Source organism: Streptomyces sp. NPDC048734 (assembly GCF_043198675.1).
GTDB lineage: Bacteria > Actinomycetota > Actinomycetes > Streptomycetales > Streptomycetaceae > Streptomyces.
On sequence record NZ_JBICUZ010000022.1, the window covers coordinates 1 to 57671 of the forward strand.

36 protein-coding genes (1 of these 36 running past the window's edge) are annotated in these 57671 nt (G+C 72.7%); 17 read left to right on the top strand and 19 right to left on the bottom strand.

The features are described from left to right. The first annotated feature begins 164 nt into the window (after positions 1 to 164). Positions 165 to 18422, top strand: a complete 18258-nt coding sequence (locus ACGFQC_RS33655; RefSeq protein WP_393289083.1) for a hypothetical protein — start codon at positions 165 to 167, stop codon at positions 18420 to 18422. A 263-nt stretch (positions 18423 to 18685) separates the two neighbouring features. Beyond that, positions 18686 to 21775, top strand: coding sequence for a glycosyl hydrolase (locus ACGFQC_RS33660; RefSeq protein WP_363090345.1), 3090 nt, complete (start codon positions 18686 to 18688; stop codon positions 21773 to 21775). Positions 21776 to 21878: 103 nt separating this feature from the next. Here ACGFQC_RS33660 and ACGFQC_RS33665 read toward each other — a convergent pair whose 3' ends face one another. Both ACGFQC_RS33665 and ACGFQC_RS33670 read right to left on the bottom strand, forming a co-directional pair. Continuing rightward, positions 21879 to 22112, bottom strand: coding sequence for a hypothetical protein (locus tag ACGFQC_RS33665; protein ID WP_363090346.1), 234 nt, complete (start codon positions 22110 to 22112; stop codon positions 21879 to 21881). Beyond that, positions 22109 to 22357, bottom strand: a complete 249-nt coding sequence (locus ACGFQC_RS33670) for a hypothetical protein (protein ID WP_363090347.1) — start codon at positions 22355 to 22357, stop codon at positions 22109 to 22111. The genes ACGFQC_RS33665 and ACGFQC_RS33670 overlap by 4 nt, the downstream gene beginning before the upstream one ends. Positions 22358 to 22572: 215 nt before the next feature. Here ACGFQC_RS33670 and ACGFQC_RS33675 point away from each other — a divergent pair, with 215 nt between their 5' ends. Together ACGFQC_RS33675 and ACGFQC_RS33680 are read left to right on the top strand one after the other, a co-directional pair. After that, on the top strand, positions 22573 to 23421 hold the full coding sequence (locus tag ACGFQC_RS33675; RefSeq protein ID WP_363090349.1) for a helix-turn-helix transcriptional regulator: 849 nt from the start codon (positions 22573 to 22575) through the stop codon (positions 23419 to 23421). Next, positions 23397 to 23609, top strand: coding sequence for a DUF397 domain-containing protein (locus tag ACGFQC_RS33680; RefSeq protein ID WP_363090350.1), 213 nt, complete (start codon positions 23397 to 23399; stop codon positions 23607 to 23609). The genes ACGFQC_RS33675 and ACGFQC_RS33680 overlap by 25 nt, the downstream gene beginning before the upstream one ends. On the opposite strand, the gene ACGFQC_RS33685 is transcribed toward ACGFQC_RS33680, so the two are convergent. From ACGFQC_RS33685 to ACGFQC_RS33730, 10 genes are all read right to left on the bottom strand, one after another. Then, positions 23584 to 23862: a hypothetical protein gene (locus tag ACGFQC_RS33685; protein ID WP_363090351.1), complete on the bottom strand. Its 279-nt coding sequence runs from the start codon at positions 23860 to 23862 to the stop codon at positions 23584 to 23586. The genes ACGFQC_RS33680 and ACGFQC_RS33685 overlap by 26 nt on opposite strands. 69 nt (positions 23863 to 23931) lie before the next feature. Continuing rightward, positions 23932 to 24396 (bottom strand): hypothetical protein, encoded by a 465-nt coding sequence (locus ACGFQC_RS33690; protein ID WP_363090352.1) that lies wholly within the window; start codon positions 24394 to 24396, stop codon positions 23932 to 23934. Positions 24397 to 24414: 18 nt separating this feature from the next. Continuing rightward, complete coding sequence (locus ACGFQC_RS33695; protein ID WP_363090353.1) at positions 24415 to 24765, bottom strand: hypothetical protein; 351 nt, start codon at positions 24763 to 24765, stop codon at positions 24415 to 24417. A 119-nt stretch (positions 24766 to 24884) separates the two neighbouring features. Next, a complete protein-coding gene (locus ACGFQC_RS33700) occupies positions 24885 to 25673 on the bottom strand; it encodes a hypothetical protein (protein ID WP_363090354.1) in 789 nt (262 codons plus the stop codon). Then, on the bottom strand, positions 25670 to 26428 hold the full coding sequence (locus ACGFQC_RS33705; protein ID WP_363090355.1) for a hypothetical protein: 759 nt from the start codon (positions 26426 to 26428) through the stop codon (positions 25670 to 25672). The genes ACGFQC_RS33700 and ACGFQC_RS33705 overlap by 4 nt, the downstream gene beginning before the upstream one ends. 7 nt (positions 26429 to 26435) lie before the next feature. Continuing rightward, positions 26436 to 31202 (bottom strand): putative T7SS-secreted protein, encoded by a 4767-nt coding sequence (locus tag ACGFQC_RS33710; RefSeq protein WP_363090356.1) that lies wholly within the window; start codon positions 31200 to 31202, stop codon positions 26436 to 26438. Between the two features lie 2 nt (positions 31203 to 31204). Next, positions 31205 to 31861, bottom strand: a complete 657-nt coding sequence (locus ACGFQC_RS33715; RefSeq protein ID WP_363090357.1) for a hypothetical protein — start codon at positions 31859 to 31861, stop codon at positions 31205 to 31207. Next, on the bottom strand, positions 31858 to 32298 hold the full coding sequence (locus ACGFQC_RS33720; RefSeq protein WP_363090358.1) for a hypothetical protein: 441 nt from the start codon (positions 32296 to 32298) through the stop codon (positions 31858 to 31860). The genes ACGFQC_RS33715 and ACGFQC_RS33720 overlap by 4 nt, the downstream gene beginning before the upstream one ends. A 141-nt stretch (positions 32299 to 32439) precedes the next feature. Beyond that, positions 32440 to 34665 (bottom strand): catalase/peroxidase HPI, encoded by a 2226-nt coding sequence (gene katG / locus ACGFQC_RS33725; RefSeq protein ID WP_363090359.1) that lies wholly within the window; start codon positions 34663 to 34665, stop codon positions 32440 to 32442. A gap of 77 nt (positions 34666 to 34742) precedes the next feature. After that, positions 34743 to 35183, bottom strand: coding sequence for a Fur family transcriptional regulator (locus ACGFQC_RS33730; RefSeq protein ID WP_363090360.1), 441 nt, complete (start codon positions 35181 to 35183; stop codon positions 34743 to 34745). A 482-nt stretch (positions 35184 to 35665) separates the two neighbouring features. Here ACGFQC_RS33730 and ACGFQC_RS33735 point away from each other — a divergent pair, with 482 nt between their 5' ends. From ACGFQC_RS33735 to ACGFQC_RS33765, 7 genes are all read left to right on the top strand, one after another. Beyond that, positions 35666 to 36046 carry a cell division protein SepF gene (locus ACGFQC_RS33735; protein ID WP_363090361.1) on the top strand — a complete coding sequence of 127 codons (381 nt, stop codon included), beginning with the start codon at positions 35666 to 35668 and terminating at the stop codon, positions 36044 to 36046. A 285-nt stretch (positions 36047 to 36331) separates the two neighbouring features. After that, positions 36332 to 36658 (top strand): nucleotide pyrophosphohydrolase, encoded by a 327-nt coding sequence (locus ACGFQC_RS33740; RefSeq protein ID WP_363090362.1) that lies wholly within the window; start codon positions 36332 to 36334, stop codon positions 36656 to 36658. 230 nt (positions 36659 to 36888) lie between these two features. Next, entirely contained in the window at positions 36889 to 37350 is a 462-nt protein-coding gene (locus tag ACGFQC_RS33745) for a DUF6099 family protein (protein WP_363090484.1), read from the top strand. A 126-nt stretch (positions 37351 to 37476) separates the two neighbouring features. Further along, positions 37477 to 38400, top strand: a complete 924-nt coding sequence (locus tag ACGFQC_RS33750) for an LLM class F420-dependent oxidoreductase (protein WP_363090363.1) — start codon at positions 37477 to 37479, stop codon at positions 38398 to 38400. A 344-nt stretch (positions 38401 to 38744) separates the two neighbouring features. After that, a complete protein-coding gene (locus tag ACGFQC_RS33755) occupies positions 38745 to 39695 on the top strand; it encodes a DUF4232 domain-containing protein (RefSeq protein ID WP_363090364.1) in 951 nt (316 codons plus the stop codon). A gap of 107 nt (positions 39696 to 39802) precedes the next feature. After that, entirely contained in the window at positions 39803 to 41278 is a 1476-nt protein-coding gene (locus tag ACGFQC_RS33760) for a 3' terminal RNA ribose 2'-O-methyltransferase Hen1 (protein ID WP_363090365.1), read from the top strand. Continuing rightward, on the top strand, positions 41275 to 43830 hold the full coding sequence (locus tag ACGFQC_RS33765) for a polynucleotide kinase-phosphatase (protein ID WP_363090366.1): 2556 nt from the start codon (positions 41275 to 41277) through the stop codon (positions 43828 to 43830). Before ACGFQC_RS33760 ends, ACGFQC_RS33765 begins: the two co-directional genes overlap by 4 nt. Before the next feature lie 100 nt (positions 43831 to 43930). On the opposite strand, the gene ACGFQC_RS33770 is transcribed toward ACGFQC_RS33765, so the two are convergent. Next, entirely contained in the window at positions 43931 to 44824 is an 894-nt protein-coding gene (locus ACGFQC_RS33770) for a hypothetical protein (protein WP_363090367.1), read from the bottom strand. After that, positions 44821 to 45885, bottom strand: a complete 1065-nt coding sequence (locus ACGFQC_RS33775; RefSeq protein WP_363090368.1) for an SPFH domain-containing protein — start codon at positions 45883 to 45885, stop codon at positions 44821 to 44823. Before ACGFQC_RS33775 ends, ACGFQC_RS33770 begins: the two co-directional genes overlap by 4 nt. A gap of 140 nt (positions 45886 to 46025) precedes the next feature. Here ACGFQC_RS33775 and ACGFQC_RS33780 point away from each other — a divergent pair, with 140 nt between their 5' ends. Beyond that, the gene (locus ACGFQC_RS33780; protein WP_363090369.1) at positions 46026 to 47249 is read left to right on the top strand and encodes an arginine deiminase; all 1224 of its coding nucleotides are present in this window, start codon (positions 46026 to 46028) and stop codon (positions 47247 to 47249) included. A gap of 194 nt (positions 47250 to 47443) precedes the next feature. Continuing rightward, the gene (argF, locus tag ACGFQC_RS33785; RefSeq protein ID WP_363090370.1) at positions 47444 to 48454 is read left to right on the top strand and encodes an ornithine carbamoyltransferase; all 1011 of its coding nucleotides are present in this window, start codon (positions 47444 to 47446) and stop codon (positions 48452 to 48454) included. Between the two features lie 325 nt (positions 48455 to 48779). On the opposite strand, the gene ACGFQC_RS33790 is transcribed toward argF, so the two are convergent. Continuing rightward, positions 48780 to 49265 carry an ATP-binding protein gene (locus ACGFQC_RS33790; RefSeq protein WP_363090371.1) on the bottom strand — a complete coding sequence of 162 codons (486 nt, stop codon included), beginning with the start codon at positions 49263 to 49265 and terminating at the stop codon, positions 48780 to 48782. Positions 49266 to 49579: 314 nt separating this feature from the next. Here ACGFQC_RS33790 and ACGFQC_RS33795 point away from each other — a divergent pair, with 314 nt between their 5' ends. Together ACGFQC_RS33795 and ACGFQC_RS33800 are read left to right on the top strand one after the other, a co-directional pair. Next, complete coding sequence (locus tag ACGFQC_RS33795; RefSeq protein ID WP_363090372.1) at positions 49580 to 50407, top strand: enoyl-CoA hydratase family protein; 828 nt, start codon at positions 49580 to 49582, stop codon at positions 50405 to 50407. Then, positions 50392 to 52794, top strand: a complete 2403-nt coding sequence (locus ACGFQC_RS33800; RefSeq protein WP_363090373.1) for a bifunctional salicylyl-CoA 5-hydroxylase/oxidoreductase — start codon at positions 50392 to 50394, stop codon at positions 52792 to 52794. Before ACGFQC_RS33795 ends, ACGFQC_RS33800 begins: the two co-directional genes overlap by 16 nt. A 13-nt stretch (positions 52795 to 52807) precedes the next feature. Here the strand turns inward: ACGFQC_RS33800 and ACGFQC_RS33805 are convergent, their stop codons facing one another. Then, a complete protein-coding gene (locus ACGFQC_RS33805) occupies positions 52808 to 53632 on the bottom strand; it encodes a PaaX family transcriptional regulator C-terminal domain-containing protein (RefSeq protein WP_363090374.1) in 825 nt (274 codons plus the stop codon). A 15-nt stretch (positions 53633 to 53647) separates the two neighbouring features. Continuing rightward, positions 53648 to 55264, bottom strand: coding sequence for an AMP-binding protein (locus tag ACGFQC_RS33810; RefSeq protein ID WP_363090375.1), 1617 nt, complete (start codon positions 55262 to 55264; stop codon positions 53648 to 53650). 157 nt (positions 55265 to 55421) lie between these two features. Between ACGFQC_RS33810 and ACGFQC_RS33815 the strand changes: the two genes are divergently transcribed. Continuing rightward, a complete protein-coding gene (locus tag ACGFQC_RS33815) occupies positions 55422 to 56687 on the top strand; it encodes an acyl-CoA dehydrogenase (RefSeq protein ID WP_363090376.1) in 1266 nt (421 codons plus the stop codon). Beyond that, positions 56684 to 57085: a RidA family protein gene (locus ACGFQC_RS33820; RefSeq protein WP_363090377.1), complete on the top strand. Its 402-nt coding sequence runs from the start codon at positions 56684 to 56686 to the stop codon at positions 57083 to 57085. Before ACGFQC_RS33815 ends, ACGFQC_RS33820 begins: the two co-directional genes overlap by 4 nt. Here ACGFQC_RS33820 and ACGFQC_RS33825 read toward each other — a convergent pair whose 3' ends face one another. Further along, entirely contained in the window at positions 57086 to 57286 is a 201-nt protein-coding gene (locus ACGFQC_RS33825; RefSeq protein WP_363090378.1) for a DUF5999 family protein, read from the bottom strand. Positions 57287 to 57615: 329 nt separating this feature from the next. Further along, a protein-coding gene (locus ACGFQC_RS33830) for a TraR/DksA C4-type zinc finger protein (protein ID WP_363090379.1) crosses the window boundary here: on the bottom strand, positions 57616 to 57671 show its 3' portion. The gene runs 358 nt beyond the window's last position; 56 of the gene's 414 nt are visible here — the last part of the coding sequence; its start codon lies beyond the right edge, outside the window — the gene reads right to left on this strand; its stop codon occupies positions 57616 to 57618.

Consider the following 57671-nt stretch of genomic DNA (forward strand, 5'->3'; position numbering starts at 1 on the left):
AGTCCACCCCCCGCTCCTCCGGCCCGGCCCCCGACCCGAACCGCACAGCGACCGAGTCCGCCACCGACCTGCAACTGGAATCGGACGACCACGACAGCGACGGAACCGGCGATCGCCTCTCCGTCTCCGTCCCCGGTGACGCGGACGGTTCCGGGCGGAACGCCGTGCAGGGCCCCGGTGACGCGGAGGGCCCCGGGCAGAACGCCGTGCACGACAGCGGACACGGCCTCGGCCACGGCGGCGGGCGCGGCCTCGAGCCCGGCGGCCGCGGCCCCGGAGACGGCGGCACCCCGCCACCTCCTCCGCCCACCAGCCCGGACGACCCCACGACCGTCCCCGACACGACCGTCCCCGACACGACCGTCTCCGACACGGCGTCCTCGCCGTCGCCCGCGCGGATCATCGTGCGGCCCGCCGCCGAGGGCACGGCCGACGACGACGGCGACCCGCAGCGCCCGGTCCGCGAGTCCGCCGTCACCACGCTGGACGGCCTCACCGTGCCCGTCTCCCAGCTGCGGCGCTGGGTGCCGGACACCGCGGTACGGCCCCGGCCGGGACAGGCCGTCCAGACGCTGACCATCTCGCAGAGCCCGGCCGAGGACGGTACGGCGCACAGCGCGGGACGCCGAACGCTGCTGGGCCAGGACACTTTCCGCGGCGTGCGCACCATCTCCACGGCACCGACGACCACGGCACCGACGACCACGTCCGCGGCTCCGGACGCCGCTTCCACGACGCCGCCCGCCTCCCCGGCGTCCGTCACCGCCCCGGGCCCGACGAGTACGGGCACCGAGGACCCGCCCGTCCGCCGTACCTTCTTCACCGGACCGCCCGCCCCGCTGCCCGGCTCCGGCACCGAGCGGGGTGCCGACTACTTCGTGGCGCACGGCACCTCCCGTACCGTCACCCTCGGGACCGAGGACGCGGCGCACCCCACCGTCAAGGTCAGCGGCGTACAGCTCGGCGAGGTGCTCAAGTCCTGGGCGCAGGACGGCGACCAGGACCGGCCCCTGGTCCTGTTCTCCTGTGAGACCGGGCGGCAGCCGGAGGTGGCGGGCCTGCCGGTGGCCCAGCACGTGGCCAACCGCACCGGCCGCCCGGTGCACGCGCCCACCACCGAGGTGGGCACGGCCCGGGACGGGCAGGGAGACGTCCGGCCGGTGCTCACCGAGGGCGAGGACGGGCCGGGGCGGTGGCGGCTGTTCACCCCCGAGCCCAGCGGCGCCGACCTGGACGAGCTGGCGCGCGTCGCCGGCCTGCACTCCGGTCCGGAGCCGGCCGACGGCTTCGCGCGGACCCGTACCCTCCAGCAGATCCGCACCCTGCGTGAGACCCTCGGCACGGACGCCGAACAGCGGCCGGAGAACCACGAGTTGATCGCCGGTCTCGCCTTCGTGGACGGTCTGCGCTGGCGCAGCCCGGACACCGCGGCCCGCTACGGCGACGGCCGGATGACCCCGGACCTGCTGCGCCGGATGGTCGTCGACCGGCGCGCCGTGACGACCGGAGCCGGCGCCGGTCCGGCGGCGGCCGGTCCCACGGCCGGGCAGGACGCCGACCCCACCGTCGAGGAGTACACCGCGTTCCTGCGCGCGGCAGCCGACCTGCGGGCCACGGCAGGCCCCCGCACCACGCTCGACGTCCTGCTGCCCGCGCCGCCGCCCCCGCTCCCGCCGACCACCCTGGTCTCGCCGGAGGACGTGCGCGGACTCTCCTACGCGCCCTCCGCCCAGGTCACCTGGTCACTGTCCACCGCCCCGCTGCCGCTGTCCGAGCTGGGCCTCAGCCCCGAGGACACCGCCGAACTCGCCCGCCGCAGGCCCGACCTGGCGCCCGCACCGAGCCGTCCGGAGACCCTCGCCGAGGACATGACCCTGCTCAGCAAGGAGCGTGCGGGGTCCGGGCCGGCGGACCTCGTGCACGCGGACGGCAGGGCCTTCCGGCAGCTGGTCACCCCGGGCGGGGGGAACTGCCTCTTCCGGGCCGTTCTCGACAGCGCGCGCAGCCGGGACGTACCGCCGGCGTGGGCCGCGCTGAACGTCGCCGGGCTGCGTGGGCTCCTGCGCAACCGCATCGCCGGGACCGAGCTGGGCACCGTCGTGGACGGACTCTTCGAGGATCCGGTGTTCACCGTGGTGGACGACCTGCGGATGCGCGCCCTGGCCGGGGTGCGGGGTCCGGGCCTGCGGTCCCGGATCACCGACGAGTGGAACGGCATCGCGCAGGCGGTCATCACCGACGGCGACGTGGACCAGTGGCGGCGGATGCTGCGGGACAGCGGCTACCCCCAGCTCGCCGAGGTGGCACCGAGCCCGGCCGAGGCACGACGGCTCGGCGGACGCGGGCTTCTCGCCGCGACCGCCGAGCATCCCGGGCTGTGGACCTCCCCGTTCAGCGATCTGCTCCCGTACGCGCTGGCGCACACCCTCGACCTCGACCTGCGGCTCGTCCGGCCCCACCCGACGGTGACGGGCGGCATCCTCGTCAACGAGCTCCACCCGGGCGGCGCCGACGGCACCCTGTATCTGGCCTACAACGGCACCGACCACTACGACGCCCTGGTCCCGGCCACGGCGCCGCTCACCCCCGAACCGGCCCCGGCCACCGCCCCGGCTCCGACGTCCCCGACGTCCACGGCCCCGATCGCCACCGAACCGGCTCCGACGTCCATGACGACCCCTGCCACCACCGCGGACACGGACGGCTCCGGCCCCCTCGGGGAATGGCTGCGCAGCATGGCCGGGATCACGGACCTCGACGGCCCCGGCACCGGGACGCCCGACAAGGGCGACCAGGTGCCGCTGGAGACCCAGCTCGACCGTTACCGCCCGGCACGCCTGCTGACCGGAGAGGACGTCAGGCCGCCGGGACCGGCCCCGCGCACCGTCACCTTCGAGGACGGCAGCCGACTGCCCGCCGTACTGATCAGCCCCGACGCCGATCCGGGCGCCCCCGGTGCCGACCCCGGCGACGGCGGCACCGGGGGCCGTACGGACGACAGTCGGCGGACACCGCCGACCGGGCTTCTCACCGGCCCCGGCGTCCTCACCCTGCGCTCGCCCGAGGAGGTGGCCCGGCAGATCCTCGGGCAGCTGCCGGAGAAGCTGCGCGACCAGTTCGACGAGGCGGAGCTGCTGCGCCTGCTGACCGACCAGCCCGGCGCCTTCACCGCCCCGCGCGGCACGCGCCTCGTCGGCCGGGAGAAGGCCGGGGTCGGCCACGAGATGACGATCGAGGCCGTCCCGTACCACCGCTGGGAGCGCTTCTCCGACGTGGACGGCGCGACCGTGAAGCTGGACACCATGCGCCGCGGCCAGGCCGGTACGGGCGGTGGGCGCAGTGTCGGCTTCGGGCGCCGGATCGCCGCCGCGGTCAGCATGGGCCCGCCGCTCAGCTGGCTGGTGAAGATCGGCGTCTCGCTGGGCTGGACCCGCAGGACGGACTACACCCAGGGCACGCAGGCGTACAACCAGAACGAGTACCGCGCCGTGGACGGTTCGCACCTCCACCTCGACGACGTCCACTACCGGGTGCGCGTGGAACGGGTCACGGAGGCGCCGACGACCGGCGGTCAGGGCGCTCCGTCCGGTTCTCCCGCGCCGGGCCCCCGCTGGCAGCGCGACCAGGTGCACACCGCGCGTTTCGCCGTGCGGGACGGGCTGAGCTGGCGGCTGCCCGACGACCTCACCGTGGCCTTCAAGGGACCGCGCCGCGCGCCGCGGACGCTGACCTTCCCCGACGGGCTCGAGCCGCGCGCCACCACCATCGCCGGACTGCACCTAGTCGACCCTCCGGAGGACCTGGCGCTCGCCGTCTCCGGGGCCCGGCCGGGCAGTTCGGCGCACCGCACGCTCGTCTCGTACGTCAGGCCGACACGGCTCCTCGCGCTGTTCGGGCGGCTCACCGGGCCGGTCAGCGGACCCGAACTGACCCAGGGCACCGGCAGGCACCCGCTGGGGCACCTGATCGTCGAGCGGTCGATCCCGCACCGGGCCACCCTGGTGACCGAGTCGGTCAAGGCGGAGATCCGGGACCTGACCCAGACCACCTACCAGAACCAGCGCGGCCACGTCCGCGACACCCGTTTCGGCATCCAGATCACCGCCGGCCCGAACCACACCTTTGTTGGCCCGGAGACGGACGTACGCATCCAGGGCGGCCCGATGGTCCGCGCCGACTTCAGCACCGGGCGGGGCCACTACCTCGGCACGGACGCGGCCCGCAAGACGACCGGCCGCGTCCGCAACCACCCCGTCGCGCTCTACCGGGTGGAGCGCACCCTGATGGTCCGGAAGGCCGGCGAGCCGGCGTCCGCGGCCCGCCCGGTCCGTGTCGTCAGCCTGGACTGGATGTCCACCCGGGACGCCCGCCGGCTCGCGGGCTGGGACAGCCGGACCCCCGGACAGGCGGGCCCCGACCCGGACGCCGAGCCTCCGGTGCCGTGGTACCTCACCAGGGAGGACCCGGTCCACCTGAGCGGCCAGGTCCGCGCCGAGGGCTTCCTGCCCGACAGCCCGCAGCCGCTCGTACCCACCACCCGGGACCAGACCCCGGCAACGGGCCCGGACCCGACCCCGGCGGCGGAGCAGGGCCGGTCACCGGAATCGAACCAGGGCCAGAACCAGGGCCAGAACCAGGGCCAGACCTCGGCAACGGACCAGGGCCAGAGCCAGGGCCAGACCCCGGCAACGGACCAGGGCCAGAACCAGGGCCAGACCTCGGCAACGGACCAGAGCCAGAGCCAGGGCCAGACCTCGGCAACGGACCAGAGCCAGAGCCAGGGCCAGAACCAGAGCGACGCCGGTCAGCAGGACCAGCAGCCCTCCACGACGCAGGACCAGCAGAACGAAAAGAGCGGGCAGGACCAGTCCGGGCAGCCCGCCGCCCCGCAGGACCCCATGCGCGTCTTCGCGGACGCCGTCATCGACACCCTGCACCGCTCGTACCCGTCCCTGTTCGTCCCGCCGCTCATGCTGCGGCACCCGCGCCTGGCCAAGTTCTGGTACGGCGACGGGCGGATGCGGACCGCACTGCACAACGACCGCCAGGTCCGCGAGGCGCTGAACCGCCCCACCCTGGCCCAGAGCCTGGACGACCTGACCACCACCGGCGTACCCGTCACCCTCACCGAGGACGGCAAGGTCCGCCGCGGTCACCACACCCTGATCCTGCGGGCCCGGCTCACCGACCGGCGGTTCGAAACCACCCTGAACGAGCGCTCGCTGCGCAACGCGGTGATCGGCACCGAGGTCTCCGGCCAGGGGCAGCAGGCCTCCAGCACCCTGTCCGGCGGCGCCGAACTGGGCATCATGCTGCGCGACCACGACAAGGTGCCCAAGGTCGACGTGCCCCGCCGGGCCGGCAACGTGGCCGTCGGGGCCCGGTACGCCCACACCGAGCAGAAGGCCACCCGGGCCGCGGTCGCGGTCACCCACGACCAGCTGACCTACCACGACGGCGCCGACCTCTACAGCTACCGGGTGGAGCTGAGCGCCTCCTTCGAGGGCCACCTCCGTCCGCGCGGCTGGGCCCGGCTCCTGACGGTCGGCGTACTCGGCGCGGGCTACTTCGTCAGCAGGAAGCAGGAACGCCCGCTGTTCGACCGGGGCACGGAGACCGTGGGCCGGGTGGAGCTGGCGGTGCCCGCCGCGCACGCCTCCGAGCGCCACCCCCCGACGGACCCCGCGGCCGGGGTGACGGCACCGGCGCCCGCGACCACCACGTCGACGCCCGGACCGCGGCCCTCCGCCGCCGAGGCCGACGGACTCCTCGACGGCACGAGCCCGCTGCCCGCGCGGGACTCGGCCGACCAGCGGCTCACCGAGAGGCTGCTGAGCGCCCCGCATGTCGTCCTCAGCGTCGAGGGCGGACAGCAGCGCCAGCAGCTCGTACAGGACACCGCCGACGAGGCCGCGGGCGAGACCTGGCACGTCAGCGCACCCGGCGCCCCGGTGCGCACCGCCCTGCGCCGGGCGATGACGAACCTCGGCATCGCCGGGCAACTCGGCCAGTACCTCGGCCCGTTCGGTTCCCGCATCACCGGGCTCAACGGGGCCGGACCGTTCCGCACCCACTACCTGAAGGCCGCGATCCGCGGCGAACTGCAGAACCTGCGCGTCAAGAGCGACCCGAAGTCGTCCAGCTTCGAGGCCACCGTCGGCAACGAGCACCGCATCGCCGGCACGGAGAGCACCGCCTCGCGCACCAGCGTCGGCGTCCAGGGCACCTACATGCCGTTCCAGCGGGCCGACGGCACCCGGGCGATGATCGGCTCGTACGCCGCCGGCCTCCAGTACTCCTGGGGCACGGGACGCAGCACCGCGAAGGCCCTCACCCCCGGACGCAACACCACCCTCACGTTCGCCGGGCGGGCGTACCTGGTGGTCGCCGACGCCGTCGAGACTGTCGCGGTCCGCGACCGCTGGACGGCCGCGATGGGCATGGCGGGTACCCGCGCGGCGGCCCGGATCAGCTCCGCGGCCGGCCGGCTCTCCGGCCGCCTGGCCTCCGGACTCGCCCCGCGCCGGGCCGCCGCCGCGGTCCAGCGCATCCGTGACGCGGTGATGTTCCACCTGCCGATGCAGGACGCCATCGAGGCCGGACTCGCCCCCGACGGCATCGCCACCACCACCCCTGACAACCTCGGCGGCGGCTACCGGGTGCCCCCCTTCCTGAAGGGCCGCCACTTCCCGGGCCATCCCAGCGGCCGGCTCGACGCCGGTATGGCGGCGCCCCCGCTGATGCGGCAGCTCGAGGAGATCGGGGTGTCCTCGCACGACCGCGAGCAGGTCCTCCAGCGGCTCTCCCCGGACTTCCTCCGGGCCAACCTGCACGAACTCACCACCGACGGGATGACCCTGCCGGTGCGCCACCGCACCTGGACCAGCCCGACCCACCTGCCGGTCGGCGGCAGTCCCGCACAGGTCCGGTTCGAGCTGACCCCGGTCACCACCACCGTGGAGCGGCTGCGCACCGGCTTCGAGCTGGAGGACTACCGCAGCGTCGCCCGCGACGACGCCGACTCCGCCTCCCGGGACCGCGGCGTCGACGCGACGGCGGGCGTCGGCCAGCGCACGACGGAGAGCGGCGTCCTCCTGGCCAACCCCTCCCTGCAGGGCACCGCGGCCAAGCAGGAGTCGAGCACCCGGACCGAGACCGTCGGCCGCACCGCGATGCCGAACATGATCACCGCCCAGACGCACGTCGAGATCGTGACCTCCTACACCCTGACCGTGACCATGACGGACGCGGCCGGCGACCCGCTCGCACCCCGCGCCACGGCCGACGTCGGCAGCCTCAGGGAGATCGTCCCGACCAGTCTGCTCACCCCGGACGGCGACGGCGCCGACGGTGCCCTCACCGAGGGCGACGTGAGCGAACCGGAGCGCGCGGTGAGGCTGCTGACGAAAGACCAGTCCCTTCCGGAACGTATCGCCGACTGGCGTGCCTCCGCCTCCGGCGGCCCCTCCGGCGGCCCCTCCGGCGGCCCCTCCGGCCGCGCCGACGCCTCGGACGTCCTGCCCTTCGACGACCTGATCGGCTCCGGCATCCTCGCCGTGGACATCCGCGGCGCCGCCAACGTGCACGACGCCCTGACCCTCGCCACCGCCCGCGCCGACGGCGTCGGGGACAAGGACCTCGGCACCCGGTACACCGGCGACCGGCTCACCGAGGCCGTGCGCAAGGCCCGCCGGACCCCGCTCACCGTCCTCGGCACCATCCCCGCCCAGGCCCAGCAGGAGGCCACCACCCAGACCGGCCTGGCCGCGGCCTTCCGCGACGCGCTGAGCGCGAACGGCTCACCGCTGCCCGTGCAGGCCTCCGCCCGCCTCCTCGGCCAGTTCCACACCGCCGACTCCCGCCTCTACGCGAAGATGCACCGCCGCGGCGCCCGGCTGCTCGCCGTGGAGAACAAGCCGCGCATGGAGGCCATGCAGCGCACGAAGACCTCCGACGCGCTGGAGTCCGGCACCATCGACACCGTCGAGGGCGCCGTGGGCACCGCCCCGCTGGCGAGCACCGGCAGAGCGGGCGTCGTCAACCCCGGCCTCACGATCCCGATCGGCGGCGCGGCCGACGGCACCGTGACCAAGGCCGCCGCGGACACCACCCTCGGCACCCACCTCAAGGTCGGCACCGACCGCAGCATGCTGTTCGCGCTGCCGGTGAGCTGGCTGTCGGTGGCCGAGGTGGACCACCGGCTCACCGACAGCCGTCCCCTGCACGCGCTCGGCAAGGCCAGGCGCGGTCCGCGCGCCGCCGAGGCCGAGACCACCGTCCTGGTCTGGCTGCGCGAGGACATCGCCCGTGACTACGGCCTCCTCGACGACACCACCTTCCCCGACGAGGTCGGCAAGGCCTGGGACGCCCAGGCCAAGGCGGTCGGCGACCTCGCCACGGCCGAGCAGCGCTACTACGACGCCCGGGCCCGGGCCCGCGAGGCCTGGCTCGACCTGAGCGCCGGGCAGCAGGCCGCGCTCGGCGACGGCCACTCGGACCTGTCGACCGTCCTGCCGCGGGAGATGGCCGAGTCGCCGGCCGTCGTCGCCTGGCAGGCCGCCCGCGAGGAGGTCCGCCGGTGGCGGCAGCGCACCGACGCCGCCGCCGCGGACCACCACCGGCTGCACCTCGCCGCCTCCCGCCTCACCGCCCACCACCAGGGTTCCCTCTCCGTCCCGGTACCGGACCGGCCGCAGGAGTACACCGAGCCGGGATGGCGTTCCGAGGCGCCGGAGCCGTACACGATCACCGAGAGCACCGGCTCCGCCCCGCGCACCCTGATCTCCCCGGACGGCGCGACGGTGCGCGAGGCGCACGCCGTGCCGCACGACGGCGCCTCGTTCTTCCACGCGCTGATCGCCGTCGCCGAGGCCCGGGGCCGGCTGTCCCACCTGCTCGGCACCGACCTCGCCGAACAGTTCACCCGAACCCCCGGCGATCCGGCGGTCACCGCCGGCGCCATCGACGCCGCCCGCGTCCGGCTCGCCTCGGCGCTGGGCGAAGACGGCAACGAGGACCTGCTCGAAGCCCTCGCCCTGGACGTCGCCGACACCTTCACCCAGACCGAACTCGACGCCGCCGAAGTGACGTTCACCCCGGCGCAGCAGGCCGAGTTCGACGCCTTCGGCCGTCTCCCGCTGACCTTCTGGCCGACCCCCGCCCAGCGGATCGCGCTGGCCACCACCGCCCTGTCCCGCCCGTTCGCGGCCGAACCGCGCCAGGACGGCACACAGGAGCTCCCGGACGCCGAACCGGCCCCGCCCGCGCGCCGGGCCGGCGACCACGGCGGCGCCGACCTGCTGCCCGCCCTCGCCGCCCGGGTCCTGGGCACCCCGCTCACCGTGGTGACCGGCGAAGGCCGCGAGCAGGTCTTCCTCCCGCACGGCACCGACCCGGCCGCCGTCGACCCGGTCGGCGATCCCGTCCTGTTCGCCGCCGACGGCTTCTTCTACGCCGCCCTCCCGCCCGGCACCCCGGCCCCGGTCACCACCGCGCTGCCGGCGCCGGCGACCGAGGCCGGTCCCGGCACGTCGACGGCGCCGGCCACCGACGGCACGCCCGCGACGCAGCAGCCGCCGGCACACCGCAGCCACACCACCCCGCCCTGGATGCTGCCCGCCGACAGCAGCGGTCCGCGCTACCGCCTGGCCCGCGACGGCGTCCTCACCGCGCCCGACGGCGCCACCTACACCCAGGGCACGCCCACCGGTCGTGGCAACGGCTTCTTCGGCGCGCTCGCCACGGCCCTGCGCGACGCCGCCGAGCGGCCCGGACCGCGCGGCCCCGAGGTGGCACGGCTGCGCAACCTCGCCGCCGCGTCGCCCGACCGGCTGATGAGCCTGCACGGCCTCCCCGGCAGCCCGGCCGAGCGGGGCTCCCTGTTCCGGCCCCCGCCCATGAACGCCGGCCCCGGCGCACCCGAGCCCGGCCCGGACGCCCGCGACGACCACCTGCGCCGCCACCTCACCGAGGCCCCCTGGGGCCCCGAGGCCGACCGCGCGGTGGCCGAGTGGGCCGCCGCCGCGACCGGCACCACCGTCACCCTGATCGAGGAGAACGGCACCGCCCACACCTACCCCGGCCCGGCCGGCGACAACGGCCCGCACATCCGCCTCCGCCGCCGCGGCGGCGACGTCGTCCCCCTGACCCTCCGCACCCCGGCCCCCGAACCGAGCCGACCGGAAACGCCGGGCACATCGAGCACATCGAGCACACCCGGTACACAGACCACGCCGCCCGTGGACGCGACGGCGGTCGATGCGCCGGTGGTGGACGTGCCGGTGGTGGATGTGCCGGCGGTCGATGTGCCGGTGGTGGACGAGACGCCCGTGGGCGCGACGACGGCGGATGTGACGCCGTTGGATACGCCGCCCGTGGACGGTATGCCTGCGGATGTGACGGGGGTGGATGCGCCGGCGATGGATGCGGCGCCCGTCGATGCGACGGCGGGGGATGCGCCTGCCACGGACGCGACGACGGAGGACGTGCCTGCCGCGAATACGGCAGCGGTGACCGTAGCGCCCATGGACGCGGCGGCCATCGATTCACCGCCCGCCGACACGACGACGGCCGGCACGACGACGGCCGGCACGACGCCCGCCGACACCGACCCGTCAGTCCCGCCCGCCGCCCAGACCTTCGCGCCGCTGCCACCCTCGCCGCCCCTGCGGTCCCTGCCGTCCCACCAGGATGCGGCCGAGATCCCGCTGCCCCCGTCCCCCGTGTCCCAGAGCGCCGACCCCTCGCCGGAGTTGCCGGCCGAGGAGGAGGAAGCACACGAACTGAGCACACTCTCCGGCGCCGGCGAGGGATCGGACACTCCCACGAACCCGGATGCGGCTCCGACGCCGCCGGTGCCCGCCCCGCGGTCGTTCAAGTTGGGGAACTTCGAGTTCACGAACCTCAACCAGACGGACCGGTACATGGACAGGGCGGTCCGGATCGTGGAGTTGCTCGACGAGCACGCCACGATCAGGAACTACATCGGTGACCGTCCGGTGCGTGTCACGTTGCGTCTGCGGGTGACGGAGGCGCCGGCGGACGTGATCGACCGGGGTGCCGACGGTGTCGACATCAATCTGGCGAGCTACTACTTCGAGAAGTACGACACCGGTTACGTCATGGGCATGCTGGCGCATGAGATCGCTCTGCATCCGATGGCTTCGCGGAACAGTCGTATCGCGGAGGAGGAGGATCTGTTCGCGGGGATGCCGTTCCAGGTGCCGGGTCTGGAGTCGTTGAAGACGCCGCGTTTCATGAACACGATCGGTTCGGGTCAGGCGGACCACATCATGGCGGCGTTGCCGCAGTCGATCCGTCATGCCCTTTACCGGGACGCGGTGGTGGAGATGGCGCGGGTGCTGGAGCGGCGTGCCCGGGTGGGCGTGCCGGGTGCCAAGGCCAAGGACGTCACGGACCTGTTCGACACCTACCTCATGGACCTGGCGTCGATCGCGGTGACCAACGACCACCGGGGCCGGGCGGTCACGGATCCGGGTTACACGGCGAGGGTCTACAACGCCTACAAGGCCCTGCTGGACGCGCATCTGCCGCAGGACGGCCGTCTGCGTGCCCTGCTGCCGGCCGACAAGAGCCGGTGGGGTGTGCTGGGCGACTTCGGCCAGCTCACGGCGAGTGTGGGGACCAACAACCGGGGCGACAGCATCCAGCGGCCCCCGACGACGGGTGAGGCCCGCCCCCGCCTCCCGCAGACCACTGCTCAGCAGTCCGAGGCGGATGACCGGCAAAGCCGTTCCAGCACTGCGCAGTTGAACGGCTCGCGCGACAGCCGTCCCCGGTTCGTGGTGCGGTCGGGCTTCGACGCCCGCCGGTTCACGCACGACGGTGATCCCGTCACCGACCTCACCGTGCGGGTCGCGCTGCGGGGCACGGAGGATCAGAGCGCACGCGTACGCGAACAACTGGGTTTGGGTGTGGAGGAGTTCCTGAACGATCCGGCCTACCGTCTGCCGAACGGTGACCGTCTGCACGTGACGGTGGAGCCGGTGGATGCCGGTGACTCGCCGCATCTGACGGTGGACCTGGTGGGCCGGGACCGGGCGATGGATCAGAACACCTGGTGGGTGGACGCGGATCCGGTGCAGTTGGTGCACGAGCTGACGCACCAGCTGGGTCTGCGTGACGAGTACCGGGACGCCGATTCCCCGCACCGCCCGCACATCCTCGGCAGCCTGCTGGGCGACCTGGAGGCGGACCCGGAGGACTCCTCCCTGGTCACGGCCGGTCTGCGCGACCGGCACCTCGCGCTGCTCGGCGCGCTGATCGGGGACGTGACCCCGGCACCCGAGGAGACCGGCCGGAGCTGGGAGGAGGCCCGCAGCGCGGCTGTCCCCGACACGCGCGAGGCGGTCTGGGTGGACCCGGTGTCCCTGCCCCAACCTGCCGACGACACGACGCCCGCCGACAGCATGACGCCCATCGGCGTCCCCGCACGCGTGCCGCAGGACGCGAGCCGGCCTCCCGGCGAGGCGGCGGCGCCGACCCATGTGCCCTTCACCTCAGGGAACTTCGAGTTCACCAACCTCAAGCACACGAACGAGAAGTACCGCGACAAGGCGATCCGCATCATCGAGACGCTGCGCAGGCACGACACCGTCCGCGAGTACGTCGGTGGCCGTCCGGTCCGCATCACCCTGCACGTGCGCACCACGGAAACGCCCGCCGACGTGATCGACCGCGGTGCGGACGGCGTCGACATCAATCTGGCGAGCTACTACTTCGAGAAGTACGACATCGGCTACGTGATGGGCATGCTGGCCCACGAGATCGGCCTGCACCCTCTGGCCTCGCGGGACCGGAGCATCCCCGACGAGGAGGCGATGTTCGCGAACTTCCCGCTGACCGTGCCGGGGCTGGAGGAGTCGAGCCCGCCGCGCACCATGAGCACGGAGGGCGCCGGCCAGGCCGACCACATCATGGCCGCCTACCCGAGCAGCACCCGGCACCGCATCTACCGCGACATCGTCCTGGAGATGGGCCGTGTCCTGGCCGAGGAAGCAGGAAACGGGGAGGAGGGCGCCAGGGCCACGGACGTGACCGATCTGTTCGACACCTACCTCATGGACCTGGCCACGATCGCCGTCACCAACGACCGTCGCAAGGACGCGGCTTGGGAGCCCCGCAACACGGCGAAGGTCTACAACGCCTACCGGACGCGGCTCATCGCCCAGTTGGCGCAGGACAGCCCGCTCCGGAGCCTCGTGCCGCCGGAGAAGGTCTGGTGGAAGGTGACGGGCGGCTTCCTCGGTCTCGGCGCCAGCTTCACCTTCACCAACAAGGGCGACAGCATCCAGACCGTCGCGCCGGAGCCCGCCAGTGGCCCGGCCGAAGCCCGGCCCCGCCTGCGGCAGGCCGACCCGGACCCCTCGCCCCACGATCCGTCCCTCCCGGCACGTCCGCACGGAACCCGTGACAGCCGTCCCCGGTTCGTGGTGCGCTCCGGCTTCGACGCCCGTCGGTTCACGCACGCCGGTGATCCCGTCACCGATCTCACGGTGCGCGTCGCGCTGCGCGGCACGGAGGATCAGCAGGCACGCGTACGCGAGCAGCTCAGTGCGGGCGTGGCCGAGTTCCTGAACGACCGCGGTTACCGTCTGCCCAACGGTGACCGTCTGCACGTGACGGTGGAGCCGGTGGATGCCGGTGACTCGCCGCATCTGACGGTGGACCTGGTGGACCGTGATGTGGCGATGGACCAGGTGTCGTGGTGGGTGGACGCGGATCCGGTGCAGTTGGTGCACGAGCTGACCCACCAGCTGGGTCTGCGTGACGAGTACCGGGACGCCGATTCCCCGCACCGCCCGCACATCCTCGGCAGCCTGCTGGGCGACCTGGAGGCGGACCCGGAGGACTCCTCCCTGGTCACGGCCGGTCTGCGCGACCGGCACCTGGCCCTGCTCGGTGCGCTGATCGGGGACGTGGCCCCGGCGCCGGAGGAGGTCGGTCTCAGCTTCGCGGAGGCGCGGGGCGCGGCCGTCCCCGACACGCGCGAGGCGGTCTGGGTGGACCCGGTGTCCCTGCCCCGGACCGGGGACGACACGACGATCACCGAGGTCCCCGCTCGCATGCCGCAGGATTCGGATGCGGTGCCCGCCCCGCGGCCGTTCAAGTTGGGGAACTTCGAGTTCACGAACCTCAACCAGACGGACCGGTACATGGACAGGGCGGTCCGGATCGTGGAGCTGCTTGACGAGCACGCCACGATCAAGAGTTATATCGGTGACCGTCCGGTGCGTGTCACGTTGCGTCTGCGGGTGACGGAGGCGCCGGCGGACGTGATCGACCGTGGCGAGGACGGCGTCGACATCAATCTGGCGAGCTACTACTTCGAGAAGTACGACACCGGTTACGTCATGGGCATGCTGGCACATGAGATCGGTCTGCATCCTCTGGCCTCGCGGAACAGTCGTATCGCGGAGGAGGAGGATCTGTTCGCGGGGATGCCGTTCCAGGTGCCGGGTCTGGAGTCGTTGAAGACGCCGCGTTTCATGAACACGGTGGGGTCGGGGCAGGCCGACCACATCATGGCGGCGTTGCCGCAGTCGATCCGTCATGCCCTCTACCGGGACGTTGTGGTGGAGATGGCGGGTGCGCTGGAGCGGCGTGCGCGGGTGGGCGTGCCGGGTGCCAAGTCCAAGGACGTGACGGATCTGTTCGACACGTATCTGATGGACCTGGCGTCGATCGCGGTGACGAACGACCACCGGGGACGGGCGGTCACGGATCCGGGTTACACGGCAAGGTCCTACAACGCCTACAAGGCCCTGCTGGACGCGCATCTGCCGCAGGACGGCCGCCTGCGTGCCCTGTTGCCGGCCGACAAGAGCCGGTGGGGTGTGCTGGGCGACTTCGCCCAGCTCACGGCGAGTGTGGGGACCAACAACCGGGGCGACAGCATCCAGCGGCCCGCCCCGGCCGGCGAAGCGCGTCCCCGCCTCCCGCAGACCACTGCTCAGCAGTCCGAGGCGGATGACCGGCAACATCGTTCCAACACTGCGCAGTTGAACGGCTCGCTCGACGGTCGTCCCCGGTTCGTGGTGCGGTCCGGCTTCGACGCCCGCCGGTTCACGCACGACGGTGACCCGGTCACCGACCTGACCGTGCGGGTGGCGATGCGGGGCGCCGAAGGGCAGAGCGCGTACGTCTTCGGACAGCTCAGTGCGGGCGTGGCCGAGTTCCTGAACGACCGCGGTTACCGTCTGCCCAACGGTGACCGTCTGCACGTGACGGTGGAGCCGGTGGATGCCGGTGACTCGCCGCATCTGACGGTGGACCTGGTGGGCCGGGACCGGGCGATGGATCAGAACACCTGGTGGGTGGACGCGGATCCGGTGCAGTTGGTGCACGAGCTGACGCACCAGCTGGGTCTGCGTGACGAGTACCGGGACGCCGATTCCCCGCACCGCCCGCACATCCTCGGCAGCCTGCTGGGCGACCTGGAGGCGGACCCGGAGGACTCCTCCCTGGTCACGGCCGGTCTGCGCGACCGGCACCTGGCCCTGCTCGGTGCGCTGATCGGGGACGTGGCCCCGGCACCCGAGGAGGCCGGTCTCAGCTTCGCGGAGGCGCGGGGCGCGGCCGTCCCCGACACGCGCGAGGCGGTCTGGGTGGACCCGGTGTCCCTGCCCGGGTCGGCTGACGACTCCGACGGCACCACCGGTGTCGGTGTTCCCGCTCGGATGGTGCAGGGGCAGGGTCTGCTCCCGTTCGGGTCGGGCAATTTCACGTTCACCAACCTGAACTTTGACAATGAGGCGTACCTGAGCAAGGCGATTCGTGTCATTCAGGCGTTGAGCAGTCATGCCGTGATCAGGGACTACGTCCGTGATCGTCCGGTGCGGATCACGTTGCACGTGCGGACCACGGAGACTCCGGCGGATGTGATCGACCTGGACGTGGCTCGTCAGGATGCCGCGATGCGTGCTCTGGAGGCCGCGGCCGACTCGGGTGATGCGGAGGCGGCCGCTGCCGCCCAGGCGGAGCTGGTGGATGCTCTGGCGGACCGGCCCGCGGCGCAGATGCGCGGGGTCGAGATCAATCTGGCGAGCTACTACTTCGAGAAGTACGACGTCGGTTACGTGTTGGGGATGCTGGCGCACGAGATCGGTCTGCACCCGCTGGCCTCGGCGCAAGAGGGTCTGGTCAGCGACGAGGCCGCCAACAGGGGGGTGGCGCAGCGGGTGCCGGGGCTGCCGGCGCGTGTGATGAACACGGTGGGGGCGGGTCAGGCGGACCACGTCATGGCGGCTTCGCCGGATCGCGTGCGGCACCGGATCTACCGTGACGTGGTGGTGGAGATGGCGCGGGTGCTGGAGCAGCAGACCGCCAACCGTCAGGAGGGCGCGGTCGCGAGGGACGTCACGGACCTGTTCGACACGTATCTGATGGACGTGGCGACGATCGCGGTGACCAACGACCACCGGGCACGAGCCGTCCTGGAGCCCTTCAACACGGTCAAGGTCTACAACGCCTACAAGGAGCTGCTGCGCGAGCAGCTGGCGGACACTCCCGCGCTTCAGGCACTCCTGCCCCCCGACAAGAGTGTGTTCGGCGTCGCGGGGAACTTCACGCGACTCGGCGCCAACATCGCGGCCGACAATGCCGGCGACAGCATCCAACGGCCCGCCCCGGCCTACGAAGCCCGCCCCCGCCTCCCCCAGACCGCCCCGGACCCCGCCCCCCACGGCGCGTCGGTTCCCGGTTCGAGGACGAACGGTCACCGTGACAGCCGTCCCCGGTTCGTGGTGCGGTCGAGTTTCGACGTCCGGCGGTTCTCCCACCGGGACGAGACGGTCACCGATCTCACGGTGCGGGTCGCGACGCGTGGTGCGGAAGACCGGAGCGCCCACGTCTTCGGGCAGCTCAGCGCGGGTGTCGAGGAATTCCTGAACGCCGCGGGCCACCGTCTGCCGAACGGTGACCGCCTGCACGTGACGGTGGAGCACGTCGACGCCGACGACTCCCCGCACCTGACGGTGGACCTGATGGGCCGGGACCGGGCGATGGACCAGACCACCTGGTGGACCGACGCCGCCCCCGTCCAGTTGGTGCACGAGCTGACCCACCAGCTCGGTCTGCGTGACGAGTACCGGGACGCCGACTCCCCGCACCGCCCACACATCCTCGGCAGCCTGCTCGGCGACCTGGACACGGACCCGGAGGACTCCTCCCTCGACCCCGCAGGCCTGCGCGACCGGCACCTCGCCCTGCTCGGCGCGCTGATCGGAGACGTAACCCCGGCACCGCGGCACGACGGCGACGAAGCGGACCGGAGCTGGGAGGAGGCCCGCAGCGCCGCCGTCCCCGACACGCGCGAGGCGGTCTGGGTGGACCCCGTCTCCCTGCCCGCCCCGGCCGGGGGACGGACCGAACCGGGCCTCGACCCCGGGCCCGGTGCGGACGCCGACGCGCACGCCGGTGGCGCGGTGGCCGGCGACGTGGCGCCCCGGATGCCCGTCCCCTTCAAGTCCGGGAACTTCGAGTTCACCAACCTCAAGCACACGAACGAGAGGTACCGCGACAGGGCGGTCCGCATCATCGAGCTGCTGCGCGGGCACGACACCGTCCGCGAGTACGTCGGTGGCCGTCCGGTCCGCATCACCCTGCACGTGCGCACCACGGAAACGCCCGCCGACGTGATCGACCGCGACGCGGCACGCCTCGACGCCGCCCGGGCCGCCCTGGCCCGCGCGATCGACGCGGCCGACGCCGACGCGATCGACGCCGCCCGGACCACCCTGGCCGCACTGGCCGCCGTCGATCCGGCCGACGCGCTCGGCGTCGACATCAACCTGGCGAGCTACTACTTCGAGAAGTACGACATCGGCTACGTGATGGGCATGCTGGCCCACGAGATCGGCCTGCACCCTCTGGCCTCCCAGAACGCGGGCCTCCCGGACGAGGAGGCGATGTTCGAGGACTTCCCCCTGCCGGTGCCGGGACTGGAGGGCGTGAACCCGCCGCGCACCATGAGCACGGCGGGCGCCGGCCAGGCCGACCACATCATGGCCGCCTACCAGAGCAGCACCCGGCACCGCGTCTACCGCGAGATCGTCCTGGAGATGGCCAGGACGCTCGCGCGGGACGCCCGCAACGGGGAGGAGAACGCGAAGCCCAAGGACGTCACCGACCTGTTCGACTGCTACCTCATGGACCTCGCCTCCATCGCCGTCACCAACGACCACCGGCTCAGCGCGGCCACGGAACCCGGTTACACGGCGAGGGTCTACAACGCCTACAAGAAGACGCTCCAGGACCTGCTGAAGGACGACCCCGAGGTACTGGCCCTCCTGCCGCCGGACAAGGGCATGCTGGGCGTGATGAACGACTTCCGGCGCATCGGCACCTCCATCTCCGTGAACAACCGCGGCGACAGCATCCAGCGGGACGGTGCGGCGACCTGACCCGCGGGGCCCGTCCGGCCGGCCCGCACGGTCGCCGGCCGGCCCGCACGGGCGCCGGCCGGCCCGCACGGCCACCGGGCGGGCGGTCGGCCGTGGCGACGGCGGACGCCCGCCCGGAGGCAGGGCGGAGGCCGGGCCGTCGTGCCACGGCCGTCCGGCGGGCGCGGCCCGGACGCCCGATCGTACGTGTGCGAAGTATTGACCGTTCACCGTCAGGGTCCTACGTTGACGCCGTCCTGAGAGCGCTCTCAGAAAGGTGGACCATGAAATTCCGCAAACACCTCGCCTTACTGTCGGTGGCCGCCGTGGCGGCCTCGGGCCTGTCCGCGATCGCCGGTGCCGGTGTCGCCTCCGCCGCCACCATCGACGTGGGCAGAGGCAGTTACAGCGACGTACGACCGCCAGGCAGGCAAGGGCCGTCCAACAGCAGCGGTCAGGCGGTCACGCCGAAGGTCACGCCGGCCATGGCGGCCAAGCCCGTCCCGACCAACGACTGGTGGTCCTCGCTGGTCTTCCAGCGCTTCGCGGGCAACCCGTGGTCCGAGAACATGTACGGCCACCCCCTCACCTACAAGGCGGTCTCCGGCGGCCTGGAGGTCGGCTACCCGACCACCCACCAGATCGTGGGCGACGGCCGCCAGTACGAGTTCCCGCACAAGGCCGACCTGACCCTCGGCCTCGCGGGCCTCAACTCCCCGGACGCCAAGGCGGACGGATGGAGCGACTGGACCGTCACCCCCTACTGGAAGGACGGCGCGCGCACCCTGCGGGCCACCATCGGCCACGGCTCGCCGTACGTGTACGCCGAGGGCACCGGCGGCGCGGCGCAGATCACCGCGGCCGCCCCGCCCACCGTCTTCGCCGACCGGGGCAACGTCCTCGGCGTCACCATCGCCGGCCACGACTACGCCCTGTTCGCCCCGAGCGGCAGCGACTGGACCGTCTCCGGCAACGACATCCGCGCCGGCCTCGGCAGCAAGGACTACTTCTCCCTCGCGGTCCTGCCCAGCAAGGCGGCCCTCGCCGACTACACCGAGTACGCCTTCAGCTTCGTCACCGGCTCCACGACCAGCTGGGAGTACCTGGAGGGCGACGGCAAGGTCAAGGCGACCTACTCGCTGACCACCGAGGCGAAGGAGGGCGACGAGACCGGCACCTTCCAGGCGCTCTACCGCCACCAGTGGATGCACACCACCGACCAGTTGACCGACCACACCTATGTCTCCTCGCGCGGTGCGATGAAGGTCCGCGAGGGCACGTCCTTCACGACGGTCCAGGACGTCAACGGCGTCCTGCCGGGGCTGCCCGGCGCCGCCGGCGTCGACAGGGCCAAGCTCAAGACGTACATCAACGACGTGCTGACGCAGGGTGATCCGTTCAGCGGCGCGACAGACACCTACTGGACCGGCAAGGCCCTCGGCAAACTGGCCCAACTCGTGCCGATCGCCGACCAGATCGGCGACACCGCCGCCCGCGACAAGCTCCTCGCCCTGATCAAGGCACGCATGCAGGAGTGGTTCACCGTCGGCGGCCCCTCCGAGTTCTCCTACGACAAGGACTGGCGCACCCTCATCGGCTACCCGGCCTCGTACGGCAGCGACCTGGAACTGAACGACCACCACTTCCACTACTCGTACTACGTGATGGCCGCGGCCGTGGTGGCGCAGTACGACCCGCGGTGGGCCGCCGACTCCGAGTGGGGCGGCATGGTGGAGGAACTCGTCAAGGACGCCGCCAACCCGGCCAGGGACGACCCCGAGTACCCCTTCCTGCGCGGCTTCGACGTCTACGCCGGACACAGCTGGGCCGCCGGCCACGAGGCGTTCGCCGCCGGCAACAACCAGGAGTCGTCCTCGGAGTCGATCAACCTCAGTGCCGCGCTGATCATGTGGGGCTCGGCCACCGGCGACAAGGCGCTGCGCGACCAGGGCGTCTACATGATGATGACCGAGTCGGAGTCGATCGCGCAGTACTGGTTCGACGCCGACCAGCAGGTCTTCCCCGAGGACTTCACCCACGACGTCGTCGGCATGGTCTGGAGCAGCGGCGGCGCCTACGCCACCTGGTGGACCGCCAACCCCGAGGAGATCCACGGCATCAACTTCCTCCCCGTGACCGGCGGTTCCCTGCACCTGGCGCGCGAGAAGGACATGCTCCGCCGCAGCGTCGCCGAGATGGAGAGGGAGAACGGCGGCCCGGCCGTCGAGTGGCGGGACGTCTTCTGGGAGGTGCAGGCGCTGGCCGATCCGGCCAAGGCGATGGCGCTCTGGAACCAGGGGAACGGCGGCTACGTCCCCGAGGAGGGCGAGACCAAGGCCCACACCTACCACTGGGTCGCCACGATGAACGCCATCGGCGCACCCGACATGACCGTCACCGCCAACACGCCCTCCGCCGTGGTCTTCGACAAGAACGGCACCAAGACCTACGCCGCGCACAACTACGGCACCGAGGCGTGCTCGGTGAAGTTCTCCGACGGCGGCGTCCTCAACGTCCCGGCGAGGTCCACCGCGTCCGGAACGGGCGACGACACCCCGCTCGACAAGCTCTGCGGAGCCGGCGGCGGCACCACTCCGCCGGCCGACGACAAGCCCACCGCGCCCGGCACCCCCGTCGCGAGCAATGTCACCGACAACGCGGTCACCCTGACCTGGGCCGCCGCCCAGGACGACAAGGGCGTCAGGAACTACGACGTCTTCCGCGGCGCCACCAAGGCCGCCACCGTCACCGGAACCACGTACACCGACACCGGGCTGACCCCCGGCACCGCGTACACCTACAGCGTGAAGGCCCGCGACACCGCGGGCCAGATCGGCCCGGCCAGTGGCACGGTGACCGTCACCACCACCGGTGACGCACCCCCTCCGTACGTCACGGGCGACACCTTCTACCCCCAGCCGGACGGCCGGCTCAGCACCACGGCGGCCACGGCGGCGTCCTCCGACACCATCCGGTCGGCGGGCGGCACGAACAACGACGGCACCCCGAAGAACCCGGTCGTCTACGAGGTCGAGAACGTGAAGGGTGCCCTGAAGTCGGGTGTCGCCACGGCCTTCGACCTCAAGGTCGACGCCGGCACCTCCGTCGGCAACGCCCAGCAGGCCCGGGTGTCGTACGACCTGACCGGCGACGGCACGTTCGAGCGCGTCGAGACGTTCCGCTACTTCGCCACCGACCCGGTCCCCGGCTGGGAGACGTACTCCTCGGCCCGGCAGGGCCTGCACTCCGCCACGGGCACCCTGGGCGACCTCGACGGCGGAACCGTCCGCGTCGAGGTCTGGAGCGCCCTGGGCAACACCCCGTCCACCCTCCAGGTGGGCACGGGTTCCGTCCTGACCATCCCGTTCGCCTGACCGCGGCGGAGGTCACGGCAAGCGGTCGAACAGCGCACGGAAGGCCCGGCACCGGGCGGCTCCTCGCCCCCGGTGCCGGGCCGTGCCGTCATCCGCCGTGCCGTCATCCGCCGGGGTGCCTGCTCCGGGCGTTCACCTCGGCGACGAGGGCGCTCAGCAGTTCGTCCTGCGTGAGCGTACGCAGCCGGCCGGGGTCGGCGTCCCACTCACGGCCACCGCCGAGCGGGCGGACCCGGACGTACGGACCCTCGTGACCCGTCACGCGTCCCACGCGGTCACGGACGGTGTCGCGGACGGCCTCGCCGACGGCCGGGAGCCCGTCGGCGCCGTCCGTCACCTGCCGATCCCCTTCGTGATCACGTCCGCGAGCATCAGGGCGACGGGGGCCGAGCACACCCCGAGGTGGACGAGCGCGTACTGCGCCTCGGCCCTGCGGTCGTCCGCCCACGGCGTACGGATGTCCATCGCGGGAAGCTGGATGCCGGCCTGGGAGAGGGCGGCGGCGAGCGCGTCGCGGGCTTCAAGGGCCTCGGCGGTCCTGGGGGTGGGGGAGTCGTGGGGAGCCGGGCGGGTCTGGTCCATGAGGGTCCTCGTGGGTGTCGGTGTCCGTACGGGGTGCGGTTCCGCTGATTCCATGACCTGACCGCGCCGGCTGAATTACGCTGCGTAGTCCGGTCGTTACGAGGATGCGGCCGGGCGCGGGCGGCCGAGGTGTGGACGGGGTGGTGCTTCTCCGCCACACGGGGCCGGTTCCACAGGTTCCACATCGGTCACACGAACGTCCCGGAGGGAGCGGTATGTCGCAGCGACGCGTCATCACCGGCCGCAGCCAGGAACCCCGTCAGCGGTTCGCCGAGGAGCTGCGGACGCTACGGGCCGGGAGCGGGACGAGCCTGCGGGCGCTCGGCGAACGCCTCGGCTGGGACTGGTCGTTGTTCGGCAAGATGGAGAAGGGCGAGACACTGGGCAGCCCGGAGGTCGTCCAGGCCCTCGATACGCACTACGGCACGCCGGGACTGCTGCTCGCACTCTGGGAGTTGGCGGCCGGGGACCACACGCAGTTCCGCGAGCGGTACCGGCGCTACATGGCGCTGGAGGCGAAGGCGGTGAGCCTGTGGCACTTCGCGGTGAGCGTGCTGCCGGGGCTGTTGCAGACACCAGGGTACGCACGGGAGGTGCTGGCGGCGGGCGGCCTCAAGGGCAAGGAGCTGGAGCAGCAGGTCGAAGCGCGGATGGGACGGCGGGAGGTGCTGGAGGGGGAGGATGCACCCCGGTTCCGGACGATCCTCTCCGAGGCGGTCCTGCGGACGGCGTTGGTGGACACCTCCGAGTGGCGCGGACAGTTGGAGCACCTTGCCGAGGTGGCGGAGCGTCGGAACATCGCTGTCCAGGTGCTGCCCTTCAGCGCCGGCCCTTACGGTCTCGACAGCACCGACGTGTGGTTTCTGCGTCTGCCGCAGCAGCGCACGGTGGCTTACACGGAGAACGCGCACCGGGGTGACCTGATCGAGGACGATGCATCGGTCGAGAAGCTGCAAGCCGCTTACGATGCAGTCCGTGACCTGGCGCTGACCCGAGCCGAGTCGCGGAAGTTCATCCTGCGCATGTTGGAGGAAGTACCTTGCGGTTCATCGACCTTGGCGTAGTGACATGGCGCAAGAGCTCTTACAGCAACTCGGACGGTGGCGCATGCGTCGAGGTCTCCCACGACTTCGCCGCCGTCGCCGTCCCGATACGGGACAGCAAGGTCCCGCACGGCCCGGTGCTCGTGTTCCCGGCCGCCGACTGGGCCACTTTCGTCTCGGCAGTCAAAGAAGGGCAGTTGAGCGGCTGAGAACGCGGGCCAGGCCCTGTACCTCCAGCGCCCCGCTCACGGCGGTCGGGAGTCCGGCGTCGTCGAGATCACCTGGTTCTGTGAGGTCGGGGTCGACCGAGTAGTCCTCGAGGATCATGAACACCTTGTTGAAGAGATCGCCGAGGGTTCCCTGGACCCGTTCCCCCTTTGCCTGGGAAGTGCGCCGGGCCTCCCACCAGCCGTGCGCGAAGTCCGGTGCGCCGCAAGTCCCGTCGCTGAATGCGTCCAGCAATGCCAGTTGGCGTGCCGCCGCGCTCGCCCGGTCGACGTCATCGGCGTGTGACCAGGCCTTATGGCCAGGTCAGTGAGCGGCGGCCACGAACACCAGTGAGGGGCGGCAGTCCTGGAGGCTGCGCGCATAACGACCGAAGCGTGCGCGTGCGGTGTCAGTGCCTTCACTGACGGCCGAGTCCATGAAAGCGGCGGTTCCTGCGATCAGCGCGTAGCCGTCTTCCGGAAACAGGACGGCTCCTTGCGCGTCAGGGGTGCGCAGCAGGCAGGGCGGACGGAGGCCCGTCCAGTCCGCGTCAACGGGTAGCCGGGATGTCACACGGGGAGTCTCGGTGAGGTTCGTCGCGAGGAGGTGCGAGGCCCCGACGGCACGGGTGCCGGCCGTGATGCGACGGGCCAGCGCCGGGTCGATCCGCGCGCCTACGGGCACCGGGGTCACCGACTTCCCCCGCAGCCAGGACGAGGTGAAGGCGGCGTCCGTGTCCAGCACCTTCCTCAGCTCCCGTGACTCTCGGTGTTCTGCTTCGGTGACCACGGAATCTTCTTGCGCTTTCTACGAGAACAGGAGGCGATCGCGTATCGACAGGTGGGGCGTCACCTGGATCTCCATGGTCCCCGTGCACTCACCCATGTCGAAATCGATGGAAATGTTGCGGTTCGATCGTCCTGAAGTGAAGGAAAGGCGCGTCGCGCTCTCGCGGAAGACGTCCAGCACCTCGATTCCCCGGTCGTCCACCCAGCGAATCCTCACCGACCTCGCAGGCGCGTCGTAGGAGAGGACGAGGGACTGACCGGAATCATTTCGCAGGGTGAGAACCCGCGCGCCGCTCTCGTCCGCATCGGGCCATTCGCCGATGGTCTGGTAGACCTCGTCGTCATCAGGGGTGACGAACTCTCGGTACACGTCCGGCTGTTACCTTTCCCGCTCGGCAGTCGGCAGTCGGCAGTCGGCGGTCGGCGGTCAAGGCTGCTGCGAACTCGGACGATTGCCCCTCTGCACGACGGGGGCACGGAAGCCAGACCCTACTCGAGTTCCGCCGCGCGGCTCTTGAGGTCCTGGGCGAAGGTGTCCCAGTCGGGCCCGAAGCACAGCAGGTCCGCGGCCGCCTCCCGGAGCAGTCGCGGGTCGTCGGGACGTTGCAGGCAGGCCAGGCGGTAGGCGAGGTTCCTGGCCCAGGGCGGCAGGGCCGTCCAGTCCTCGGCGAGGACGTCCCGGAGCATGGCGAGGATCTCGTCGACCGTCGCGAAGGTGACCTTTTCGATGAACTCGCGCGTCGCTTCGTCGACCTGCTCGCTGTCGGCACCGTCGATCGCCCGACTGAGGCTCCTGGCCGCGGTGACTACCGGCTCGGGCACATCTCGTTTTTCCCGATGGGTGTCGAACGCGTGCACCACCACCCAGTACTCGAATTCCTCGACCGATACTGCACACAGGTGACGGCCGTCGACCGAAACCGCGACGAACTCCGGTGAGCCTGTCGCTGTGGAAACGCGTGATGGCAGGTTCTTGCCGACCGGGTCCTTCACACGCACCCAACCGACCTCGCTCCCACCCGGCATGGGCGCGAACATGAGGAACTCGCCGTTCTCCGCGTGCAGTGAAGCTCGTGCGGCGTGATGGTGCCACGCCTCATCCAGTTCGTCGGCGGCGTGCGGGGTGGTGGCGGGGATCGCGGCGACCGGCTCAACCTCGAATCCGTTCACCGCGTGGATGGCGGCAATCACGGGTGGGCCACCACGCGCCGCCCTCCCCGTCACCTCGAGGCCGCAGCGCTCGAGCAGCCGTACGGCGGTTTCTCGGCTGGCTGTCACCAGTTCCCGTAGTCCTCCACGTAAGTGGCGATCAGTTCGAGCAGGGCGTCGGCCCGGTGCCGGTCCTCGCGTTGGTCGCGCAGGGCCTTGTCGGCGGCCCGGAGACGGGCCAGGGCGTTCGGCTCGCCGTCCAACAGGTCGTCGACGATCGGCTGTGTGACCAGGTCCAGGCATTCGGTGAGCAGCCGACGAGTGGCCGGCGACGGCGGGGCGGGGACCGGGTCGGCGTACGCGAGGGTCAGGTGGCGCGCGGGGTCGGTGAGGCTCCAGCCGACGACGGTGCGGTGCTGGACGAGGAGTGCCACGTCGGGGGCGATGCCGATGCAGGCGTCCAAGGGCTCGTCGAGGACGTCGAGATCGCGCAGAGAGATCAGTACGGCGTCCCCGGGAGCGCGGCACAGCAGCGTGCACGTCTCGTGCCGGAAGTCCCGGACCTCGTCCGCGCGGAGCCCGCCCGGCCGTACCGCGGGCAGGACGGGAAGGCGGGTGGAGGTCTCGGCGGTCGCGGACACGTACGGCAGCTGGAGCTCGGCCCCGACCAGCTTCCGGCTGTCCGGGTCGAACCGCAGGACGTCAGGCGTGTCCCACAGCCAGTCCTGACTGCCGAAGGTGTTCGCGAGGAACCGCACACGCTCAGCCGCGTCCGCGTAGTGCATGACGCGTACGGAGTCGCCTGCGAAGCGAGGGGTGATGTGCAGCGGATCGTCCGTCACCGTAGCGCGCCAGTCGCCGTCGAACGACAGTTTCGTGGTCATTCTTGCCTCATCTGATCTGCACTCCTGGGGCCAGATTGCCGAACTTGCCAGGAATCCTGCCCTCCACGACGTCCTCGTGGGTAACCGGCCTGCCGGGGTCTGACGGGCTGCCTCCGAGCGCCTTCGCGCCGGAATCACCCTTGATGCCCGACTCTCCGTACGCCGTGATGGCCTGGCCCTGCTTGGCGCCGGGCCCGTAGACCACGGCAATGTCATTGTCCTTTCGGAAGATGAAGTTCCCTGACTGGCCCGATGACTGGTATACGGCATCGGGGTTCTTCAGGATTTCAAGGACCCGCTCGTCGGTAAAGCCGTGCCCTGTGTCCCCGTGGTAGTCGGCATGTTTCTTGAGTTCGCCGTTCTGTGCTCTGGCGAGGACTTCGTCCACGATCTTGTCGATCCGCTTCTGTGCCTTCTCCTCCTTCGTGTACTTGGGCATGAGGCCCAGCGGGTCGCACCCGTCGAGCGGGTTCTCCACGTACGCGACGGGGTTCGGGGCGGGAGCCAGCCCCAGCGGGTCCGGTGAGGTGTAGCGGCCGGTCTCGGGGTCGTAGTGGCGGAAGCAGTTGTAGTGGAGGCCGGTCTCGGGGTCGTAGTACTGGCCGGGGAAGCGCAGGGGGGTGTACGCGCTGCTGTCGCGGGACCAGGCCGTGGTGCCCCAGAGCGTGCTGCGGGTGCGCCAGGCGATGTCGCCGCTCTCGTCGACGAGTTCGGTCGGCGTGCCCACCAGGTCGGTGGCGATGGCGAAGAACCGCCGGTCGATCTCCTCCTGGCGGTCGTCGGCCGTGAGGATGCGCTCGGTCTGGGCCAGGGGGACGACGTCCCGGTGGTCCCATGTGAGGGCGACCGTGTGCGGGACGTCCGGCTGGTGGCTGCTCTGCTCGCACAGGGTCAGGCCGTCCCAGGTGAACCGGACCTCCTCGACCACGCCCTCGCCGTCGGCCGCCAGGCGCTGTTTCGCGGTGCGTCGGCCGAGCGGGTCGTAGCGGTACCTCCACCGCGTCCCGTCGGGAGTGGTGACGGAGGTGAGGAGGCTCTCCGTGTCCCAGGTGTAGCGCCAGGTGTCCGGCTTGCGGGAGAGGCGGGTCTTCTGCCGCAGGACGACCCGGCCGAGGGCGTCGTACTCGAAGCGGACGTCCCCGGCGCGGGTGAGGGTGGTGCCGGTGTAGGCGCGCGGTCCGGTGGCCTCGCGGCCGGGGTGGCCGGACGGCCAGGACGCCGAGGTCTGATTGCCGACGTCGTCGTAGGCGTACCGCTCCGTCCATCCCCGGGCGTGGACGGCGGTGACGCGGCCCACCCGGTCGAGATCGAAGGTGCGGGAGCCCGACAGCCGGTCCGCGACGGAGGTCAGTCGGCCGTCGGCGCGGTAGGAGTAGGCGCGGCTGTTGACGTCGCGCCCGCCGGCGGTGATGTGCTGCGAGGCGAGCCGTCCGGCCTCGTCCCAGGCGGAGGTCATGGTGATCGCGTCGCCGAAGATCCGGGTGAGCTCCCGGCCGGCGGCGTCGTGCGCGAAGTCGATCCGGTGACCGCCGCTGGTCAGGCGCTGCGGCAGCCCGTCGGTGTCATAGGAGTAGGAGGTGACGTGACCGGTGGGTGTGGTGCGGCGCGTACGGCGACCCAGGGCGTCGTAGGCGTACAGGACCGGGCGGCCGTCGACCAGTTCCGCCTTGGTCAGTCCTCGGCGGTCGTACTGGTAGCGCAGTTCGCTGTCCGGTCCCGTCGCCTCCACGAGGCGGCCCGCCCGGTCGTACGCGTAGTGCGTCACGCGGCCGTCGATGTCCTTGCGGACGACCTGACCGAGCTGGTCGCGCTCGAACGAGACGGTCCCGCCGAGCGCGTCGACACGGGCGGCGAGCCGGCCCGCGGCGTCCATCCGGTAGGTGAGGGTACGGCCGTCGAAATCGGTCTCGGAGACGATGTCACCGGCGGCGTCGTACACGTAGGTCCAGGTCAGCCCCTGCGGATTGGTGACGCGGGTGAGGCGCAGTTCGGCGTCGTGCTCGAACTCGTAGCGGGCGCCGTCGGGCCGCGTGCGGGCGACCGGCAGGTCGAAGTGGGTGTACTCGAAGCGGGAGACGCCACCGGACGCGTCGGTGTGGGTGAGGCAGTTGCCCTCGCCGTCGTAGGTCCATGACTCCGTGGCGCCGTCGGGGCCGGTGCGCCGGGCGAGCTGCCCGTCGGCGTGCCACTCCAGGAGGGTGACGCCGCCCGTCGGATCGATGACCCGGACCGGCCTGCCGAGGCCGTCCCGCTCCGTGCGGGTGACGGCGCCGCCGGGACCGGTCACCTCCACGGGCAGCCCGGCCGCGTCGCACACCGCACGTGTCGTGGCTCCGAGGGCGTCGGTGACGGAGGTGAGCCGGCCGGCGTCGTCGTAGGTGTAGCGGGTGGTGGAGCCGGCCTGGTCGGTGACCGAGGTGCGGTTGCCGCGTTCGTCGTACGCGTGGACCATGCGGGTGCCGTCCGGTGAGACGACCTCCACCGGCAGGCCGAACGGGCCGCGCACGGTGCGCAGTTCGCTTCCGTCGGGGCGGGTGGCGGAGACGACCCGGCCGGCGTCGTCGTAGGTGAAGGCGGTGGTGTGGCCCAGCGGGTCCGTCCGGCTCAGCACGTTCCCGCGGGCGTCGTAGCGGAACCGGGTCGTGTGGCCGAGCGGGTCCGTGGTGGCGATCACCCGGGAGTGGCGGTCGATCAGGTGGCGGGTCGCGTGGCCGTCGGCCGTGGTGAGGGTGGTGGTGCGGTGGCCGGTGGTGGGGTCGGGTTCGGTGTAGGCGAGGGTGATCTGGACGTGGCCGGCCTCGCCGCCCTCGGCCACGACGCGGTCGTGGTCGTCGTAGAGGTAGTCGTAGCGGCTGCCGTTGGAGTCGATCCAGGCGATGACCCGGCGGCGGTCGTCGTACAGGAAGGTGGTCGTCGCGCCCGACGGCTTGGTGACGGTGGTGAGGTCGCCGTCCTGGTAGCCGTAGCTCATCAGGGGCAGGTCCGCGCCGGCCTCGCCCGCGCCGGCCAGGGACAGGGCGGTGACCAGGCCGTCGGCGGTGGTCAGCCTCACCCGGTGGCCCGCCGAGTGGACCAGGGCCAGCGGCAGGCCGTCCTCGCCGCGGTCGACGGTGACGGTGTGGCCGTTGCGTTCGGTGACGGTCGACAGCCAGGCGGTGCCGTCGTCGCCCGGTTCGGTGCCGGGCGGGGCGGTGAAGCGGCGGGTCAGACCGCTGTCGGGGTCGGTGAGCGTGTAGTCGCCGTCGGGCTCGCGGGCCAGCAGGGTGCGGGCCCTGCCCGACTCCGGCGAGGTGGGCACGCCGGGGACCGGGTGCGGGTACGGGATCAGCAGTCCGTCGGCGGTGACGTGCAGGACGCCGATGGCGTCGACCTGGAGGCGCTCGTCGACGGTGGACGTCCAGGCGGGTCCCAGGAAGCGGCCGGCCGTGCAGCCGGACTCGGTGCGGCGGGTGAAGACCAGCGGCAGGATGCCGGGGATCTCCAGGTCGGTCTGGGGCAGGAACATCCGGCCCGAGGCGAGGTCGACGGGGTCGGTGCCGTCCGTGGTGCGTTCACCGTCGGGCCGGTCGTGGGTGCCGTCCGGGGCGTCGTCGGCCAGCTTCCGCACCCGCGCGGCGTCGGCGGCCTCCTCCGCGATGCGGATGCCCTTCACCGCGGCGCCGCCGCCACCGGTGGCCGCGGTCAGCGCCAGGTCCGGGATGAGCCGGCCGAAGCCCTCGGCCGGGTCCTTCATGAAGTCGCCGATCATCTGCTTGCCGGTGCCGACGGGGTCGTTGGCGGCGACCACCAGACCCGCGGCCAGACTGTTCAGGGACGTGGCGTACTCGGCCGGGTGCGTGATGTTGTACGGGTCCATCGGGTTCACGCTGCGCACGAAGTTGAGCAGCCCGGCCGTGCCCTTGATGATGCCGCCGCCGACGTGGTCGCCCATGATCTGCAGTTCCTGCATCCCGTCGCCCAACTGCTCGGCGTACGAAGGCTTCTTCGGGGCCATGTCGCGGGCGGCGCGCACCGCCGCGCGGGCGGTCTCCGCCGCCGAGTTCCGCTGCGTGCGGGCCTCGGCGAGGATGTCCTGGGCCTCCTTCATCAGCTTCTTGCCCGGGTCGTCGAAGGTCGACGCGGGCTTGGGCGGCAGCGAGGCCGGGTCGCGCTTGTCCGCCGGCTGGGCGTTGAGGCGGTCGACGGCGCCGTTGTAGTCGTCGACCTTCTTGCGGTGGGCGTCGGCGGCGTCCTCGGAGGCCTTGACGCCCTCCTTCCACTTGTCGATCGCCGTCTGCGCCTGGCCCTGCGCCCAGGTGACGGTGTCGGCGAACGCGTCCAGCGCGGCGGCCGCCTTCTCGACCGCGTCGGCGGCGTTGTACCACTTGGGCGGCTGGGTGCTCACCGCGGTCCGCAGCGCCTCGGCCGTCTCGCCCTTGAGCCGGGACGGGTCCATGCCCTTGAGACCGTCGCCGGTGCCGTCGAAGGCCTTCTGGAAGGCGCGGAGTTTCGTGGCGGTGGCGGTGATCTTGCCGGGGCTGCCATAGACCAGCTTGGTCTTGTCCTCGGTCTGGCCGAGATCCATCTCGTCGACCTCGGCGCCCAGCCGGTTGGCCACCGAACGGGACTGCTCGCGCACCCAGTCCGCGCCGGACTGCCAGCCTGCGTCGCCCAGTCGGTCGGCGGTCCAGTTGCCCGCGTCCTCGACCCGGTTGCCCACCCACTCGACGCCGTCCTCGACCACGTCCTCGACCGAGTCGGGCGTGATGTCACTGATGAAGTCGCCGATACCCATGCTCAGTTCCCCCCGGCCTCACCCTGCTGCTGCTCCTGCCGGGCGCGTTCCTCCGGCGACGGGCCGAAGGTGTCGTCCAGCGCCTGGTTCCACTGGTCGTCGGAGATGCCGAGCGCGTCGTTGAGGATCTCCGACTGCTGACCGCCCCGGCCCTCGGTGAGGACGGTGCGGCCGGTGTCCTTCCAGGTCTGCCCCATCTCGTCACCGGCCTTGTCCCACGACTCGGCACTCCAGTCGGGGTCCAGGTAGTCCGGCGTGAAGACGTCGCCCCAGTCCTGCCGGGCGATCTCCTCCTCACTGGCGTGCGGGTTGCCGCCGAACAGGGAGTTGGCGCCCACCTTGAGCGTGCCCGCCACGTACTGGTCGTGCTCCCACAGGGTGCCCGCCGCCAGGCCGAGGCGGTTCGCCAGCTCGCTCGCGTCGTGCACCAGGGCGCGCACCCCCCACTCCCAGCGCTCGCAGAATTCCTCAAAGTCGACCGAGAGGCCGTGGTGCCCGGCCTCCATCCCGGTCATCGCCAGCTCCGAGAAACCCTTGCCCATGATCGACCCGGTGGCGCCGCCGAGGTCACCGAGCTGGTCGATCGTCGCGCCCACGCCCTGCGTGAACTTCGCGACGGACGCCTTGTCGAGGTTGAGGTCCGTACCGTCACCGCTCATGACCGCGGCCCCCGTTCCGTCTCGGGTCCCGTCTCAGGTCCCGCCGTACCGGCGTCGACGGCGACCGCGTCCGGGACGATGCCGACGACCGGCGGGAAGAACATCGACCCGTCCTCGGTGGCGATGTCGACGGCGAGACCGGCGGGTTCGTCCAGTGAGGGCACGATCTCGTCGACGATGCGCGCGCCCAGCAGCGCCGCGTACTCCATCGGCCGGTCACCCGGCCCGTGCCGCAGCGCGAACCGGGCCAGTGCCGTCTCGTCGGTGAACCCGCAGATCCACCGCACCCCGCCCGAACGCACCGACCACAGACCGCCGTCGGCCACCGGCACCAGGAGCACCGAGCGCCGCATCTCCCCGACCAGGGCACGGGGGTCGTCCCCGCCCCTTCTCCGCTCGGCGATCCGCTCGGCGAGCGCCGCCCCGGTCTGCTGCACGGTTCCTCCCTGGTCGCAGGTGACTGATGGCACCGTAGAACAGGACGCGGGGGACGGGGCGTGTGGTTCTCGTGGAGAACGGGCGGGCGCACGACGGCCGGGCCGCTCCCGAAGGAGCCGGCCCGGCCGGGGTGTGCGGGATCAGACCAGGTCGAAGCGGTCCAGGTCGGAGACCTTGACCCAGGCGTCGACGAAGTCCTTGACGAACTTCTCCTTCGCGTCGTCGCTCGCGTAGACCTCCGCCAGCGCGCGCAGCTCGGAGTTCGAGCCGAAGACGAGGTCGGCACGGGTGCCGGCCCACTTGACCTCGCCGGTGGCGGCGTCGCGGCCCTCGAAGGTGCTCTGGTCCTCGGAGGTCGCCTTCCACGTCGTGCCCAGGTCGAGCAGGTTGACGAAGAAGTCGTTGGTCAGGGCGCCGGGCGTGGTGGTGAGGACGCCGAGCTGCGACTGCTGGTGGTTCGCGCCCAGCACGCGCAGGCCGCCGACCAGGACGGTCATCTCGGGGGCGCTCAGGGTCAGCAGGTTGGCCTTGTCGAGCAGCAGGTACTCGGCCGGCAGACGGTTGCCCTTGCCGACGTAGTTGCGGAACCCGTCGGCGGCCGGCTCCAGCGCGGCGAAGGACTCCGCGTCGGTGTGCTCCTCGGCCGCGTCCACCCGGCCCGGCGTGAACGGCACCTCGACCTCGACGCCACCCTCCTCGGCGGCCCGCTCGACCGCGGCGGCACCACCCAGCACGATCAGGTCGGCCAGCGAGACCTGCTTGCCGTCGGTGCGGCCGGAGTTGAAGGACTCCTGGACACCCTCCAGAGTGCGCAGCACGAGCGCGAGCTGGTCGGGGTCGTTGACCTCCCAGCCGCGCTGCGGCTCCAGGCGGATGCGCGCGCCGTTGGCGCCGCCGCGCTTGTCGCTGCCGCGGAACGTCGAGGCCGACGCCCAGGCGGTGGAAACCAGCTGCGAGACCGTCAGGCCCGAGGCGAGGATCTGCTCCTTCAGCCCGGCGACGTCGTCGGCGTCGATCAGCTCGTACGTCCGCTCCGGCAGCGGGTCCTGCCACAGCAGGGTCTCCTGCGGGACCTCCGGGCCGAGGTACAGCGACTTCGGGCCCATGTCGCGGTGGGTCAGCTTGTACCAGGCGCGGGCGAAGGCGTCCGCGAACTGGTCGGGGTTCTCGTAGAAGCGGCGCGAGATCTGCTCGTAGACCGGGTCGAAGCGCAGCGCCAGGTCGGCGGTGAGCATGCTCGGCAGGTGCTTCTTCGACGGGTCGTGGGCGTCGGGGATGATGGCCTCGGCGTCCTTGGCCACCCACTGCTTGGCGCCGGCCGGGGACTCGGTCAGCTCGTACTCGTACTCGAACAGGTTCTTGAAGAAGCCGTTGCTCCACTGCGTCGGCGTGGCGGTCCAGGTGACCTCGAGGCCGGACGTGATGGTGTCGCCGCCCTTGCCGGTGCCGTAGGTGTTCTTCCAGCCGAGGCCCTGCTCCGCCAGGGAGGCGGCCTCGGGGTCGTCGCCGACGTGGTCGGCGGGGCCCGCGCCGTGGGTCTTGCCGAAGGTGTGGCCGCCGGCGATCAGCGCGACGGTCTCCTCGTCGTTCATGGCCATGCGGCGGAACGTCTCCCGGATGTCGCGGGCCGAGGCCAGCGGGTCCGGGTTGCCGTTCGGGCCCTCGGGGTTGACGTAGATGAGGCCCATCTGGACGGCGCCGAGCGGGCTCTCCAGCTCGCGGTCACCGGTGTAGCGCCGGTCGTCGAGCCAGGTGGTCTCGGGACCCCAGTACACGTCCTCCTCGGGCTCCCAGACGTCCTCGCGGCCGCCGCCGAAGCCGAAGGTCTCGAAGCCCATCTGCTCCAGCGCCACGTTGCCGGTGAGGACCATCAGGTCGGCCCAGGACAGGCTCTGGCCGTACTTCTTCTTGACCGGCCACAGCAGTCGGCGGGCCTTGTCCAGGTTGGCGTTGTCCGGCCAGCTGTTGAGCGGGGCGAAGCGCTGCTGGCCGGCGCCGGCGCCGCCGCGGCCGTCGCTGATGCGGTAGGTGCCGGCGCTGTGCCAGGCCATCCGGATCATCAGCGGGCCGTAGTTGCCGAAGTCGGCCGGCCACCAGTCCTGCGAGGTCGTCAGCACCTCGGCGATGTCCTGCTTCACGGCCGCGAGGTCGAGGTTCTTGAACGCCTCGGCGTAGTCGAACTCCTCACCGAGCGGGTTGGCCACGGCCGGGTTCTTGGCGAGGATCTTGACGTTGAGGCGCTCCGGCCACCACTGGCGGTTTCCGCCGCCCTGGGTCGGGTGCAGGGCGCGCCCGTGTGCGACCGGGCAGCCGCCGGCCTCCTCCGCCTTCGGTTCCGTGACGATCGCGTCGTGGTTCTCGGTCATTGGGGGGTTCCTTCCGAACTGCGTGGATCACAGGGCTTTACTACTGCGTGGAGCGGTGAATCGGGTGCATCGGTGGATCAGGCGGCCGACGGGGTGCCGGAGCAGTCGGGGCACAGGCCCCAGTAGATGACCTCGGCCTCGTCGACGGAGAAGCCGCGGTGGTCGGAGGCGGTCAGGCAGGGGGCGTGGCCGACCGCGCAGTCGACGTCGGCGATGGCACCGCAGGAGCGGCACACGAGGTGGTGGTGGTTGTCCCCGACGCGGCCCTCGAACCGGGCGGGGCTGCCCGGCGGCTCGAGGCGGCGCAGGAGACCGGCCGCGGTGAGCGCGTGCAGCGCCTCGTACACGGCTTGCAGCGATATGTGGCCCACGCGGTCGCGGACGCCCGCGGCGATCGCCTCGACCCCGAGGTGGTCGCCTTCGCGCACGGTGTCGAGCAGCGCGACGCGGGCGGCCGTCACCCGCAGGCCGGCACCGCGCAGCTCCTGCGCCGTGGACGGAATCCCGGGTGCGGTCATGGACACCAACCTACCCCCACAAACACGAATGGTTCAAGAAATGGAATCGATCCAATTCTGAGTCGTGTCGTGTCGCGATCATGGTGTGCGTGTCGGGACGTGCGCAAGGAGTCACGGGTGAACGTGTCGTGTACGAGGTGGCCGCGGCGGGCTCCGCGGTTGGTGCAGAAGCGAACGGGTGCCCGGAGCGAGCGGCACGGCGGACGTCGTTCGAATGGTTCCGGGCGGCGCGGACGGGGCCGGCCGGCTTCGCCGGGCCGGTGCCGCCGGCGTGATGCTCGTCAAGTGCGTGGCAGGGGAAGGCGATCGGGGCCGGTGAGCGGGGCGTTCGCGGAGGCGAAGGCCGCGCTGTGAGGCGGCCGGGAGGCGGTCCGGTGGCTTCCGCGGCTGTCGCGGCCCGTGTCGCTGTTGGGCTGAACGGGTGACTTGGCGTAAGAATGGCTGGTGCAGGTAGTGAAAGCGAGTCAGTTCGGGGGGTGCCGGTGAACCGTTACGACGTCACCGATGAACAGTGGGAAGGGCTCGCTCAGGTCGTTCCGTTGCGCGGCCGGGACGCCTGGCCGTCGGCGGTGAGCCACCGCGCGCTGCCGGACGCCGAGACGGAGACCCGGCGGCGCTTCGTCGTCCTGCGGGTCAATGTCTTCGCGGACGCGCGCGAGGTCGCCGAGACCCTGATGGCCGGTATTCCGGTGCTGCTCGATCTGAGCAGCGCGGAGACCGACGTCGCCAAGCGGGTCCTGGACTTCTCCACCGGCGTGGTCTTCGGCCTCGCCAGCGGCATGCACCGGGTCGACCGCAACGTGTTCCTGCTGACCCCGCCGGGCACCGAGGTGAGCGGACTCATGGAGGACGCGGGAGTGTGAGCGGGGCACGGTGCGCGGGGTGCGGGCGCGGGAGCGTGACGGAGGTGCGGGGCGCGGAAGGGTGACGGAGGCGCGGGGCGGGGGCGGCGGCCCGTCGCCCCCGCCCACCCCCGGTCGTCGCGCTCGTCGACGGCTTCGACCGGGACCTCGACCCGCACCGGCGCCGGGACCTGCTGCGGCTCGCCGTCCGGATGGGTGGGCGCGGCCGCATCCGCTGCGTCGGGGTGGTGGGCGACGCCTCCCGGGCGGCGGGACCGCCGAAGTGGCGGTGGTACACCTGGAGCCGTGACAGAACATCTCGACGTGGCGAAACTGCAGCGCAGGCTGGCCGAGTTCGCGGCGGCCCGGAACTGGCAGCCGTACCACACCCCCAAGAACCTCGTCTCCGCGCTCAGTGTGGAGGCCTCCGAACTGGTGGAGATCTTCCAGTGGTTGACGCCGGAGGAGTCGGCGCGCGTGATGGACGACCCGGACAGCGCGCACCGGGTGACGGACGAGGTCGCCGACGTCCTCGCGTATCTGCTGCAGCTGTGCGAGGTGCTCGGCATCGATCCGCTGGCCGCACTCGACGCGAAGATCGACCGCAACGAGCGTAGATTTCCGGCCCCGTGACCTGCCCCGCGCGGGCGGCGGGGCGGGCGTCCGAGGCCGCCGGTCAGGGGAGCCGCGCCCTCCGTCGTCACTCTTCATCACTCTTCGTGACTGTTTCGAGGTTCGACGCCGATTTGTTGTCCACAGATTTCGGTCTTCCTCTGGCTTTTCGTCCCATCGACCTTCACTCTGGGTAGTGATGAGGTGACGTGGACGTGCGCGGAGCACGTCGGGACAGACGGGGGCGCCCCATGGACGCGGTGCGGCTCATCCTGACAAGCAGCCGGGCTCTCGCGGGCAGTGACGGCGGGAGACGGACCCTGACCGAGGTGTGGCAGGCGCAGGCCCTGGCCCAGGCGGTCGGCAGTCGCCTCGCGGTCTCGGGCCCGCCCGAACTGCGCGGCGAGGCGCTGAGGTTGACCGAGCTGGCGGGCCGGGGCTGCGGGGTGCTGGACACCCCGGACCTCGACCCCGGCGACCTGCTCGCCGCCCGGCTCACCGAGCTGGACGACGCCCGCGAAAGCCTCCTCCGCCTGGGCGACCTGCTCGGCGAGGTCGGCATCGCCCTCGTCGGCGTCGCCAGCTCGGCGGCCGACGAGGGGACGTACTGGCAGTGCATGGAGGCCATCGACGCGGCGGACGAGGCGAGGGACCGGGTCCTGGAGATGCTGCGCAAACTGGCGGCGCGGGAAGGGGTGCTGCGGGAGGGGTGACCCCGCGGGAGGGACGGGCGCCGCCGGCACGCGTGGTGTCCCGAGCCCGTACGGCACCCCCGGCCGGGACGGACGGTGCGGGAGGGGCTGCCGAGGTCGACGAGGTTTCTCGGGCAGGATGGAGGTATGGATCTCCGCATTTTCACCGAGCCCCAGCAGGGCGCCACCTACGACACGCTCCTCACGGTGGCGAAGGCCACCGAGGACCTCGGCTTCGACGCCTTCTTCCGCTCCGACCACTACCTGAAGATGGGTGACGCGGACGGCCTGCCCGGCCCCACCGACGCCTGGATCACCCTCGCCGGCCTCGCCCGGGAGACCAGGCGCATCCGGCTCGGCACGCTCATGACCGCCGCCACCTTCCGGCTGCCCGGCGTCCTCGCGATCCAGGTCGCCCAGGTGGACCAGATGTCCGGCGGCCGCGTCGAACTGGGCCTGGGGGCGGGCTGGTTCGCCGAGGAGCACGCCGCGTACGGCATCCCGTTCCCGAAGGAGAAGTTCGGCCGCCTGGAGGAGCAGCTCGAGATCGTCACGGGCCTGTGGGCGACGGACGCCGGCCGGACCTTCGACTTCCAGGGTGAGTACTACCAGCTCAAGGACTCGCCCGCGCTGCCCAAGCCCGCCCAGGCGAAGGTCCCCGTGCTCATCGGTGGTCACGGGGCGACCCGTACGCCCCGGCTGGCCGCCCGCTACGCCGACGAGTTCAACATGCCGTTCAGTTCGGTCGAGGACACCGAGCGGCAGTTCGGCCGGGTCCGGACCGCCGCCGAGAAGGCGGGGCGCGCGCCCGAGGAGATCACCTACTCCAACGCCCTCGTGGTGTGCGTCGGCAAGGACGACCAGGAAGTCGCCCGCCGTGCCGCCGCGATCGGCCGCGAGGTCGACGAGCTGAAGGAGAACGGCCTGGCGGGCACCCCGGCCGAGGTCGTCGAGAAGATCGGCCGCTACGCCGAGATCGGCTCCACGCGCCTCTACCTCCAGGTCCTCGACCTGCACGACCTGGACCACCTGGAGCTGATCTCCGCCCAGGTCCAGTCGCAGCTGCCGTAACGCCCCCGCACGCCTCGCGTGCTCCCGGCGCCGGACGCACCCGTCGCGCGCCGGACGCACCCGTCGCGCGCCGCACAGCAGCGCGCCCCCGCCCCGGACCCTGGGTCCCGGACAACGATGTCCGGCACCCGGCACCCGGCACCCGGCGCCCGGCGCCCGGCGCCCGGCGCCCGGCACCCGGCGCCCGGACCGCGACGGCGCGCAGGCCCCCGCACCCCCGCCTTCCGGGCCCCGGGCGACGTTGTCCGCGGGACGCGGAAGGCGGCGGACACTGTGACAGCCCTGTGGCCGGAATTGTGGCCTCCGCCACAGTCGCCGGGACGGCCACCTGATGAGGTGGCCGGATGCGCAGACCCACCCCCCTCCTCCTCCCGGCCCTCGCCACCGTCCTGCTGCTCTCGGCGTGCGGAACACAGCACGCCGGGACCGGGAGCACCGGCCCCGGCGCGAGCACCCCCTTACCCGGTGCCCGGGTGACCGACCCGGGCGTCGACGGGGTCCGGATCACCTCGGTGAACATCCCGTCGTCCTCCGTGCCCTCCGCGTTCTCCCCGTCCCCCCGGCGCAGCCTCTCGGTCACCGCCGACCGGCTGCCCACCGGCTTCGTCACCGGCATCTCCGCCGCCTACGAGGTCACCAACCGGGGCTCCGAGGCGATGACGTACACGATCCTCGTCGACTTCACCGACGACGCCGGTGAGGTCATGGGCAACCAGCGCGAGACCGTGCGCGCGGTCGGCCCCGGAAAGACCGTCCGCGGCACCGTCACCCTGGGGGCGGCGACGCCGGGATCCGCGTCGGTGACGCGGGCCGAGGTCGCCGACGTCACCAAGGTGCCCGCGGCCGAGGCACCGGCCGAGGCGGGCGACTGCCCGTCCTCCGGGATCCGGGTCACCGCCGACGAGGGCGACGCGGCGATGGGCCTGCGCGTGGTGGGCCTGCACCTGGAGAACTGCGGATCGCGCGACTACGCCGTCCACGGCTACCCGCTGCTGGAACTGCTGGACGAAGAACGCGAGCCGGTCGACGGCGTCGAGATCCTCGAGGGCAGCGGCGAGATCACCACCGGGGCCGGGCCCGACGTGCCGCCCGAGCCCGTCACCCTGAAGCCGGGCCAGGCGGCGAGGGCGGGTCTGGTGTGGCGCAACACCACCGACTTCGGCACACCGGTGAACGTGCCGTACGTCCGGATCCGGGCGAAGGAGGGCGCCGACCCGGTCGTCGTGACGCCCGGACTCGACCTCGGCACCACCGGGAAGCTCGGCGTCCGGCCATGGGAACGGGCGGCGGGGTAGCGCGGGAAAATCCCGGGTGCCCGTGCCCCGATCTCTGTACGTTGGAGAGGCGCACAAGCGCACCACCAGCGCTTTCGCTCATTCCGAACCCTTTCGAGGCACCCACCGTGTTCCTGACGATCACCACCACCGGCACCCCCGAACGCCCCGCCACCGACCTGGGCTTCCTGCTGCACAAGCATCCCGACAACGCGCAGGCGTTCTCGACCTCGTACGGCACGGCGCACGTCCTCTACCCCGAGGCGGACGCCGGACGCTGCACGGCGGCGCTGCTGCTGGAGGTGGACGCCGTGGCGCTGGTCCGCCGGGGCAAGGGCAAGGGCCGCGGTGGCGCCCCCGACGCGGCGCTCGCCCAGTACGTCAACGACCGCCCGTATGCGGCCTCCTCGCTGCTCGCCGTCGCGCTGAGCGGCGTCTTCTCCAGCGCCATGCGGGGGGTGTGCGCGGCGAAACCCGAACTCCCCTCGCAGCCGAGGCCCCTGCGCGTCGAGGTACCCGCGCTGCCCGCGCGCGGCGGCCCCGGCCTCGTACAGCAACTCTTCGAGCCGCTCGGCTGGACGGTGACCGCCGAACCGGTCGCGCTGGACGCGGAGTTCCCCGACTGGGGCGACTCGCGGTACGTGCGTCTCGTGCTGGAGTCCGAGGCGCTGACCCTCGCCGAGGCCCTGCGGCACCTGTACGTCCTGCTGCCCGTCCTCGACGACGCCAAGCACTACTGGGTGTCCCCCGACGAGGTCGACAAGCTGCTGCGCGCCGGGGAGGGCTGGCTGCCCGGCCACCCCGAGCAGAAGCTCATCACCAGCCGTTACCTGTCGCGCCGCTGGTCGCTGACCCGGCAGGCGATGGAACGCCTGGAGCTGGTGCGGCTCGCCGAGACCGACGACACCGCGGTCGAGGAGATCGACAACGCGGTCGAGGCGGAGGCGGAGACGGAGGCCGAGGAGAGGCCGACCCCGCTGGCCGTGCGGCGACGCGACGCGATCATCGCCGCGCTGGGCGAGTCCGGCGCCGCCCGGGTCCTCGACCTCGGCTGCGGCCAGGGCCAGTTGGTGCAGGCACTGCTGAAGGACCCGCGGTTCACGGAGATCGTCGGCGTCGACGTGTCGATGCGCGCGCTGTCCATCGCCTCCCGGCGGCTGAAGCTGGACCGGATGGGCGAGCGGCAGGCCTCCCGCGTGAAGCTGTTCCAGGGCTCGCTCGCCTACACCGACACCCGGCTCAAGGGCTATGACGCGGCCGTGCTCAGCGAGGTCGTCGAGCACCTCGACCTGCCGCGGCTGCCCGCCCTGGAGTACGCGGTGTTCGGCTCGGCCCGCCCCCGCACGGTCCTCGTGACCACCCCGAACGTCGAGTACAACGTCCGCTGGGAGACCCTCCCGGCCGGGCACGTCCGGCACGGCGACCACCGCTTCGAGTGGACCCGCGAGGAGTTCCGCACCTGGGCCGGCGCGGTGGCCGAACGGCACCGCTACGACGTGGAGTTCACGCCCGTCGGACCGGAGGACCCCGAGGTCGGACCGCCCACCCAGATGGCCGTGTTCACCCTGCGGACCACGAACCGGAAGGAGGCGGAGGCAGCATGACCGACACACGGGCGACCACCGGGCAGGGCCGCGTCCTGCCCGTCACCGACCTCTCCCTCGTCGTGCTGATCGGCGCGTCCGGATCGGGCAAGTCCACCTTCGCCCGGCGGCACTTCAAGCCCACCGAGGTCCTCTCCTCCGACTTCTGCCGCGGCCTGGTCGCCGACGACGAGAACGACCAGAGCGCCTCGCGGGACGCCTTCGACGTCCTGCACCACATCGCCGGCAAGCGCCTCGCGGCGGGCCGGCGCACGGTCGTCGACGCGACCAGCGTGCAGCAGGACGCCCGGCGTCAGCTGATCGACCTGGCCCGGCAGTACGACGTGCTGCCCATCGCCATCGTCCTCGACGTGCCGGAGGAGGTGTGCGCCGAACGCAACGCGGCCCGCTCCGACCGCGCCGACATGCCCCGCCGGGTCATCCAGCGCCACACCCGCGAACTGCGCCGCTCGCTGCGGCACCTGGAGCGCGAGGGTTTCCGCAAGGTGCACGTCCTGCGGGGCGTGGCGGACGTCGAGAGCGCCACGGTCGTCACCGAGAAGCGTTTCAACGACCTGACCCACCTCACCGGACCCTTCGACATCATCGGCGACATCCACGGCTGCGCCACCGAACTGGAGGCGCTGCTGGGCAAGCTGGGCTATGTCGACGGCGTGCACCCGGAGGGCCGCCGGGCCGTCTTCGTCGGCGACCTCGTCGACCGCGGCCCCGACAGCCCCGGCGTGCTGCGCCGCGTGATGGCGATGGTCAAGTCGGGCAACGCGCTGTGCGTGCCCGGCAACCACGAGAACAAGTACGGCCGCCACCTGCGCGGCCGCAGGGTCCAGCCCACCCACGGCCTCGCCGAGACCATCGAGCAGATGGAGCGCGAGAGCGAGGAGTTCCGGTCCGAGGTGCGGGAGTTCCTCGACGGGCTCGTCAGCCACTACGTCCTCGACGGCGGCCGGCTGGTGGTGTGCCACGCCGGCCTGCCCGAGAAGTACCACGGCCGCACCTCGGGCCGGGTCCGCTCGCACGCCCTGTACGGCGAGACCACCGGCGAGACCGACGAGTTCGGACTGCCGGTGCGCTACCCGTGGGCGGAGGACTACCGGGGCCGGGCCGCGGTCGTCTACGGCCACACCCCGGTCCCGGAGGCGAGCTGGCTCAACAACACCATCTGCCTGGACACCGGCGCCGTGTTCGGCGGCAAGCTGACCGCGCTGCGCTGGCCGGAGCGGGAACTGGTCGACGTACCGGCCGAGCGGGTCTGGTACGAGCCGGTGAAGCCGTTGCGGGCCGAGGCACCGGGCGGCCACGACGGGCGTCCGCTGGACCTGAGGGACGTGCACGGCCGGCGGGTGGTCGAGACCCGGCACGCGGGACGGGTGTCCGTGCGCGAGGAGAACGCGGCGGCGGCCCTGGAGGTCATGAGCCGGTTCGCCGTCGACCCGCGCCTGCTGCCGTACCTGCCGCCCACCATGGCGCCGACGGCGACCAGCCGCGTCGAGGGGTACCTGGAGCACCCGGCGGAGGCGTTCGCCCAGTACGCCGAGGACGGTGTGGCGCGGGTCGTGTGCGAGGAGAAGCACATGGGCTCGCGGGCGGTGGTCCTGGTGTGCCGGGACGCGGAGACGGCGCGCAGGCGCTTCGGTGTCGGGGACGGTCCCACGGGCTCGCTCTACACCCGCACCGGCCGCCCGTTCTTCGACGACGGGTCGGTCACCGAGCAGATCCTCGACCGGGTCCGCACGGCGGTCGGCGAGGCCGGCCTGTGGGACGAACTCGACACGGACTGGCTGCTGCTGGACGCGGAGCTGATGCCGTGGTCGCTGAAGGCGGCCGGGCTGCTGCGCTCGCAGTACGCGGCGGTCGGCGCCGCCTCCGGCGCCGTCTTCCCCGGCGCGCTGGCCGCCCTGGAGGGCGCGGCCGCGCGCGGGGTCGACGTGCGGGACCTGCTGTCCCGGCAGCGCGAACGCGCGGCGGACGCGGCCGCGTTCACGCAGGCCTACCGCCGCTACTGCTGGACCACGGACGGCCTGGACGGTGTCCGACTGGCGCCGTTCCAGATCCTCGCCGTCCAGGGCCGCAGCCTCGCCGCCCTGCCGCACGACGCGCAACTGGCCCTGCTGGACCGGCTGGTGGAGCACGACGGCACCGGTCTGCTCCGGACGACCCGGCGCCTGTACGTCGACACCGCCGACCCCGAGTCGGTGCGGGCCGGCGTCGACTGGTGGCTGGAGATGACGGGGCGCGGCGGCGAGGGCATGGTCGTCAAGCCGTTGGGGGCACTGGTGCGCGGCCAGGCCGGCCGTCTGGTCCAGCCGGGCGTCAAGTGCCGGGGACGCGAGTACCTGCGGATCATCTACGGCCCGGAGTACACCCGCCCCGACAACCTCGCCCGGCTGCGGCAGCGCTTCCTGAACCACAAGCGCTCCCTGGCGGTCCGCGAGTACGCCCTCGGCCTGGAGGCCCTGGACCGGCTGGCGGAGGGCGAGCCCCTGTGGCGCGTGCACGAGGCGGTCTTCGGCGTGCTGGCCCTGGAGTCGGAGCCGGTGGACCCGCGGTTGTGAGGTGCGGGGGCGGCGGCGGGGTGCCGAGCGAGCGGGTCGGGCGGACCACGGCGGTGTGCCGGGTCGGCGGATCGGTCGGGCCGCGGCGGCGGAGCGGGTGTCAGCGCACCAGCCGCAGCCGCTCCCCGCACACGCCCACCGTCACCCGCTGTCCCCAGGTCAGTTCCAGCGCGTCGCTCTCGATGCCGTCGCCGAAGGCGATCAGCCGTTCCGACTCGACGGTCAGGGTCAGCCGGGCGCCGGCCGTGAGTTCGCCCGCGACCAGGGAGGTTCCGGTGGCCGGGGACGGCCAGGCCTCCCGGACGAACCACAGCAGCCGCTGTTCGGACGGGCCCGGCGGGCGCGGGCCGTCGCCGCCGCGCTGCCGCCGGACCGAGCGGATCCAGCCGGTGGCCCCCGTGCCGGTGCCGACCAGCACTCCGGAGGAGGCCTGGGCCTCGGCGACACCCCCGTCGCCGTCGAGGCCCAGGCGGTACCGGGCGGTCTGGTGGCCGGCCGCGCCGAGATAGATCTCGTTCAGGGCCACCAGCCGTTGGGTGTCGTCGGCGACGGCCTCGACCATGGTCAGCTCCTCGACGCCCCCGGTGCCGGCCGCCAGCAGCGCCTCGGTGTCGGCGGGCCGGTGGCGGACCAGGACACCCGGATTGCGGCCGGGGTCCGTGTCGATGCCCACGACCGGCTGGCCCGCGAGGTACTTGGCGACGTTCGCCACCAGTCCGTCCTGGCCGACCACGATCACCACGTCCTCGGGCGCGAACAGGAAACGGTCCAGGTCCCGCCGTTCGACCCGGCTCTGACGCCAGGCCAGGGGAATCGCCGCGGTCACCCGGGCCAGCGCGCGCCGGGTCGCGCGGTGGCGTTCGGCGATCTCCTCGATGTCCCGGCCCCGCGAGGAGAGGAAGAAGGCGGCCTGGCCGTGCGTGCCGTGCCGGGCCACCAACTCCTCGTACTCCGTGGTGCGGTGGACCAGCACGGCCCGCGGGGCGAGACTCACTGCCGTGCTCCCAGCCTGGCCAGCAGCCCGGTCAGCACGTCGGGCGAGACGGTCAGGCTGTCGATGTGCGGCAGGTTCTCCGCGAGCCGGGTGCCGGTGAGGGCGTGCAGGGTGGCGACGTCGACGTCCGCGTGCGCCCGGAGCCAGGCCGCCTGGGCCTGCGCCCGCGCCTCGCCCACCTCGCGGGCCGCCTCCGCCTCAGCGCGGGCGAGCCGTACCGAACGGGTCGCCTCCGCGTCGCCGAGGGCCACGGCACGGGCCGCCTCCGCCTCCGCCAGCCGGACCAGGCGGGCCGCCTCCGCCTCGGCGCGCACCTTGTCGGCCGCCGCGTCCTCCTCCGCCTCGCGGCGCGCGTTGGTGCCGCGCTGGTCGACCAGCTGCTCCTCGCGCCGGGCGAGTTCGATCCGGCTGGCGAGTTCGTTCTCGGCGATCGTGCGCTCCCGCTCGACGGCCACCGCCCGCCGCTCGTACGTCGCCCGGTCGGCCTCCTGCTGGATCTGCTCGCGCGCCGGGGTGCGCAGCGCCCGCTCCACCTCGGGTTCCGGCCGCAGCGCCACCACGCGTACGGCGACGATCTCGATGCCGGTGGCGGGCAGCCGGGGCTCCGCCGCGAGCCCGGCCGCGACCCGCTCGCGCACCGCCGTCACCCCGTCGACCAGCGCCGCCGACAGCGGCGTGCGGGCGAGGACGTCCAGCGCGTGCTGCTGGGCCGTCTCGGTCAGCAGGGTGCCGAGCTGTTCCAGGGGGGCGCCGCGCCAGGCCCCGGTGTCGGGGTCGATCGAGAAGTCGAGACGGGCGGCGGCGAGCGCCGGGTCGCCGACCCGGTAGGTCACGGTCGCCTGGACGGCCACGTCCTGGAAGTCTGCCGTACGGGCGTGGAAGGTCATGGCCAGTTCCCGGTCGTCCACCGGGACTTCGGAGAGCGCGGCGGTCAGCGGGCGGAACCAGAAGCTGAGCCCCGGACCGTCGTGCGCCAGTCTGCCGGAGCGGTGGTGGCGGACGTGCGCCGTCGGGGCGCCCCGCAGGTGGCGCCAGCCCAGGCGCCGGGTGATGTCGGCCACGGGATCCCCCTCGGTCGGACCATTTTCGTCACTGGGACGATAACCGGGAGATCCAGTTGTCGTCAAGAGGACGAGAACGAGGTGGTGCGGAATCGGGCCGGGAGCGGGTGAAGGCGGGTCCCGGTGGTCAGGATGGAGGCATGGGATTCCACGTCGACTCCGAGGCCGGGCGGCTGCGCCGCGTCATCCTGCACCGGCCCGATCTCGAGCTCAAGAGGCTCACCCCCAGCAACAAGGACGCCCTCCTCTTCGACGACGTGCTCTGGGTGCGGCGGGCGCGCGCCGAGCACGACGGCTTCGCGGACGTGCTGCGCGACCGCGGCGTCGACGTCCACCTCTTCGGCGACCTGCTCACCGAGGCCCTGGAGATCCCGGCGGCCCGGGCACTCGTCCTGGACCGGGTCTTCGACGAGAAGGAGTACGGGGTGCTCGCCACCGACCACCTCCGCGCGGCCTTCGAGAACCTGCCCGCGCCTGCGCTGGCGGAGGTCCTCGTCGGCGGCATGACCAAGCGGGAGTTCCTCGACGCGCACCCCGAGCCGACCTCCGTGCGCTTCCACGCCATGGAGCTCGACGACTTCCTCCTCGGCCCCCTCCCCAACCACCTCTTCACCCGCGACACCTCCGCCTGGATCTACGACGGCGTCTCCATCAACGCCATGCGCTGGCCGGCCCGGCAGCGCGAGACCGTGCACTTCGAGGCGATCTACCGCCACCACCCCCTCTTCCGTCCCGAGGAGTTCCACCTCTGGTCCGAGGGGCAGGCCGACTACCCCTCCACCATCGAGGGCGGGGACGTCCTCGTCATCGGCAACGGCGCCGTCCTCATCGGCATGAGCGAGCGCACCACCCCCCAGGCCGTCGAGATGCTCGCCCACAAACTGTTCGCGGCGGGCTCGGCCGCCACGATCGTCGCCCTCGACATGCCGAAGCGGCGCGCGTTCATGCACCTCGACACCGTGATGACGATGGTCGACGGCGACACCTTCACCCAGTACGCCGGTCTCGGCATGCTCCGCTCGTACACCATCGAGCCCGGCGTCGGCGAGAAGGAGCTCAAGGTCACCGACCACCCGCCGGAGCACATGCACCGCGCGATCGCGGCCGCCCTCGGCCTCAGCGAGATCCGCGTCCTCACCGCCACCCAGGACGTGCACGCGGCCGAACGCGAGCAGTGGGACGACGGCTGCAACGTCCTGGCCGTCGAACCGGGCGTCGTCGTCGCCTACGAGCGCAACGCCACCACCAACACCCATCTGCGCAAGCGGGGCATCGAGGTCATAGAGATCCCGGGCAGCGAACTGGGGCGGGGGAGGGGTGGGCCGCGCTGCATGAGCTGCCCGGTGGAGCGGGGACCGGTGTAGCGGGGACCGGTGTGGCGGGGGCCGGTGTGGCCGGCGGCGGGCCGGCCGGTGCGGTACCGGTGGGTGGGCGGGGCCGGAATGCATATAAATGCTGAACGTCGTATAGACTTCCAAGCCCCTGTCATTGAGACCGTCAATGAACGCGTCAGCGAACCTGCCGCGGAACCTGTTCACCGCACCTCTGGAGCGCCCCCATGGCGACAGTCCCGACCGCCCTCGCCGGCCGCCACCTCCTCAAGGAACTGGATCTCACCCAGGAGGAGTTCCGCGGGCTGATCGAGCTGGCCGCCGAGCTGAAGGCCGCCAAGAAGGCCGGGACCGAGACGCGGTACCTCACCGGCAGGAACATCGTCCTGATCTTCGAGAAGACCTCCACGCGCACCCGCTGCGCGTTCGAGGTCGCCGCCGCCGACCAGGGCGCCTCCACCACGTACCTCGACCCGAGCAGCTCGCAGATCGGCCACAAGGAGTCCGTGAAGGACACCGCACGCGTGCTCGGCCGGATGTACGACGGCATCCAGTACCGCGGTGACAGCCAGGACAAGGTCGAGGAGCTGGCCGCGTACGCCGGCGTGCCCGTCTACAACGGCCTCACCGACGACTGGCACCCCACCCAGATGCTCGCCGACGTGCTCACCATGACCGAGCACACCGACCGGCCGCTGCACGAGATCACCCTCGCCTACCTCGGCGACGCCCGCTTCAACATGGGCAACTCCTACCTGGTCACCGGCGCCCTGCTCGGCATGGACGTGCGGATCGTCGCCCCCAAGTCCTACTGGCCCGCCCAGGAGGTCGTCGACCGCGCCCGCGAACTGGCCGAGGTCAGCGGCGCGCGCGTCACCCTCACCGAGTCGCTCTCCGAGGGCGTGCGCGGCGCCGACTTCGTCGCCACCGACGTGTGGGTCTCCATGGGGGAGCCCAAGGAGGTCTGGGACGAGCGGATCGAGGCCCTCACCCCGTACGCCGTGACGATGGACGTCCTGCGCGCCACCGGCAACCCGGGCGTCAAGTTCCTGCACTGCCTGCCCGCCTTCCACGACCTCGGCACCAAGGTCGGCCGCGAGATCCACGACCGGCACGGCCTGGACTCGCTGGAGGTGACCGACGAGGTCTTCGAGTCCGCGCACTCCGTCGTCTTCGACGAGGCCGAGAACCGGCTGCACACCATCAAGGCCGTCCTGGTGGCGACGCTGGCCCGATAGAACCGCGGCGACGCCGGCTGCGGGTCTGCGGCCGCCCCGGTCACGGTCTGCGGTGGCGTCGGCTGCGAGGCGACGCCGGCTGCGAGGCTGCGGTGACGCCGACCACGGGGCTGCGGCCGCCCCGGTCGCGGGACCGTGGCGACGCCGGCTGCGAGGCTGCGGTGACGCCGACCACGGGGCTGCGGCCGCCCCGGTCACGGGTCTGCGGTGACGCCGGCTGCGAGGCTACGGTGGCGCCGGTCACGGGTCTGCGGTGACGCCGGTCACGGGTGCGTGGTGACGCCGGCTGCGAGGCTGTGGTGACGCCGGGCCGGTGGGGCCCGGCTCACACCGGACGCGGGCGTCCCTGCGGCGGCACGGCGGTCAGCCGGAACCACACCGCTTTCCCGGTCTCCGTCGGCCGGTGACCGCAGGACGAACTGAGCGCGCGGATCAGCAGCAGCCCGCGCCCGTGCTCCTGCCAAGGGTCGGGCTCCCGGCCGGCGGCAGGACGGGTCAGGTCGCCGGGCGGCACCGGGTCGGGGTCGTGCACCTCGACCTGGCAGCCGGTCGGCAGCAGCCGCACCACCAGTTCGATCGGGTCGTCCCCGGCGGTGTGCTCCACGGCGTTCGCCACCAGCTCGGCGGTCAGCAGCTCCGCCGTGTCGCTGTCCGCCCCGTGCTCCAGCTCCGCCAGCGCCGTGCGGACCAGGGCGCGCGCGACCGGCACGGCCGCGGCGGAGTGCGGCAGCGCGACGCGCCAGGACGCGGCTGAGGAGGGGCGTTCGTGCAAGGTGAGTCCGTTCGTGGCGCAGGTCCCCGTGTGCGGCATCAGGTGGTCCTGCTCTCGATTTGAGGAATGGTACGGCGGCCTCCGCCGGAGGCCCAGGCCGGTCGCCGTACGGGACCGTCCGCCGTACGGGACCGTCCGCCCCGTCACCGGTCGGCCTACCCGGCACAACGGCCCCGGGCGCACCCCTGATCCCGTCGTTACCGCGTTGTCGAGGACCGGTGACGCATGTGACGCGGACCCCTCGCGCGGTGACGCGACCGTCGCGCACCCACCTGTCTTGTCGCGCACTCCTGACGACAGTCACGTATCGGTGATAGCTTCGAGGGTGACCACTCGTCGAGGAGGCCGCCCTCATGAGTCCCTTCACCGGCTCCGCCGCCCGCACCTCCGACTGGCACCACCTGCGCGTCACCCACGCCGACGGCGTCGCCACCGTCACCCTCGCCCGCCCCGAGAAGCTCAACGCGCTCACCTTCGGAGCCTACGCAGACCTGCGCGACCTGCTCGCCGAGCTGTCCAGGGAGCGCTCCGTGCGCGCCCTGGTGCTGGCCGGCGAGGGGCGCGGCTTCTGCTCCGGCGGCGACGTCGAGGAGATCATCGGCGCCACGCTCGCCCTGGACACCGCCCAGCTGCTCGACTTCAACCGGATGACCGGCCAGGTCGTCCGGGCGGTACGGGAGTGCCCGTTCCCGGTGATCGCGGCCGTGCACGGGGTGGCCGCCGGAGCGGGCGCCGTGCTGGCCCTGGCCGCGGACTTCCGCGTCGCCGACCCCAGCGCCCGCTTCGCGTTCCTCTTCACCCGCGTCGGCCTGTCCGGCGGCGACATGGGCGCCGCCTACCTGCTGCCCCGCGTCGTCGGCCTCGGCCACGCGACCCGCCTGCTCATGCTCGGCGAGCCGGTCCGCGCCGCCGAGGCGGAGCGGATCGGCCTCGTCAGCGAACTGGCGCAGGAGGCCCGTGCCGACGAGGCCGCCCACCGCCTCGCCCGCCGCCTGGCCGACGGCCCGGCACTGGCGTACGCCCAGACCAAGGCCCTGCTGACGGCCGAACTCGACATGCCGCTGGCGGCGGCGGTGGAACTGGACGCGGCGACCCAGGCCCTCCTGATGAACGGCGAGGACTACGCCGAGTTCCACGCGGCGTTCACGGAGAAGAGGCCGCCGAAATGGCAGGGGCGCTGAGCACGCCGGCCCCGGGGACGCGACCCGTCACGACGGGGCGGCCCGCGCACGACGGGCCCGCCCGCCCCTTGCGCGTCGCGGTCATCGGCGGCGGCCCGGGCGGCCTCTACACCGCCGTCCTGCTGAAACGCCGCGCCCCCGACCGCCGGGTCACCCTCTGGGAACGCACTCCCGCCGACCGCACCTTCGGCTTCGGCGTGGTCCTCTCCGACGAGACCCTCGGCGGCATCGAGCACGCCGACCCCGCCGTCCACGACGCCCTCCGGCGGAACTTCGTCCGCTGGGACGACGTGGACGTCGTCCACAGGAACACCCGCCACACCTGCACGGGCCACGGCTTCGCCGCCCTGGGCCGAAAACGCCTCCTGGAGATCCTGCGGACCCGCTGCCACGCCCTCGGCGTCGACCTGCGCCACACCGGGGCACCGCCCGTGGCGCGCCTCGCGCGGACCCACGACCTGGTCGTCGCCGCCGACGGCGTGCACAGCGCGACCCGGGAGACCTACGCCCAGGTGTTCCGCCCCCGGGTCACCACCCACCGCTGCCGCTACCTGTGGCTCGCCGCCGACTTCCCCTTCGACGCCTTCCGGTTCGAGATCGCCGAGACCGAGCACGGCGTCATGCAACTGCACGGCTACCCCTACGCCCGCCCGTCCACCGGCCACCACCCCGCGACGGGGTCCGCCGGGCCGCAGAACGGCTCCGGTGCCTCCACCGTCATCGTCGAGATGCGCGAGGAGGTGTGGCACGCGGCCGGGTTCGACCGGGTCACCCCGCAGGAGTCCGTCGAACGCTGCGCCAAGATCTTCGCGGACGCGCTCGGCGGCAGGCCGCTGCGGTCCAACGACTCGGCGTGGACCACGTTCCGCACGGTGGTCAACGAGCGCTGGTCCCACGGCAACGTGGTGCTGCTGGGCGACGCCGCCCACACCGCCCACTTCTCCGTCGGCTCCGGCACCAAACTCGCCGTCGAGGACGCCCTGGCGCTGACGGCCTGCCTGGAGGAACAGCCCGACCTGCGCTCGGCGCTGACCGCCTACGAGGAGGAACGCAAGCCGGTCGTCGCCTCCACCCAGCGTGCCGCCCGCGCCAGCCTGGAGTGGTTCGAGAACCTCGCCCTGTACGTCGACCAGCCGCCGCGCCGGTTCGCCTTCAACCTGCTCACCCGCAGCCGCCGCGTCACCCACGACAACCTGCGGCTGCGCGACGCCCGCTTCACCGGCGGCGTGGAGCGGGAGTTCGGCTGCCCGCCCGGCACACCACCGATGTTCACGCCGCTGCGGCTGCGCGGCCTGACCCTGCGCAACCGGGTCGTCGTCTCCCCGATGGACCTGTACTCCGCGGCCGACGGCGTCCCCGGCGACCTCCACCTCGTGCACCTCGGCGCCCGCGCCCTCGGCGGGGCCGCACTGGTCATGACGGAGATGGTGTGCGTGTCGCCCGAGGGGCGCATCACGCCCGGCTGCGCCGGCCTCTACACCGCCCGGCAGGCCGAGGCGTGGCGGCGGATCACCCACTTCGTGCACGAGCGGGCGCCGGGCACCGCGATCGGCGTGCAGCTCGGCCACTCCGGGCGCAAGGGCTCGACCCGGCCGATGTGGGAGGGCATGGACGAGCCCCTGCCGGACGGCAACTGGCCGGTCGTGGCCGCCTCCCCGCTGCCGTACAAGCCGGGCAGCCAGACGCCCCGGGAACTCGGCCGGGCCCAACTGACCGATCTGAGGCATCAGTTCGCGGCGGCGGCCGGGCGGGCCGCGCGGGCCGGGTTCGACCTCCTCGAACTGCACTGCGCCCACGGCTACCTGCTGTCCGGATTCCTCTCCCCGCTGACCAACCGGCGCACCGACACCTACGGCGGGTCGCCGGAGCGGCGGTTGCGGTTCCCGCTGGAGGTCTTCGACGCCGTACGGTCCGTGTGGCCGGAGGAACGGCCCATGACCGTACGGATCTCCGCGACCGACTGGGCCGACGGCGGGACCACGGCCGAGGACGCCGTGGAGATCGCCCGCGCCTTCGCCGCGCACGGCGCCGACGCGATCGACGTCTCCACCGGGCAGGTCGTCGCCGACGAGACGCCCGAGTACGGCCGGTCGTACCAGACGCCGTTCGCGGACCGGATCCGGCACGAGGCGCGGATCCCGGTGATCGCGGTCGGCGCCATCTCCTCCTGGGACGACGTCAACTCGCTTCTGCTGGCCGGGCGCGCGGACCTGTGCGCGCTGGCGCGCCCGCACCTGTACGACCCGCACTGGACCCTGCACGCGGCCGCCGAACAGGGCTACGACGGACCGGGCGCCGTCTGGCCGGCACCGTACCGGGCGGGCAGCCGGCCACCGCGGACCGGTCGCACGGACGCCCCCAAACCGCGCCTGGAACTGGAGAGTTGATACCGCAGACGGCTCAGGCTTCGGGGAGCAGGCCGGTGAAGGCGGCGCCCGCGTCCCGCAGCCGGTCGTGCAGTCCCCGGAACACCGCCGCCGAGCGCGTTCCCGGCCAGTCGGCGGGCAGCAGCGCGGCGGGCAGGCCGGGGTCGGTGTAGGGCAGGTGGCGCCAGGCGTCCAGGGCGAGCAGGTAGTCGCGGTACGCCTCCTGCGCCGGGGTGTCCTCGCGCCGCTCCCAGGCCCGCAGCACGTCCGCGTGGCGGTCGAGGAACGCCTCGTGCTCCTCGGCGACGGCCGCCAGGTCCCACCAGCGGCCGACGGCCTCGACGGTCGGCGTGAAACCGAGGTGCTCGCCGCGGAAGAAGTCCACGTACCCGTCCAGGCGCAGCCGTTCCAGGGTGTGCCGGGTCTCGTCGTACAGCCGGGCCGGGGCGATCCACACGCCGGGGGCGGCCGTGCCGAAGCCGAGGCCGGCCAGCCGGGAACGCAGCACGTGCCGCTTCTGCCGCTCCGACTCCGGCACCGAGAACACCGCCAGCACCCAGCCCTCGTCGCCGGGCGGCGCGGTGGCGTAGACGCGCCGGTCGCCGTCCTCCAGCAACTGCCGTGCCTCCGCCGACAGTTCGTACCCGGCGGCGCCCTGCGCGGTGCGGGCGGGCAGCAGCAGGCCGCGTCGCTTCAGCCGGGACACCGAGGAGCGCACGGAGGGCGCGTCGACGCCGACCGCGGCGAGCAGCCGGATCAACTCGGCGACGGGCACCGGGCCCGGCGCGAAGCGGCCGTACGCGCCGTAGAGCGTGACGATGAGGGACCGAGGTGCGGGCTGGTCGGACACGTTGATCATCTTAGGTCGTCGGCATCACTGCTGGTCACCATCGGTGTCGCCATCGGTGTCGCCCGTGGCGCGCAGCCGGAAGCGCTGGAGTTTGCCGGTCGCGGTGCGCGGCAGCGCGTCCAGGAACACGATCTCGCGCGGACACTTGTACGGCGCCAGCTCCGCCTTGAGGAAGGCCCGCAGCGCCTCCGCGTCCGGGCGCGCCCCGGCCCGCAGGACCGCGAACGCCACCACCACCCGGCCGCGCGCCTCGTCGGGCCGCCCGACGACCGCCGTCTCGACGACGTCGGGATGCCGCAGCAGCGCGTCCTCCACCTCGGGGCCCGCGATGTTGTACCCCGCGGAGACGATCATGTCGTCGGCGCGGGCCACGTACCGGAAGTAGCCGTCCTCCTCGCGGACGTAGGTGTCGCCGGTGACGTTCCACCCGTCGCGCACGTACTCCCGCTGCCGCGGGTCGGCGAGGTAGCGGCAGCCCACCGGGCCGCGCACGGCCAGCAGTCCGGGCCGGCCGTCGGGGACGGGGTCGCCGTTCGCGTCCTGCACCCGCGCCTGCCAGCCCGGCACGGGGACGCCCGTGGTGCCCGGCCGGATCCGCTCGTCGGCCGCCGAGATGAAGATGTGCAGCAGCTCGGTGGCCCCGATCCCGTTGATCAGGCGCAGTCCGGTCCGTTCGTGCCAGGCCCGCCAGGTCGCCGCGGGCAGGTTCTCGCCGGCGGAGACACAGCGGCGCAGCGACGAGACGTCGTGCCCGTCGAGGTCGGCGAGCATCACCCGGTAGGCCGTGGGCGCGGTGAACAGCACGGACACCCGGTGCTCGGCGACCGCCGCCAACAGCTGCCGCGGACCCGCCTGTTCGAGCAGCAGGGCGCTCGCGCCGGCCCGCATCGGGAACACCAGCAGGCCGCCGAGACCGAAGGTGAAGCCGAGCGGGGGACTGCCCGCGAACACGTCGTCGGCGCGCGGCGCCAGCACGTGCCGGGAGAAGGTGTCGGCGATCGCCAACACGTCCCGGTGGAAGTGCAGGCAGCCCTTGGGCCGGCCGGTGGTGCCCGAGGTGAAGGCGATCAGCGCCACGTCGTCGGCGGCGGTGTCCACGGCCCGGAACGGGCCGGCGGCCGCCCGCCGGTTCAGCAGGTCGTCGGGCGCGTCACCGCCGTACACCGCGATCCGCAGCCCCGGTACCGCCGCCCTGGCGAGGTCGTCGACCGACCGGATGTCGCACAGGGCGTGCTCCACCCGGGCGATCGCGCACATCGTGCGCAGCTCCTGCGGGCGCTGCTGCGCCAGCACGGTGACCGCGATCGCGCCCGCCTTCAGCACCGCCAGCCAGCAGGCCGCCAGCCACGGGGTGGTCGGCCCGCGCAGCAGCACCCGGTTGCCCGGTACGACGCCCAGCTCGCCGGTGAGGACGTGCGCCAGCCGGTCGACGCGGGCGCGCAGCTCCCCGTACGTCCAGGGCGGACCCGTCGGGGTGCGGAACACCGGCCGTTCGGGGGCGCCGCCGGCGAGCAGCTCGGCGGCGGCGTTCAGCCGTCCGGGATAGCGCAGCCCCGGCAGGTCGAAGCGCAGCCCGGGCCACTGGCCGGGCGGCGGGAGGTGGTCGCGCGCGAAGGTGTCGACGTGGGCCGAGGCGTGCATGGCGGGTCGCCCCCTTGCCTTGGTGGGCGCCCCGGGGCGCCGTGGCGGGCGTGATGGTGGGCTCGCGCACCGAGCGTATCGCGTTGGTGACGGCAGTCAACGGTTCGCGATACCGTGGGGGCGGCAGAGGCAAGGCCATCGGTGGAGAGGGGCGGCGATGCCCGCGTTCTCGCTCGAACCGGCACGGACCGCCTGGTGCGCCGAACTGCGCGCCCTGGCCGCCGACCGGCTGCGCCCGCTCGCGGACGAGGGCGAACCCGGCCGGATCAACCGCCCCCTCCTCACCGAACTCGGCAGACTGGGCCTGCTCGCCCGCCTGTTCACCTCCGGCGCCCTCGACCTGTGCCTGATGCGCGAATCCCTCGCCCACGCCTGCACCGAGGCCGAGACCGCCCTCGCCCTCCAGGGCCTCGGCGCGCACCCCGTCCACGCGCACGGCAGCCACGACCAGCGGCAGCGCTGGCTGCCCCGCGTCACCGACGGCAGCGCCGTGGCCGCCTTCGCGCTCAGCGAGCCGGGGGCGGGATCGGACGCGGCCGCGCTCTCCCTCGCCGCGGAGCCCGACGGCGCCGACGGCTGGCGCCTGACCGGCGAGAAACGCTGGATCTCCAACGCCCCCGAAGCCGACTTCTACACCGTCTTCGCCCGCACGACACCCGGGGCGGGCGCCCGCGGCGTCACCGCGTTCCTGCTCCCCGCCGACCGCCCCGGCCTCACCGGCACCGCCCTCGACATGCTCTCCCCGCACCCCGTCGGCGCCCTCGTCCTCGACGCCGTCCCGGTCACCGGGGCCGACCTGCTCGGCGAACCGGACCGCGGCTTCCGCGTGGCCATGTCCACCCTCGACCTCTTCCGGCCCAGCGTCGGCGCCTTCGCCGTCGGCATGGCCCAGGCCGCCCTCGACGCCACCCTGGCCCACACCGCGTGCCGGGACGCCTTCGGCGGCAAACTGCGGGACCTCCAGACGGTCGCCCACCAGGTCGCCGAGATGTCCCTGCGCACGGAGGCGGCCCGCCTGATGGTGTACGCCGCCGCCACCGCGTACGACACCGGCGCGCCGGACGTGCCGCGCCGTGCCGCCATGGCGAAACTCCTCGCCACCGAGACCGCGCAGTACGTCGTCGACGCGGCCGTCCAGCTCCACGGCGCCCGCGCCCTGCGCCGGGGCCACCTGCTGGAACACCTGTACCGCGAGGTGCGGGCACCACGGATCTACGAGGGGGCGAGCGAGGTGCAACGCGCCGTCATCGCCAAGGAGTTGTACGCGGAGGCGGAGCGCACTGAGGCGGACCGCGCGGGGCCGGACCGCCCGGTGTCGGATCGCCCGGTGCCGGATCACTCGCTGCCGGACCGCCCGGCGCCGGATCGAGCGCGGTCGGGCGAGGGCGGACCCCCGCAGGCCGGACCGGAGGGCGTCCGGTGACCGCCGAACGCGTCAACCCGCCGGAGCTGTCACCGCCGGCCGGCTTCTCGCACGCGGTCGTCGCGACCGGCTCCCGAGTGGTGTTCCTGGCCGGCCAGACCGCGCTGGCCGCCGACGGGAAGGTGGTCGGTGACTCGCTGCCCGAGCAGTTCGCCCGCGCCCTGGCCAACCTCCTGACCGCCCTCGCGGCGGCCGGCGGCACCCCGGCGGACCTCGCACGCGTCACCGTGTACGTCACCGACGTCGCCGCGTACCGGGCCTGCGCACCCGAACTCGGCCGCGTGTGGCGGGACCTGGCGGGCCGGGACTACCCCGCCATGGCGGTCGTCGGCATCGTACGGCTGTGGGACGAGGAGGCCCTCGTCGAGCTGGACGGGTTCGCCGTCCTCGGAGACTGATCAGGCTACGGCGGCGAGGGCGACGGCGAGCCGTTCGGCCGGCACGCGGTGCGGGGCCACGACGCGGCCGTCGGGCAGCAGCTCGCCGGAGTCGTCGAAGACGATCGTGCCGTCGCACAGCAGGGTCCAGCCCTGCTCGGGGCGGGCCGCGACGACGTGTGCGTGGTCGGCCGCGGGGCTCGTTGTCCGGTGGGTACACATGGCGCACCTCCACGTCGGTGGGGCCACCGGGCGGTGGGCCCCGTCGAACCGACCATGCGCCCGCGCGGGGCACCGCGGCCAGAGTCCGCCGGGGAGTGTGACAGCACCAGGACAACCCGCGGACCGTTCGCCGACGCACGGTGCGGACCCGCCACCAAGGAGTGACGCCACGGTCGCGGACCCGGCCGCGGTGGGGACGTCGAGGATCGTGCCCCGGTCGGACGTCCAGGCCCGCGTACGGGCGCCGCCCACGTCGAGGGCGAGGCCGTAGCACTGCAGGCACAGCGGCCACGGCCGGTGCCGGCTGGAGCCGCGACGGGCCGCGAGGATCACCGGCCCGCCTCCCTGACCTGGCGACAACGGGCACAGTGGCGGGCCTGCGGCA

What these genes read in the sequence shown, in the direction of transcription:
- ACGFQC_RS33660 (WP_363090345.1), top strand. Translation starts at nt 18,686, where the DNA reads ATGAAATTCCGCAAACACCTCGCCTTACTGTCGGTGGCCGCCGTGGCG.
- ACGFQC_RS33670 (WP_363090347.1), bottom strand. Translation starts at nt 22,357, where the DNA reads ATGGACCAGACCCGCCCGGCTCCCCACGACTCCCCCACCCCCAGGACC.
- ACGFQC_RS33675 (WP_363090349.1), top strand. Translation starts at nt 22,573, where the DNA reads ATGTCGCAGCGACGCGTCATCACCGGCCGCAGCCAGGAACCCCGTCAG.
- ACGFQC_RS33705 (WP_363090355.1), bottom strand. Translation starts at nt 26,428, where the DNA reads ATGACCACGAAACTGTCGTTCGACGGCGACTGGCGCGCTACGGTGACG.
- ACGFQC_RS33710 (WP_363090356.1), bottom strand. Translation starts at nt 31,202, where the DNA reads ATGGGTATCGGCGACTTCATCAGTGACATCACGCCCGACTCGGTCGAG.
- ACGFQC_RS33715 (WP_363090357.1), bottom strand. Translation starts at nt 31,861, where the DNA reads ATGAGCGGTGACGGTACGGACCTCAACCTCGACAAGGCGTCCGTCGCG.
- katG (WP_363090359.1), bottom strand. Translation starts at nt 34,665, where the DNA reads ATGACCGAGAACCACGACGCGATCGTCACGGAACCGAAGGCGGAGGAG.
- ACGFQC_RS33730 (WP_363090360.1), bottom strand. Translation starts at nt 35,183, where the DNA reads ATGACCGCACCCGGGATTCCGTCCACGGCGCAGGAGCTGCGCGGTGCC.
- ACGFQC_RS33745 (WP_363090484.1), top strand. Translation starts at nt 36,889, where the DNA reads ATGGACGCGGTGCGGCTCATCCTGACAAGCAGCCGGGCTCTCGCGGGC.
- ACGFQC_RS33750 (WP_363090363.1), top strand. Translation starts at nt 37,477, where the DNA reads ATGGATCTCCGCATTTTCACCGAGCCCCAGCAGGGCGCCACCTACGAC.
- ACGFQC_RS33755 (WP_363090364.1), top strand. Translation starts at nt 38,745, where the DNA reads ATGCGCAGACCCACCCCCCTCCTCCTCCCGGCCCTCGCCACCGTCCTG.
- ACGFQC_RS33765 (WP_363090366.1), top strand. Translation starts at nt 41,275, where the DNA reads ATGACCGACACACGGGCGACCACCGGGCAGGGCCGCGTCCTGCCCGTC.
- ACGFQC_RS33780 (WP_363090369.1), top strand. Translation starts at nt 46,026, where the DNA reads ATGGGATTCCACGTCGACTCCGAGGCCGGGCGGCTGCGCCGCGTCATC.
- argF (WP_363090370.1), top strand. Translation starts at nt 47,444, where the DNA reads ATGGCGACAGTCCCGACCGCCCTCGCCGGCCGCCACCTCCTCAAGGAA.
- ACGFQC_RS33790 (WP_363090371.1), bottom strand. Translation starts at nt 49,265, where the DNA reads ATGCCGCACACGGGGACCTGCGCCACGAACGGACTCACCTTGCACGAA.
- ACGFQC_RS33795 (WP_363090372.1), top strand. Translation starts at nt 49,580, where the DNA reads ATGAGTCCCTTCACCGGCTCCGCCGCCCGCACCTCCGACTGGCACCAC.
- ACGFQC_RS33800 (WP_363090373.1), top strand. Translation starts at nt 50,392, where the DNA reads ATGGCAGGGGCGCTGAGCACGCCGGCCCCGGGGACGCGACCCGTCACG.
- ACGFQC_RS33805 (WP_363090374.1), bottom strand. Translation starts at nt 53,632, where the DNA reads ATGATCAACGTGTCCGACCAGCCCGCACCTCGGTCCCTCATCGTCACG.
- ACGFQC_RS33810 (WP_363090375.1), bottom strand. Translation starts at nt 55,264, where the DNA reads ATGCACGCCTCGGCCCACGTCGACACCTTCGCGCGCGACCACCTCCCG.
- ACGFQC_RS33815 (WP_363090376.1), top strand. Translation starts at nt 55,422, where the DNA reads ATGCCCGCGTTCTCGCTCGAACCGGCACGGACCGCCTGGTGCGCCGAA.
- ACGFQC_RS33825 (WP_363090378.1), bottom strand. Translation starts at nt 57,286, where the DNA reads ATGTGTACCCACCGGACAACGAGCCCCGCGGCCGACCACGCACACGTC.